This is a genomic window from Pseudomonas sp. OV546 (genome assembly GCF_900116845.1).
Lineage (GTDB): Bacteria > Pseudomonadota > Gammaproteobacteria > Pseudomonadales > Pseudomonadaceae > Aquipseudomonas > Aquipseudomonas petroselini.
Genome location: NZ_FPCE01000001.1, coordinates 457,622 through 515,292, shown reverse-complemented (window position 1 = coordinate 515,292; position 57,671 = coordinate 457,622). Strand labels below are relative to the sequence as shown.

Below are 57,671 nucleotides of genomic sequence, written 5' to 3'. Positions count from 1 at the left end.
AGAACTGGCACAACTGGAAACCGTGAGTTCCGGCAAATCGATCAACCTGTCGCGGCATATCGAGGTGGGCCAGAGCGCGGTGTTCCTGCGTTACTTCGCCGGCTGGGCCACCAAAATCGGCGGCCAGACCATGACCCCGTCGTTTCCCTCCATGGACGGCGAGCACTACAGCGCCTACACCCTGCGCGAGCCGGTGGGCGTGGTGGCAGCCATCGTGCCTTGGAACTTCTCGTTGATGATCGGCGTGTGGAAACTCGGCGCCGCGCTGACCACCGGCTGCACCGTCGTGCTCAAACCCAGCGAATACACGCCGCTGTCCCTGCTGCGCCTGGCGGAACTGGCGATCGAGGCCGGGATTCCGGCTGGCGTAATCAACGTGGTCAACGGCCGCGGCCAGGTCGGTCAGCAACTGATCGCACACCCGCAGGTACGCAAGGTGTCGTTCACCGGCTCGGTGCCCACCGGCATTGCCGTGGGCAAGGCCGCCATGGGCGCCGACCTGACCCGCGTGACCCTGGAACTGGGCGGCAAGAACGCCGCCGCGCTGCTGGCCGACGCCAACGTGGATGACGCTGTGGCTCGCTTCGTGCAAGCGGCTTATGTGCACCAGGGCCAGGTGTGCGCATCACCCGAGCGCTTGTTCGTGCACCGCTCAATCGTCGAGCAAGTGACGCAAAAGATGGCGGCGATGCTGTCGCAGATGGTCATCGGTTCGCCCCTGGATGAACACGCCCAGTTCGGCCCACTGTCGAACAAGCCGCACTTCGACAAAATCCTCGGCTTTTTCGAGCGTGCCCTGCAGAGCAACCAGGTGGCATGCGGCGCGCGGGCCGTGGACCGCGCCGGTTACTACGTGGAGCCGACGCTGATCGTGGCCACCGGCAAGGACGACCCACTGCTGCACGAGGAAGCCTTCGGCCCGGTGGTGTGTGTATTGGCGTTCGATGATGAAGAAGAATTGGTCGAGCTGATGAACGAGAGCCCGTTCGGCCTCACCGCCAGTATCTGGACCAACGACCTGTCCAAGGCCTTGCGCCTGATCCCGCAAATCGAAGCGGGCACGGTGTGGGTCAACATGCACACCTTCGTCGACCCCAGCGTGCCGTTTGGCGGGATGAAGGCATCGGGTGTCGGGCGTGAGTTCGGCAGTGCGTTTATCGACGATTACACCGAGCTGAAATCGGTAATCATCCGCTACTGAACACGCTCTCTGTAGGAGCGAGCTTGCTCGCGAAAAACGTCAACGATAACGCGTGTTTCCTGGCTGAACGCGGCGCCTGTGAATTCTTCGCAGCATTCTAGATGAGAAATGGGTGAGAGCTGGCTTGCCTGCGATAGCGGGCGGCCAGGCAACACTGCATCAATTGAACCACCGCATTCGCGAGCAAGCCCGCTCCCACAGTGGTTTTGTGCTAGATGAGAAAATGGCGAACGCCCACCCTGACTGAACAGCATTAGGGCAATCCGTGGTTCAGTGCCCAAGGCTTCGATAGCGACTCGGGGTCATCCCGGTCTGCTTCTTGAACGTCTTGGAAAAGTGCGCCGAATCAGTAAACCCCCAATAGCTGCCGATATCGGTGATCGAGCGTTGCGCGCAAACCGGATCGCGCAGGTCCTGCGCCGCCTTCAACAGCCGCTCACGCAGGATATAGCGACAGACACTGTCGCCGCTGGCTTCGAACAGCCTGTAAAGCTGGCGGCTGGAAGTGCCCAGTTCCTCGGCCAGCGACGCCGGCGAAAGCCTCGGTGAGTCAAGCCGCTGCCGGATGACGGATTGCACTTCATGCAACTGCCAGCCCGGGGAGTCGGCGCCGACTTGATACTCCAGCACCGATTCAAGCAAGGCCACCAACGCCCTCTGCACGCCATCGCCATCCTGCGGGCAAGACCATTGGGCCAACTCGCCGCCAGCGACCTGCCGCACCAGCGTACAAAGCAGTTGACCACAGACACCGGTGGTCGACAGCTTGCCGAAGCGGCTACGCTCCAGGCCCTTGAACAACTCACGCGGCAGAGGGATCGACACGTGGGAAAACAAGCCGTTGGGGGTCATTTTCACCGCGCCGGAAAAGTCCAGCAACGCCAGGTCACCATGGCGCAGGTCGACCACTCGGTCCCCGAGTTCGATGGCCATTGAGCCTTGCTGTTGCAGCACAAGGAAACAACGCCCCGAGGAATCACGCTCGCCTGAGCGGGCAGCCTTGGCAATCACACTGGCATTGCTGCGAATGTGCGCCACCGCCGTACTGCCCATCAGTGTTTGTTGCATTTCACCGATGAAAAGGCTCTGGCAGTGGTCATAGCGCGTGTCGAAACGACCGCAGGCCGCGTGCACACGCTCGTTCCAGGCCGACAAGGCTTGACCGTTCATGGGTAACCTCCCTGCTCGCTTGCGTCACACACCCGGCATAACGGCGGCGCATGAGACCTGGACACGATTGAACGCCAACCGAGCCCGCAACACCGCCACCCCATAGATGACCAGGACCGCCACCGAACAGGCCCCGGAGAACACCAACACCGCCCAGTAGCCAAACGCCTCGATCAGGAACCCACCCGCGGCCGGCCCGAACGCCGCACCCAGAGACAGGCACAACGCGCCCAGCGCGACGAGCTTGCCCGACAGGTCGAATTCGGCCATGACGCCAAAGGTGTAGGCCAGCACGAAGCTGATCGAGAACAGAAAGCAGATAACCCCGGTCACGTAGCTCGTCAGCGAGGAGAATTGCGCCAGGGCCACCAGGCCCAGCAACTCCGCGAGGATGACCGCCGCCACCGGCAGGAAGCGTCCCATTTTCAGGCCGATCGCCGAGGCGATGAAGCCCCCGCCGGCATTGATTAAAAAGCCCAGCGCCAGGACCAGCCCGATCGTATCCGAGGTCAAGCCGGTCTTTTTGCCCATCAGTTCCAGGAACGCCCACACCGACATAATGCCGGTCAGGAACACCAGGCTGGCCAACAGACTCAACCACACAATGGCGCGGCTTTCAGTGCTGGCTATCCGCACGGCGGCCTCGGACGCATCCAGTTGGCGTTCGCTGCGGCGCGGTACCCAGGGCAGCGGCAGGATTCCCATCGCCACCATGGCCAGGGCGATGGTTATCAACATACCTTCAAAGCCCCACACCGGCGCCACCGCTACCGGCAGCACGATCAGCAGGAGAGCCCCCGGCACGGTCTCGATACCCAGCTTGAACCCGAACGCACGCTCAGGCTGGGAGCTGTCACCGAAAATCGTCATGGCCAGGGCATACAACGCTCCTGTGCCGGCGCCCGCCAGGGCCATTATCAGCAGCAGCATTTCATAGGACGGGTCGCGCATAACCGTCAGCACCGCGCCCACCACCACAGCCGACGACAGCGCCGAAATGAGCCGCCAGCTGAGCCGGTGGATCCACAGCAGGGACGCCAGCCCGAACGCGCCAAACCCCAGGTTCATGGCCATCGCTAGGTTGCCCAATTGGTGCTCGCCAAGCCCGAAACGTTCGGCAAGCGCACCAAACAGTACGGGGAGCACATTCAATAACAAGGCCCCCGCGCCGGAGACCAGCCCTGCACACACATAGACGGAAGTTCTATCGATCGGATTTATTTTTATAGTTTTCATGTATGTATCCTGGTTTTTGAACAGAGGTTCACATTTGCTTGACGACGGTCCTCACGGCGACCGCCCGGGCAGGCAGGCGGAGGGTCACCCCATAAGCAACCAACGCGCCCAACCCGCAACACCCCACCACCAGGCACATCGGCCATGCGGTGCCATCAGCCAAATGGCTGACCCACAGACTGGCCAGCGCCCCGGTAGCGAATTGCACCGAAATCCCCAGCGCCACGCTCGCGCCGGCCTGGCGTGGAAACAGCGTCATCAGGCTGGCCATGCAGTTGGCGCCGATCAAACCGGTCACACCCATGTACAGCACCATGCAACACACGATGCTCGCCAGCCCGCCCCATCCGGTATAGCCGACCAGCATCATCGCCAGCCCTGCCCCGCTCGCCAGTACCGTGCCCACCCCGAGCATGCGTTGCGGTCCGAAACGGCCCACCCAACGGGCGTTGATGAAGGTCACCAGGATGATGCCGAGGATGTTCAGGGCGAACAATGCGCTGAACACCCGTGGCGAGACGTCGAAGTACACCACGTAGACAAAAGGCGACGCGGTGATAAAGGCGAACATGCCGCCAAACCCCAAGGCCATGCACAGGATCAGCGCCACTGCCCTGGGTTGCCGGGCAATGGCAAGGTACGCCGCGAAGGCCGCCGGCACGGACGCACCGCGCTGCTGCACGGGCAAACTTTCCTTCAGGGTCAAGGCAACCAGCAACAGGCACAGGCTGGACAGGATGAACAACGCCGCGAAGATGGTGCGCCAGCCCTGGATCAGCACCAACCAGGTGCCGATCATCGGCGCGACCAGGGTCGCCATCATCGTCAGCACGTGCATCCACGACAGCACTTTGGCCGCCTCCACCAGGCCGACCAGATCCCTGGCGACGGCACGGGCCAGCACCAGCGCGCCCGCGCCACCCAAAGCCTGGAAAAAGCGCCAGGCAATCAGTTGCTCGACGCTGCCGGCAAACAGGCAGCCCAGGGTCGCGGCCACGTACAACACCAGGCTGCCGAGCAGCAACGGGCGCCGGCCATAGCGGTCGGACAATGGCCCGTAGCACAGCATGCCCAGGCACAGCCCGGCAAGAAACGCGCTGATGGTGTGCTGCACTTGCGCGGTGCTGGTCCCCAGGTCCTCGGCGATTTGCGGAAAGCTGGGCAGGTAAGTGTCAATCGAAAACGGCCCGAAGGCCGTCAGCGATGAAAGCAGCACGATCAAGCGGGCCCGCGGTTTCATCGAGCAGCAATCGCAAGGCTGTCAAGGAACGCGATGACCAGCCGGTTGAACGTCTCGCCCTGGTCGTCATGCACATAGTGGCTGGCGTCCGCGACTTCGGCGGTGCGCACCAGAGCATTGCTGTCGCGCATGGCTTGCAGCGTCGCCGCCGGCAAGAAATCCGAGCGCGTGCCGCGAATGAACAGAGTCGGGCAATCCAGGGCGCGCACCGCCGGCCACAGGTCGGTCGGCTCGATACTCAGGCGCGCCTCGGCGATGCCTTGCTGATCGTGACGCCAGGTAATCACGCCGGCACTTTCCTTCATCGAGTGTGCCAGCCGGGAAGCCAGGCCCTGCTCCGACAAGCCGGGGCGTGAGGTCTGCCAGAACGCGCGGGCGGCGTCCCAATTGTCGAATTGCAGTGGGGTCTGGTTCATCTCGCGGCGAATGCGCGCGGCGCCGTCACCCTGGATCGAGGAGCCGGGGCCGATGTCTTCGATGATAAGGCCCAACAGGCGGCCCGGGTTTTGCCGTGCGTATTCCAGGGCGTTGGCGCCGCCCAGCGAGTGCCCGAGCAAGACGAAGCGCTGCAGACCGGCGTGGGCGACGAAGTCCTGCAGGTCGTCCACATAGGACTGCGTGTGGTAGCTGGCGGACGGCGCCCAATCGCTCAGGCCGCGACCGCGCTGGTCCAGGGCGTACACGCAGAAGCCCGGGCCGAGCGCCGCAACCAGCGACTCCCAGGTCTGTGCGTAGGCACGCAAGCCGTGCAGCAGGACCAGAGGCACGCCGCTCGGGTTGCCCCAGCGCAGGACATGCAGGTTCAGGCCTGAACGGTTGGTGAAGAAACTACTGACTGAGTGCATAACTTCGCTCCGCTAATCTGCGTAGGAGCGAGCTTGCTCGCGAAAAACTCAAGTGCGCCGCGGTCATACAGACTGCCTGCGTTTTCGTTGACGTTCTTCGCGAGCAAGCTCGCTCCTACAGGGGCATGGGCCTGGATCGGATCAGAAACGATCGAAGCGATACGGGCTCGGATCAATGATCGGGGTGTGCCCGCTGACAATATCGGCCGCCAACTGGCCGGCCGCCGGCGAGGTGCCGAAACCGTGCCCGGAGAAACCGGTGGCCACGGTCAGGCCTGGGATCTGCGCGACCGGGCCGATCACCGGGTTGGAGTCCGGGGTCACGTCGATCGTGCCGGCCCAGGCCTGGGCTATTTTGGCTTGCTCGAACACCGGCCAGGCCGCGATGAGGTTGTTCATCGCGTCGTTATTGAGCTGCGGGTTGGCGGCCGGGTCCTGCACGCGCACGCGTTCGAACGGGCTGACACTGTCGGCCGACCAGCGTCGGGACAAGGCCAGGTCCTTGAAAAAATACCGCCCCAGCGACACATTCAACACACTACGCTGCGCACGGAATTGAGGCATGTATTGCTTGGCCAGCAACAGGTGGTCCAAGGTCAGGAAGGCGTCCAGCTTGCCGCGCTGGGTGATGATGAAACCGCCGTCCTTGTGTTTGCGAAAGGAAAAGTCCGGAGCGCCCACGGCAATTTCAGTGGGGCCTTGCATGGGATGGGTACGCAACACCGAACAGGTCAAGGCCAGGGTCGGCAAGGACACACCGAGGTTGCCCAGGAAGCGCCGCGACCACATGCCACCGGCCAGCAACACCTGGTCGCAGCGGATCTCGCCCTTTTCCGTGACCACGCCGCTGACCTTGCCGGCGGACATCTGCAGCGTACGCACCGCGCACTGTTCGATGATAACCACGCCCAGGGCCATGGCGGCCTTGGCAATCGCGCTGCTGGCCAGGGTCGGTTCGGCACGCGCATCGGACGGCGTATAGATCCCGCCGGCCCACGCGCCCGCCCCGCCCGGTACCCGCTGCGCGATCTCGCTATTGCTCAGCAAGCGCGAATCCAGGGACAGGTGCTCGACCGATTTGAGCCAGCCTTCATGCATCGCCATTTGCGCTTCGTTACGCGCGACGAACATGATGCCCTCTTGCCGGTAGCCCACGTCCGCGCCCACCCGCTCGGGCATCTGCGCCCATAAGCGATCTGCGGCCAGGGCCAGCGGAATATCATAGGCGTGGCGGCTGGTCTTGCGCACCCAGCCAAGGTTGCGTGAGGACTGTTCGCCAGCGATACGGCCTTTTTCCAGCACCACCACCGGGATGTTGCGTTCGGCCAGAGTCAGCGCAGCCGTCAGGCCGATGATTCCGCCGCCAATGATGACGACGGAGGTGGCGGTGGGACATTCGGTGCAGGTATTCACGGGCGCAATAGTCGGGGCCATGGTCAAGACTCGCAAAACAATAAAGGTCGGCCGCGCGGGCGCACGGCTGCGTAGCGGATTACTGCGTCAGGCGAATCACTTCGACCTGCGCCTTGGAGGCGTTGCGATAAGCCGTCACTTCCAGTTCAACCTTGTAGACCGTCGAGCCCAACGGCGGGCACGTCACGGTACTGGCCGGGTCGACGCCGCGAAACTTCTCGCCGATCAGGGCCATCACCGTCGGCACGTCCTTGGGGTCCTGGATGAACACCCGCGAACACACCACATCGGCCAGGCTGGCATCCACGGCAGCCAGGGCGCTTTCGATGTTGGCGAACACCTGGTGCGTCTGCTCCAGGATATCTTCGGGGATCAGTTTGGTCTGCGGATTACGGCCGGCGGTATTGGACACATAGATCCAGTTGTCCACCACCACCAGGCGCGAATAGCTGGCCTGGTCTTCAAACGGCGAACCGGTCTTGAGCTTGATGATTTTTGTCATGTCGAAGGCCTCGTCAGTTGGGTAAGGAATGGCTCAGCGCAGTACCGGGGTTTCCCACAGGTTCAATTTCACGCCGATGCCTTTTTCGATGGCATTGCGGTACACCACGGTGCCCCACGCCACGTCTTCAACCGGCATGCCGCCGACCGACATGATGATGATCTCTTCATCGTTGCGGCGGCCCTGGGCATCGCCGGCGACTATCTTGCCAATGTCTTCGAGCTCATCGGCCTGCATCTTGCCTTCGGCAATCATGTCCATGAAGCGCACGCCGATTACCGGCACGCAGTGGTGCGCAGGCTTGGGCAGCTCTTCGAACCAGGCTTCGTACAGACCGGTGTTATCGAGCACTTTGCGTACGTCGCCGAGCTCCATGCCTTCATCAAGCGAGCAGGACGCCGGCATTGCCATGAAGCACCCTGGCTTGACCCACTCGCGCTTCACAATTGGGTAGATCGAGGGGTCGCCGGTCTCACCGGAGCTACAATAAGTAACAAGGTCGGAATCACGGACCACTTCTTCGAGGCTGTCGACCACGTTGATCGTGGTGATCTGCGGGTAGGTTTCCTTCACCCAGCCCAGGAAGTCATTCAGGCTTTTCTCACCCCGCCCCTTGATCTTCAAGGTGTCGATCTGCGGGCACACGGCGATAAACGCGGCGAGCGTGGTCTTGCCCATCACGCCCGGGCCGAGCAGACCGACCACTTTCGAGTCCTTGCGGGCCAGGTGGCGCGCGCCAACACCGGGTATCGCACCGGTGCGATACGCCGACAACAGGTTGGCCGACATATGCGCCAACGGGGCGCCGGTGTCAGGGTCATTGAGGGTAAACATCAGGATCGAACGGGGCAGGCCTTTGTCGCGGTTGGCGATGTTGGAGCCATACCATTTGACGCCCGCGGTGCAGAAGCTGCCGCCCAGATAGGCCGGCATCGCCATCATGCGGCGGTCGGCTGTCGGCTTGGGCATGTTCGGGAACGGCGAATCCTTCGGGAACACCACCATTGCGCCGTGGGAATCGTTGTTCGGCCCGGCCATGCGGTAGTCGCCGCTGTAGAGCAGGCCGAACATTTCCTCCATGGTATTAACACAGGCGAGCATGTCAGTGACGCCAGCCCGAATCATGTCCTGCTCGGACAAGTAGATGAAGTCTATGTTTGTAGTACTGGACATTATTATTCTCGACTGAAAGGGATATCGCAGCGGTAGGCGCTGCTCCCACGCTATCGAGGTCGAGTATCGGCGTGCGGTGGGTGACGGTATTGTAAATTTCGGACATCAAGTTTCGAGCGGGCCCTCGGAGTTGGCGTGAAAAATGCGTGAATATTCCCGCATATATCCACCTGAAGGTCCGGTCATGCTCAACCTGTGTTCACCGACCCTGCGGCAGCACACTGCTTACGAACAACCCTGGTTCGTACTCAACTCATCTCGGTATTCGGTCATGCCCTCCGAACACCCGGCGATTTCGCATTTCTACGCCTTCGATGTCGTCCACTCGGCTGACCTGCTGGCGGTGCCGGACGGCTGCGTGGACATCGTGTTCGACTGCGACGCAACGCGTCCCAGCGTGAGGATCTGCGGCACCCCGCTGGAGGCCCAGCGGGTCGAACTGCTGCAGGGCCATCATTATTTCGGCGTGCGCTTTGCGCCGGGGGTGATTCCGGGCTTCATCAATGTGATGGCCGAGGACCTGACCGAACAGGAATGGGACCTGCTGCAAGTGTCGGCGTTCGCCCAGCGCATTTTCGAAAGCATCGTCAACGCCCCGTTGCTGCAGGACCAGATCAAGCTGTTCAACGACTATCTCGCCCCGCGCCTGATGGGCCGTACCTCGAAGCTCACCGCGATGGTCATCCAGCAGACGCTGGCCCATCGCGGCGACCTGCGCATCCAGCACCTGGAAGACCTCAGCGGCTACACCAGCCGTACCATTCACCGCCAGTTCAGCCAGGACACCGGCCTCTCGCCCAAGACGTTCTGCCGGATCATTCGCTGCCAGGCGGCGCTGGAAAGCCTGAATACCCGGCACGATGTATCGTTCTCGGAACTGGCCCTGGACCTGGGCTTTTCCGATCAGTCGCACTTCCTGCGCGACTTCAAGAAGCTGGTCAGTACCACGCCCTGCGATTACCAGCGCAAAATGCTGCAGAGCGCCTACAACGAGCGCATCCGCTTCGCCTGAGCGCCCGCCCCCCCGGGCTGCGAAAACAATAATTCGCCTCTCCATCAATTCTCCACAAACCCTTCGCTGAACGTGCATGCTTGCGGTGCATCATTCACTCCGTTGCTGGAAAACAGTGCATGTTTAGCGCATTGACCCGCAACACCGCACATCGAACGAGCAGACCATGACTGAATCACTCCTCGCATCGCCCGCCAACCAGGCGCTGGTGCTGATCGCCGAAGACGAGCCGGAAATCGCCGATATCCTCACGGCCTACCTCAAGCGCGCCGGTTTTCGCACCGCGCATGCGCAGGACGGACGGCGCGCGCTGGAACTGCATCAACAGCTCAAGCCCGACCTGGTGCTGCTCGACGTGATGATGCCCAAGCTGGACGGCTGGATGGTGCTGGCGGAATTGCGTCATCGCGGCAATACACCGGTAATCATGCTGACGGCACACGACCAGGACATGGACAAGCTGATGGGCCTGCGCATCGGCGCGGACGATTACATCGTCAAACCCTTCAACCCGGCGGAAGTCATCGCCAGGATCCAGGCGGTGCTGCGCCGTTGCGGTGACCGCGGCGCCGGCCACAGCGTGGTGCGCGTCGACGCCTTTGAAATCGACATCGACAGCCATGAAGTGAACGTCTACATCGGCACGCGAAAACAGCCGTTGCACCTCACGGTGACCGAATTCAACCTGCTCGCACAGCTGGCCAAGGCACCGCGCCGCGTGTTCAGCCGTGCCGAACTGCTGGTGCTCTGCTCGCCGGAGAGCGACAGCCTGGAACGTACCGTCGACAGCCATATCAGCAAGTTGCGCCGCAAGATCGAAGACCTCGGCCTGCACGGCGTACCAACCAGCATCCGTGGCGTCGGCTACCGGTTCGGGAGCCAGGCATGAGAGTGCCCAACAGTTTGAGCCGGCAGATCATTTTGTCGATGTCGGCTGTGGTCCTGTGCGTGATTGCGCTCGCGGTCGTGGGCTCCTATGTGTTCTACGCCGTGCTCTGGAGCCTGTCGCCGCCCACGCAGCTGGAATTGGAAGCGGATGAATGGCTGCCCAGTGGCGTGGAATGGCTGTGGATGAGCCTGATTACCTGCGTCAGCCTGAGCTTGGGCGTGGCGATGGCGGTCAAGTTGTCCAAGCGCATTCTGATGCCGCTCAATTCGGTGGCAACGAGCCTGCGCAGCCTGGCTGCCGGCGACCTGGATGCACGCGCCGTGGCGCCCGATCTTTCCCTGGGCGAAGCCGCTCTGTTGGTGGATGACTTTAATAGCATGGCGAATCGACTCAAACACATGGCCGAGGAGCAAGCCTTCTGGAATGCCGCCATTGCCCATGAACTGCGCACCCCGCTGACGATCCTGCGCGGCCGCCTGCAGGGGTTGGCCGAGGGCGTTTTCGAGCCGGACACCGCGCAGTTCTACAGCCTGCTCGGCCAGGTCGAAGGCTTGACCCGCCTGGTCGAAGACCTGCGCGTGGTAGGCATGGGCGATAACGGCCACCTGGTCCTGGCACTCAGTGAGGTGGAACTGGCCGACGCACTGGAAGCCGAAGCGCGGCTGTTCGAGCCGAGCTTGAACAGCGCCGGCTTTAGCCTGCAGCTGAACCTGCGCAAGGGCCCCGTCTACTGCGACCCCGGTCGCATCCGCCAGGGCTTGCTGGCGCTGCTCGACAATATTCGCCGGCATGCCACGCCGGGCACTGTCAGCATTGAATTGGGCAGTGACGAGCGCGGTCACTTCCTGAGGGTCGCGGATGAAGGTCCGGGGATCGATGCGGCGTTCGCCGAGCATATTTTCGAGGCGTTCCAGCGTGGCGAGAGTTCACGCTCGCGCGCCCAGGGCGGCAGTGGACTGGGTCTTGCGGTGGTGCGCGCGATAGCCATCGCCCACGGCGGCGCGGTGACGTGTCGAACATTGATAAACAGCGGCACATTGTTTGAACTCAGTTGGCCCGCAGCATCACGTTTCACTGCCCAGACCTGATACCCGCTGAAACAAACCCGCTGTATATGAATACCCACCAAGGTGATGGCATGCGTTTGTGTATTGGCCTGTTCAAGCGGGCAAGAAAATACCGCCACTTTGCCTTACTGGACACACACGGACGTTGTATTGCTTTCATGAGTTGCGAAAGGATTCCCGCCAGGGGCGAATGGATGGAAGTCAGTGAAGTCAATCTCGCCTGGCTCAGCCAAACGCTGCCAGGCCATGAGCGCCGGGACAGAGAATAGCCGCATTGTCGCCTGCTTGGCTCTGATGTTTAACGTTCTCACGTGGATAACTGTTATGCCGACACAGCATTCAGCTCGCAACGCTATCGACCTTAAACAACTGGAAGCGTCACTTTCGCTCTACAAGTTTAAATTGAGAAAGTTGCAACGCTTCTGGATTCCCCTGCAGAAGTACGCCCCGCAAAGTGTCTTGGCGTTATGGTTAATCGGCGTGTGCGTTTCATTAGTGACACTGTCGTACTACCACTGGCTGGTCATCGCCCCGGCTATTTGTATATTGATTACCGCGGAAATCATTGTCGAAGAAGTCCAGATTGATCTGTTACTGATGACCGACGAAGTGCGTTACCTGCTCGACGTCACCCGTGACATTTATCAACGCAACACGTACCCCACAGGCGCCCCATGCCAGCCGTAACGCCGCCGATTCTGCTCGAAGAAAGTAAAAAGCTGGGGCAGCAATCCGCCAGCCAGACCCTCAAGGCTATCGCCAGGGCCTACCCCGGCAAACTGTCCGGCACCTTGTCGCTGGTCGCGCTGGAAAACGCCTTGCTGCTGGCCTATCCGCTGTTCGCCGGGTTTGCCGTCGACTCGATCATTCGTGGCGATGCCGGCAGTGCCGTGTGGTACGCCGCCGTCGTGCTCGGTTTCTGGGTGGTCGGCGCGGCCCGCCGGGCCCTGGATACGCGCACCTTCACGCGCATCTACGCCGACCTTGCGGTACCGGTGATTCTCAACCAGCGCCTGCAACGCCACAGCACCTCCAGGGCAGCGGCGCGCGTGATGCTGGCGCGGGATTTCGTCGATTTTTTCGAAAAGCACGTACCAACCATCGCCACCGCACTGGTGTCGATCGTCGGCGCGGCGGCGATGCTGCTGGTGATCGAGCCCTGGGTCGGCCTGGCGTGCCTGCTCGCGCTGTTGCTGTGCGTCACGTTCATGCCTGGCTTTGCGCGGCGCAACCAGCGCTTGCACGAGCGCTTGAACAATCGCCTGGAAAAAGAGATCGGCCTGGTGGAAAAAGTCGGCGCACACACCCTGCGCCGTCACTATCACCTGCTGTCGCGCCTGCGCATCGGCTTATCCGACCGCGAGGCCATTGCCTTCCTGTCCATTGGCCTGCTGGCGGCGCTGCTGTTCGTCGTCGCGATTACGCAACTGGCCCTGGCACCGCAGATAAAAGCCGGGCACATCTACGCGGTGATGACCTATTTGTGGACCTTCGTCAGTTGCCTGGACGAAGCGCCCTCGATGATCGATCAACTGGCGCGGCTCAAGGACATCGGCAAACGCGTGGACCCCGGCCTGGACCGATAACTCACGCCGAACCCACATTTGGATTGCAGTGCATCAGATCCTTGGAGCATCAGCAAGACGCCCTGCGCGTTTCCGAAGGCGACTCGCCAAACAGCTCGCGATAATGCGTCGCGAAGTGGCTCAGGTGGAAAAAACCCATGGCCACAGCAATCTCGCCGACGTTTTTTTCGCTCGCGGACGTCGCGATCAGTCGACGGCGCACCGCATTCAGGCGCAAATTGCGCAAGTACTCGACCGGGCGCATGTCGGTCACCGCCTGGAAACTGTTCTGCAAGGTCCTGCGGCTCACGCGCAGTTGCTCGCACAGGTCAAGAATGCTCAACGGGGTATCGCCACTGGCGATGATTAATTCCTGGCTGCGCCTGACCAGATACGCACTGACCGCGAAGTTGCCACGCCGGCCACGCACTTCATCGCCGGCGTGGGTGAACAGATCAAGGAACGCACCGAGCAATTCATCCTCGAGCATCTTCTCCGCCGCCGGGCTGATCGTGTCGGCGTGTTCCAAAAAGTGACGAAACAGTGGATGGATACGCTGGCGAATGCGCAACAGTAACGCTTCATCCACGCTGAGCGCCGAGACGCTGGTCAAACGCTTGAGCTGCTCGCCGGACAACTCGACCGCCGCCAGTCTGGCAAAGCGCAACGCGTCCACATTCAAGGCGAAGAAATGTGTGCCCTGCGGTGCATGCAGCACAAATTCCTCGCCGTCCCGCAACAGCACCACGCTCTCGGCCCCCACCTGCTGGCCCTGCACCACCGGCGGGCTGCCCAGTGACATGGCCGCGCACAAGCGGCCCTTGGGCGAGCGGCCATGCTGCACCACACGCTTGTCCAGCACTTCCTGGAAGATCTGGAAGCGATCGCCGGACAGCTGGCGCAGCTCACTGGTCAGGCAGCCGCGACCGAGCTGGTCATAGACCTGCTGCCAGCCCTGGATCGAGCCGGCGTGCTGTTGAGAGTCATTGAAGGTGCGGACTTCGGCGAGCATGTTGGTCATTCCTCGGCGGCCTGATGCTTGTTTTTTGGCCTGAAGGGGGCTCAGTCATCCATAACGGTAGCGGGCGTTTGCGCAGGCGCGGGGCCGGCGTGGAAATCCAAAGCCAGTTCCGTGCCAAGCATCTGCAGACGATAAGCGCCCGTTTGTATCTCCAGCGGTGCCAGTAACGCGCCGGACAGCACAACCTGCCCGGCCGCCACGGGATGACCGTCCGCCAACAGGCGCCGCACCAGCCAGCAGAGATTTAACAGCGGGCTGTCCTCGCGTGCCTGGGTATTGCCGCTGCCCAGCAGCGCGCCCGCATGCTCCAGGCGATATTCCACGCAGGCATGCCGCGCCGCATCGAATGGCACCCGCGGCCCGACACAGTAAAGCCCGGCGGCAGCGTTATCGGCCAGGAACGCGCCCAGCCCGAATGTCCAACCCTGCCAGCGGCAATCGGCGATTTCAAAGGCCAGGGCCACCTCGGCAATCGCCGCCAGAATCTGCGCATCACTGTAGTCGCCCGGCACCAGCGTGCGCCCGAACACCAGCGCCAGTTCAACCTCGAGCTTGGGCTGGATCAGCCGCGCCAACGACACCGTGCTGCCCGGCGCGACCACCATGGCCGACGTAAGCGCGCCATATACCGGTTCGTCGAGGCCAAAACGCGCCTGCGCCGCGCGCCCGGCGAAGGCCACCTTCCAGCCGCTCAGGTGCTCGCCGCCTGCCAGGCGCTGCGCCAAACCCTGGCGCAGCAGCGCATAGCCTTGCTGTTTGTCCAGCGCCTCGGGCGACAACGGCGCGATGGCCCGGGCGCTGCGCCCGGCCTCGTGCAGTTGGCCGGTTAACTCGTCAGCGCTGCTCATGACAGTTGCGCCGCCAGCTTGCGCAGCACGCCGTCAAGCCGCTCAGGGGTGGTGATCGCCGCGACGAAACGGTCCGGACGCACTACAACGATGCAGTCGCGCACCTTGGAGAACCATTGGCCGAGGCGGTTATCCACGTCCTCCACACTCAAGGCCGCGTTGGCTGTCAACGGCTGGTTGCGCCCCACGCCGCTGCGCGAGCGATTGACCTGGATGAAACGTGTCTCCCACCGCGCCCAATACTCGGCCATCGGCTCACTGAGGTGGTCGCGCGGGTTCACCCGATAACCCAGTACGGCGTAGCCATTGCCGAGCACCTCATCGAGGCGCCGACGCTGGCCCTGGGCGTCTTCGATATTCGGCTGGATGAACAACTGCCCGACCAGATCATCCTCACGCAACTCGGCCCGTTCATGGTGGACCAGGCCCTTGGTGATGGTGGCCTTGGGTTTGAACTTGAATTCCAGCAAGTGCGAGCGCAGGTTATCCACAGTGTTGACGGCCTGGAACAGCCAGTCGCGCACACCGGCCATCAACGGGTTGGTCAGGCCGAGTACCGCGCCCATGTTGTCGGCCAGGGACACCAGCTCGGTTGCGTGACCACGCCGCTCCTGGTCGTAACTGGCGAGGATCGACGGCGCCGCGCGACCCTGGATGATCGCCGCCAGTTTCCAGGCCACGTTGGCCACGTCGCGCAGGCCGGAGTTGAGGCCCTGCCCGGCCCACGGCGGGGAAATATGCGCGGCGTCGCCCACCAGCGCCACACGCCCTTCGACAAACCGCGCCGCGACCCGCGAGTGGTGGGTATAGGCACGGATACGGATGATATTGAGGTCGTTCACGGCATCGCCGATATGCCCGTGGATCAACTGGCGAATCGTCGCTTCTTCGCACATTTTCGCTTCGTCCTCGCCTTCCATCAGCATGAATTCCCAGCGGCGCTGCTGGTATGGCAGGTAGATGCACACGAAGGGCCGCTGCGGGTCGGCATGCAGCGCGGTAAAGGGCGCATCGAGGGTGTCGTTGGCGGTGTCGACCACCACCCATTTACGCGGATGGGTCAGCCCGAGCAGCTCGACGCCGAGTTGCTTGCGCACCGTGGAGCGCCCGCCATCGGCACCGATCACGTAGTCCGCCCGGAGCTGGTAAAGCTCACCGTGGGCATCGCGCACCTGCAGGGTCACGCCCTCTGCGTCCTGCTCGAGTTCGAACAATTCGTGGCCCTGGCGCAACTCGACGCAGGGGTGCTGGCCGAGGTGTTCGCGCAGGGTGCCTTCAAGCAGCTGCTGCATGAAGATATTGCGCATCGGCCAGCCATAATGCGCGGTGCTCGGCTTGACCTCGGCGAAGCACACGCCGCGCGCATTGTAATAACGCAGCGGTACATCGCAGATCATGTCGCGCACCGCCAGGTCGGCGATGCCGATGCCCTGCAGCACGCGCAGCGCCTCATCGTCCATGCCCACGGCACGGGGATACGGCAGGATGCCGTCGGCCAGTTCGAGGACGACGCAGTCGATGCCGTATGTCCCCATATAGTGCGCGGCGGTGATCCCGTTGGGGCCACCGCCCACGATGACAACCTGGGTCTTCTCCTGCTTCATCGCTATTCACCGCTTTTCTTGTTGTGAGTTGAGTCCGGGCATGCGCATTTCTGTTGGAGCGAGCTTGCTCGCGAAGAACGCATAGGCACTGCATTTATCCAGAACGAAAGCGTGATCGTTAACGTTCTTCGCGAGCAAGCTCGCTCCTACATGGGTGTTTTCAGTGCAGGCCGTCCAGGCCCTTGACCTCTTCGGCTTTCAGGCCGCCCAACCGCGCATGCAAACGCCCGCGCGTGGCGAAGGCCCAGATCACGACGATTTCATCCGGCGAAGGGCCGTCGCCGAAGGTCAGGGAGAAACTGTCATAGTGCGAACGCACATACAACGCGTCCTTGTGCGCCAGCGGCACGTCGATGGTCGAACCTGGGCCGCCACGCTTGCCGGTGGACGGCACCCACGACTTGCCACCGCCCAGGGCCACGCGGATGGGATCGGCGGCCGGGTTGGTCAGCAGCGCGTTACCGTGCTCGTACTCGCCTGCGCTGCCCACCAGGATAGCCTTGCCGTAGCTGATGATTTCACGGCTGCCGGCGAGTGCCTGGATGCGCCGGCCGAATTCTTCGCCCAACAGCGGCGACGGCTCGACCAATTGCGCCAGGTCCTGGCTGAAGCGCCCGGCATACGGGTTGTCGATCACCGCGGCCACGGCATACTTGAACAACGGCTCGCCATCGGCCAGTTGACCGGTCTCGTTGGCCAGGGTTTCTTCAACGAAGCTGTACCATTTGCGGATGTGATAGCTGGCGAAATTTGCAGTTTTCATCAGGTAAACCTCGGTTCAAAGCGGGTCAAGGGGGTCAAGCGTGATGTTGCGACTCGGCGCGCCGGCGGCCTTGAAGCGGGCCTTGCCGCACGCATCGTCATGCTCGGTCTCGAGAAAGAATTCCATGCGATTGCAATCGGGGTCGTTGAAATACAGGCCGTTGCCGATTTCGTGATCGGTGATTTTCACCACCTCGACGCCCTTCTCCAGCAACATGCCGTAGAGCTGGCGCAAGGTAGTCATATCACCGTCGATTTCCAATCCGTAGTGCTGCAGGCCCAGGCCGCCCTGGTGGGCGCCGGGTTCTGCACGAATCAAGGCGATATCGTGGTGCTTGGTGCCAAACGCCATCATGACCCAGCTTTCGCCCCGGGCACTTTCGTGCATGCCCAGGATGTCGGCATACCAGCGCGCCGACACATCAGGATCACTCACAAACAGCGATATGTGGGTCCGAAGGATTTTGACTTTCATCACCGGTTACCTCAGTTCTTCTTGACGATGGATTGATGCCCGGCCTTGATCTGCGCCACGGCGGGCGTCCACAGCACATCGGCGATCTCACTGAATTCACGCCAGTGCTTCTGCCAGCCATCACCGCCGTTGTCGGACGTGAACAAGTGCCCGTACTTGGTGCCCGCCACGATCTGGCGCGGGTTGGCCGGGTTGAAGGCAAGCGCCCAGACGCAGGAGTTGGGCTGCTGTGGCAGGGGCAAGACGTTCCAGCTGAGCGCGGCATCGCGGGAAACGAGGATCTTGCTGGTGGTGCCTGGCGTACCGTCGGAAATGCTCAGGTACAGCTCGTTTTGCGTGCCCAGCGGCGCGTTCATGGCGCGCAGGTAGTACAAACCGAAGGCTTCGCGGCCGATGATACCGGTCCAGGTCAGGCCTTCATCCAGGCTGCGGTAGACCGCGTTCACGCACACCACCACGATGACTTTCTCGCCGTGATTGGGCAGGACCACGATGTTGTGGATGTCCGAGTTGTAGTCCCACAACAGGCGGTCATCGACACGGGTCCAGGTGTCACCGCCGTCACGGGAATGGAACAACCCGCCCTCCTCCAGGCCGAACCACAACTGGTTGCGGTCGCTGGGGTCATAGGCGAAGGCCAGCAGGCGTGGGCGACTGACGCCGTCGCAGAACTCGGGGATTTCCACCGGCGCGCGATCCCAGCTCAGGCCGCCGTCCAGGGTACGCCACAACACGGCGCGCGAAGGCGCGCCGGTGCCGACGAAAATCCGTTGCGCGTCCTGCGGGTCGACGGCGACTTTCCACACCGTCTGCCCGTTGAACGGCGAATCGACACGCTGCCAATGGCCACCGGTGTCGTGGCTGACACACAAGCCCACGTCGGTGCCGGCATAGATGCGCTCGGGCGTGTCGGGGTGCACGCTGAGGGAGCGGGTGATCGCATCGAACTCGAGGTCCTGCCCCAGGCCCAGGCGATGCCAGGTCTTGCCGTCGTCGGCGCTGCGGATCACCGCCTGCCCGACGGTGGCCACCAAAAGGGTTCCGTTACTCATCTGTGATCCTCCTCAGATATAGATGCCACGGGTCAAACCGCCGTCGATGCCGATGGACTCACCGGTCACCGCGCCGGCCTTCGGCGAGGCCAGGAAACCGATCAGCCAGCCCATTTCAATCGGTGCCAGGGTGCGGCGAATCGGCGTGGCGTCGATATAGGCTTGCTCGACCTGTTCGGCGGTCTTGCCTTGCTTGACCGCTTCGCGCTCGTACAACTCCTGGATATGCGGGGTATCGACGACGCCGGGGTGAATCAGGTTGACCGTGATGCCCAATGGGCCCAACTGGTCGGACAGGGTCTTGGTCATGTGCGCGATTGCCAGGTTGCGCATGCCCGAAAGCACTTTGCTGCTGCGCCCGGTAAGCCCGCCGATGTTGATGATGCGACCGAAGCCGGCGGCCTTCATGTGCGGCGTCACGGCCTTGGCACAACGGAAATAGCCGATCACCTTGGTGTTGAGGTCCGACAGCAGTTCATCGTCGCCGGCGTGTTCGATGTCATTACGCACCACGCCGGACGGGGCCGCGGCACCGTTGACGAGGATGTCGATACGGCCGAAATGCTTGTACGCAGCATCGACCATCTCCGACACGGCCTTCATGTCATTGGTGTCACAGAACAGCGGCAGCACTTCGTTGCCGGTCTGTGCCGTGATTTCTTCGGCAGCCAGCTGCAGGAACGCCATGCGGCGCGCGCAGATCACAACCTTGCAGCCTTCCTCGGACAGAAAACGCGCGACTTCCTTGCCGATGCCCATGCCGCCGCCGGTGACGATCGCCACGCGGCCTTTCAATTCCAGATCCATTGCCATTTCCTCTTGTGATTATTCAGTTCAGGCGAGATCGACAAACACGCTTTTGGTCTCGGTGTAGGCGTCGATCACGTTCTTGCCCATTTCCCGACCCCAGCCGGATTGTTTGTAGCCACCGAACGGTGAAGAGGGATCGACCACGTTCCAGCAGTTGATCCATACCGAGCCGGCCTTGAGCTGTGCAGCCACGCGGTGCGCCGAACGCAAGTCGCGGGTCCACAGGCCAGCGGCGAGGCCATACGGCGAATCGTTGGCGCGCAACACCAGTTCATCGATTTCGGTCCAGCTCATGACGGTCAGTACCGGGCCGAAGATTTCTTCGCGGGCCACACAGGCGCGCTCGGCACGGTCGAGGAAAACGCTCGGCGCAATAAAGTGACCACGTTCCAGGTGATCCGGACGACCGCCGCCGCAGATCAGTTCGGCGCCCTCCTCCTGGCCCCGCTGCAGGTAACCCTTGACGGTGTTCAACTGCCGCGCGGACACCAACGGCCCCATGCTGTTGGCCGGGTCCAGGCCATTGCCCAGGACATAGGCGGCGGCGTGGCGCTGCAGTTCTTCGAGCACCTGGTCGAGCACACTGGCGTGGACGTACAGGCGTGAGCCCGCCGTGCATACCTGGCCCTGGTTGTAGAAAATCCCATCGGCGGCCCCCTTGGCGGCGCGCGCAATGTCGGCGTCGGGCAGGATGATGTTCGGCGACTTGCCGCCCAGCTCCAGCGAGACCTTTTTCATGTTGACGGTGGCCGCCTGGGCGATCAGCCGCCCGACCTGGGTCGAGCCGGTAAAGGCGATCTTGTCTACGTCGGGGTGCTGTGCCAGCGGTGCACCAGTGTCGGCGCCAAGACCCGTGATCAGGTTGACGACGCCGGCGGGAAAGCCTGCCGCCTCGATCAGTTGCACCAGGCGGATCGCGATCAGCGGCGTCTGCTCGGCGGGCTTGAGCACCGCCACGCAACCGGTGGCCAACGCGGGGCCGAGCTTCCAAACGCACATGGTCAATGGGAAGTTCCACGGCACGATCAGCGCGCAGACCCCCACCGGTTCGCGCAACGTGTAGTTGAGCATCGGCGCGCCGCTGGCCGGTGATACGGGCAGCGTGCTGCCTTCGATCTTGGTGGGCCAGCCGGCAAAGTAGCGAATGATATTCGTCGCGCTGGCCGCTTCACCGCGCGCGTTGGCGATAGGTTTGCCGTTCTCCAGGGTGATCAGTTGCGCCAGTTCCTCACGGTGCTGGTCCAACAGATCGGCCAGGCGAAACAGCAACAGGCCGCGCTGCGCCGCTGACTGCAAGGCCCAGGTGCCGGTGAAGGCTGCGCGCGCGGCCGCAACGGCCGCATTCACATCACGCTCATCGCCTTGGGCGACTTCGGCCAGGGTCTGTTCAGTGGCCGGGTTTTCCACGGCAAAGCGGCGACCGCTGGCGGCGTCCTGCCACGTACCGCCGATGAACAGGCGACCGGGCTGCGCCAGGAACGCCTGGACGGCAGGTAATAATTCGGGCTGATACATAGTCGACTCCTTCACAGCGCCATTTCGATCAGGCAAGGACCACGGTCGGCCTTGGCATTGACCAGCGCCCGTTGCAGTTCGGCATTGGTCTGTACCGTGCAGGCCGGTACCCCGTAGCCTTTGGCCAGGGCCTTCCAGTCAATACGCGGGCTGTCGAGCACGGTCAGGCGCAGGGCTTGTGGGTCCATTTCGGTCATGCCGAAACGACGCAGCTCGTTCTGCAAAATCGCGTAGCGATGGTTGGCGGCAATCAGGATCACCACCGGCAACTGCTCGCGGGCGATGCTCCACAGGGTTTGAATGGTGTACTGGGCGCTGCCGTCCGATTGCAGGCAGAACACGCTATTGCCGCGTTCCGCCAAGGCGGCACCGAACCCCACCGGAATCCCCTGGCCAATCGCGCCACCGGTATTAGTCAATACCCGATGCCGCGCGGCGCGGGCGGAGGCGGTAAAAAAGGGATAGCCGCAGGTGCCGCCCTCAACCGAGACGATGCTGTCGTCGGGCAGTGACGCGGCCAGCACTTGGCCGATGGATTGTGGCGTCAGCTCGGCGTGGCCGGGTGGCAGTTCGATACCCTCCGGGGTCGGCACATAGGCCGGTGCATTCAGGGCATCGGCCAACGCCGTCAGCGCGGCGGAAACATCGTCACCGACTTCGGCCAGCGTCAGCAGACGTTCACGTTCGGCGAGGCGCGACGGGATGCCTTCGTAGCCAAAGTAGCTAATGGGCTCGGGCACGCCAGCACAAATGACCAGGTCGTACTGCTCAAGAATTTCAATCGCCACTTCCGGGAAATACGGCAGGCGATCCAGGTCCGGCAAGCCACCGCCACGGTAACTCAGGCGCGGAAAGGTCTCGGCAAACAGGCGCACGCCGGGCTGTTGCGCCAGGCGCCCCGCTGCTTCCAGTCCCGCGACTGATAAGCCCTCATCGCCGACGATGAACACCAGCCGCTTGCCGTCACGCAATGCCTGCGCCACGGTTTCGATCCGGTCACCGGCAAACCGGCGAACCGGTGCGCGCAACGGGGCGAATACACCGTTGTGCGTCACCGCGTGGGCTTGCAGGTCCATAGGCAGGATCAAACTGGCGATCTGGCCTTTGGCCTGCCATGCCGCATGCACGGCTTCCTGCAAGTCTTCACCGATACCCGCCGCCGTGCGCGAGGTACGCACCCAACCAGAAACGGTGCCGGCTAAGGCCTGGATGTCACTCGCCAAGGGCGGATCGTAGTTGACATGCCAGGAGGCGTGATCGCCGATGACGTTAACGATGGGTGTATTGGCCCGACGCGCGTTATGCAGGTTGGCGATGCCATTGGCAAAGCCCGGGCCCAGGTGCGTCAGGGTCATCGCCGGTTTGCCGGCGATGCGGCCATAGCCGTCCGCGGCGCCGGTACATACCCCTTCGAACAATGACAACACCGGCTTGAGGGCAGGTGCGCTGGCCATGGCCGCCACCAGCGGAATCTCGGTGGTGCCCGGGTTGGCAAAGCAGTACTCGATACCGCTTGCCGCTGCCGCATTCACTATCAGTTGCGCGCCATTCATTGTCAGCCCTCTCGCTTGAGCGTTTTCTTTGTTGAGATTTATCACACAATATAGAGTAACAAACAAGCATTTTATTAAGTTAATCTCTTTATTTGAGATTTAAGTGAATTTATAATCTGAAAAGCTTAGTCTGTCGACCTGCAGGGTCGGGCTTGCTCGAGAATGCGGTTTGTCAGTAACTTCCATCACTGGCCCACCGCTTTCACGCGCAAGACCGCTCCCACATTGGATCTGCGCTGTTTTCGCCTATAGTGCTTACCCGCATGCCATCCCTTCTCTAGGAACGAAATGAGCAGCCTGAGTAAATTGCTGAATGTCCTGGACCTGTTCGGTCCGGCGACGTTGAAGATCGACCCGGACACCATCGCCGAGCGCATGGGCCTGTCGCGCGCCACCGCGTATCGCTATGTCAAGGAATTGTGCGACGCCGGCCTGCTGACCCGCGTGGACGCCGGCCACTACGGCCTGGGGCCGCGCGTGATCGAGCTGGACTGGATGATGCGCCAGTACGACCCCATACTTCTGGCGGGGCGCGAGCTGATGCACGAGCTGTCGGCGCAGACCGGCCTGGCGGTGTTCGCCAGCGTCTTCTACGACGGACGCATCATCAACACCTACATTGCCGAACCCACCGACACGTATCACTTCTCCTTCGGGCGCGGGCATCCGCTGCCCTTTTTTCGCGGCGCGCAGTCCAAGGTATTGATCGCTTTCCAGAAAGGTCGACGCCTGCAGCGTCTGTTCGAAGAGCATATGGCCAGCGACCCGGAAAGCCCGTACGACTGGGCCAGCTTTGCCAAGGCCACAAAGAAGATTCGCAAGGATGGGTACTGCATGACCCATGATGAACTCAACCTCGGCCTGACCGGCATCGCCGCGCCCATCATCCAGCCGGATATCGACGAGGTGATCGGCAGCCTGTCCGCCGTCGGCAGCACCCAGAGCTTCAAGCTGCTGCGCCAGGAAACCGTGATTGAAATGGTCATGGACACCACCCGCCGGATTGCCGAGAACCTGCGCAATCCGCCGGGCGCCGCCGCATCCTGAGGTTCAGGCGCGGCGGCTGCGGTGGGCTAGAACGGCACGGCGATGGTCAACTGACTGTAAACGTTGGTGCCGTTGCCGGCGACCTGGTTGCCGCCCGTGGTGGCGTCCTGCTTGGGCTTGTAGAGGCCGATCAGCGGCGTGACGATCAGGTGCGGGTTGACGGCCCACTCGGCGTATACATCCAGCTCCCGAGCATTGAGGTTCAGCGCATTGCTTTTGCGTACGGTGTCGAAGTCGAAGTACAACGCACCCAGGGTCAGGTTTTCCAGAGGCGTGGCCTTGAGGGCCACGTGCTGGATGCTGGTGTTGCTATTGAACGGCCCGGCATAGTTGCCCGCGACTTCGCCCTGCAGCCAGGTGCCATAGCCAGTGCTCAAGCCGGTGAACAGCGAATCCCACTGCTGTGAGTAGCGGGTGTAGCGGTAGCTGACCTTTGGCGCCCAGGCGACATCGGCAAAGGTATAGCCGGCTTCGCCGTACCAGGCTTTTTCGGGGCCGGTGTCCTTGTCCTGCCAGGCATATTCGAACGCCAGGCTGACATTCGGCAGACCTGCGTCGCCTTCGCCGCGCACGCTGTAGACATTCATGCCCTTGCGCTGGCGCTGAAAATCACTGGCCCAGCGTTCGTTCACATCGATGCCGTGCACCCAGGTCAAGCCCAGTGTGCCCGGCTTGGTGGTGTAATCCAGGGTACCGGCGGCCACTTCGGTTTCAGCCTGGGCGCGGTTATCGGACTTGAGCCACAACAGGCTGCCGTGCAGACCATCCTTGCCGCCCAGCCGCAGGAACGCGGTTTGATCGAAGGCGTGCCGCGCGGCCAGGTAATACGCACCGCCACGGTTCATCGTGCCATTGGCCGGGCCCTTGCCCAGGTTCGGACCGTCGTCGTTGATCAGGAAGCCACTGCCGAGCTTGACCACCTGGCGACCGCCGGAAATGTCCACGCCATCCTTGCCCAGGGCCGGAAACAGGTCGCCGGAGCGCCAACCCAGGTTTGCATCTTCGATTTTGGTGGTGCGTTCGCTGCCCAGGGTATTGCCGGCCGGGTCGCCGTCACCCCAGGTCGCGGAACTGACGAGCGCGAAGGCGCCATAGGCGGTGCCATTGCCGGCCAGGGACTGGTCGCCGCTCAAACCATACTTGATGAAACCTTCGCGCCAGGTCGAACCGCCCGGCGTGCCGTCATAGTTCTTGCGGCTGTTGAACATGCCGAACACGGCGGTCATGTCGGCATTCAGATGCCGGCTCTCATCGCTGTACAACTCATAGGCCCGGGCCTGGCTGATGGCGCAAAGCGTCAACGTACAGGCCAACGTACCGCTGAGAAATGACGTGGAGGGATACCGCATGATCGAAGCTCCTTGGGTGCGCCTTTTGAGAGGCTGTCTTAGTTGTTGAGGCGTTATTCGGCTGCGCGCTTGTTGACGAACAGCAACTGCTGGCCGGTAAATTCCAGCAACCCTTCCAGGCCGAACTCGACGCCGAAGCCGGACATCTTGCTGCCGCCGAACGGCGTGTTCGGCTGAATGCGCGCGTGGCAGTTGACCCAGGCCACGCCACTCTCCAGACGGCTGGCCAATGCCTGCGCCTGCTCAACGTCCGGGCCCCAGACCGAACCGCCCAGGCCCATGTCGCCGGCATTGGCGCGGCGCAACACATCCTCGACATCCTGATAAGCGATCAGCGGCAATACCGGCCCGAACTGTTCCTCGTCGACCAGACGCTGGCCATCGGTCACATCCGCCACCAGTGTGGGCGGGTAGAAGAAACCAGGACGATTCAGGCGTGCGCCGCCACACAGCACCCGCGCACCGTGTGCCCGCGCATCGGCAATCAGGGCGTCCACCAGTTGCAGTTGATCAAGGTTCTGCACCGGGCCGAAGTTGACGCCGGGCTCCAGGCCATCACCGACCACCTGGCGCTCGGCAATCCGCGTCAGGGCCTCGGCAAACGCCTGGTACTGGGATTCGTGAATGTACAAGCGCTTGAGTGCGGCGCAGGTCTGGCCCATGTTGAGGAAGGCGGCCTGGAAGATCTCTTCGGCCACCTCCTCCACCGACGTACCCGGCAATACAATCGCCGCGTCGTTGCCGCCCAGTTCCAGGGTAAGGCGCTTGAGGTTGGTGGCGGCCCCGCGCATCACGCTTTGGCCGGTGGCGGTGGAGCCGGTGAACACAATCTTCTGGATCCCCGGGTGCGACGTGATCGCGCTGCCGAAACCCTGCTCGCCGGTCACGCAGTTGATCACACCGTGGGGCACATGACGCCCGATAATTTCGACCAGGCGCAACGTGCTAAGCGGCGTCAGGCTCGATGGCTTGCTGATCACGCAGTTACCCGCGCGCAGCGCCGGCATGATGTGCCACACGGCGATCATGAAAGGCCAGTTCCACGGCGTGATGGACGCCACCACACCCAAGGGCTTGCGGTGCAGTTCGATGCGCTGGGTCGGGGTTTCTTCCACCAGTTCCACGGCGATCTCCTGCCCGGCGGCGTAGCGGGTCCAGGCGGCGGCGCCCATGACTTCGGAAAACGCCAGCTCAAGCGGTTTTCCTTGTTCCTGCACGATCAGCCGGGCCAGTGCATCAGCGTCCTTTTCGATCGCATCGGCAATCGCATTGAGGTGCTCACAGCGCTGCCCATGGGTACTGTGGCGCCAGGTCTTGAAAGCGGCCTGAGCGGCGGCAACCGCCTCGTCCAACTGGGACAGCGAGCCGGCCGGGCATTGGGCGAATGCGGCGCCGGTGGCGGGATTGATCACGTCAAACTGGCCGTTTTCACCGGCAACCGAAACGCCGTTGATGAGCATCTTGTAATGGTGCATATGCAATTTCCTTTAACGCAGACGAGCCCTGCCGCACAACGGCAGCGAACAATTCACAGGAGAGAGGTTTCGAACCAGGCCTTAGAGCTTGTGACTGCCCAGGGCCAGGAACCGCTGCGGCGACACCTTGCGCAGGCGCGCGGCGAGATACAGGCCGCCCATCAGGGCTGCGGGAATCACCGCGCACAAGCTGTAGGACAAGAGCTGGCTGGCCCCCGTGAGCACATCGAAATGCGCCACCGCCAGTACCAGCACGCTCAGCAATGCCAGGCACGACAGCACCGGCAGAATGCGCCCGCGCAGCAGGCCGACCTTGAGTTCGGGGTGCCGATGGAAATACACGCAGATCGCGAACGAGGTCATCGCCATTAGCAGGATCACGCACAGGGTTGCCAGGTTGGAGAACCAGGCGAACAGCTGCAGGATCGGGTCGGCGTCCATCGCGGCGAAGATCAATACCACCACGGCCGCGATCAGGCTCTGCAAGGCAGACCCCATGTGCGGGCTCTGATGCACGCGGTGAGTGGTGCCCAGCACGCTGTGCAGCAGGCCGTCACGGCCGATGGCGTAGAAATAGCGCGCCGCGGCGTTATGGAACGCCAGCAGTCCGGCGTAGATGCTGACCATGAACAGCACGCGGATGACCTGGGTCAGCTGCGGGCCGACAAAGTGATCGGACATGCCGTAGATAAAGGTGGTGGGGTCTTGCAAGGCCAGCAGCATCGGCACGATTTTGTCCGCGCCCACGCCCACCACCATCGACCATACCGACAGCGCGTAGAACCCGCCGATCAGCAGCACCGAGCTGTAGGTGGCAATCGGGATGGTGCGCTGCGGGTCTTTCGCCTCTTCGCCGTAGATGGTCGTGGCCTCGAAGCCGATGAAGGCGGCAAAGCAGAACAGCAGGCCGATGGACGGAGTGCCGCTGAACACATGCTGGCTGGTGAACGAGTCGAGATTGACGCCGCTGTCGCCGCCGGTCTTCAGGATGGCGAAGTCGAGAATCAGGATCGCCAGGTATTCGGCGATCACCACCAACGACAGGACCCGCGCCGAGAGGTCGATCTTGCGATAGCCGAGAAACGCAATGCTGGCCATCGCCATCAGCGAATAGGCCCACCAGGGCAAGACCACGCCCGCCACGCTCTCCATGGTGCCGGCGACCACGCCACCGAACATGCCATACAAGGCGATCTGCAGGATGTTGTAGGCGAACATCGCCAGCACCGCCGCCGAACCGCCGGCCAGGCCACCCAGGCCCCGGGAGGTAAAGGCGTAGAAACCGCCGGCGTTGGTAACGTGACGCGACATGGTGGTGTAACCCACCGAGAACGCCATCAGCACCAGCAAGGCCAGGATCAGCAATGCCGGGGTGCCCGCGCCGTTGCCCAGCATGATGCCGATCGGGAAGCCGCCGGCGATCACACTGAGCGGACTCGCCGCGGAAATAACGAAGAAGATGATGAAGCCGACACCCAGGGCGCCACGCTTGAGCTCCGTGGAGCTGTTGACCGGGAGAGTTACGCTCATGTTCTTGACCTTATTGTATGAGGCAGTCGCTGTGGGGTAGCCCCGATCCAGGCGCTATCGGTGCCGGGTAGCGCTTTTATTGTTGAGGTTGGGCGCTGTATTCGATGCTATGCCCGCCCACGAACACCTCGCTATCCCAAATCGGTAACATCGCGGGCGGCGCCCCAAAACAGGTCAGGGCCCGATTCACTCCCCGCCGATTTGGGATAACGCTACGGGCCTGCAGTCGTGCAAGCTAGCATCACCCACCCTACGCCTGCCTGAGCCTGAAGTTGCCGGCGTCGGCCATTCAATTATCGAGTGCACCCTATGTCCGCCAAGCGCCGCTGGCTGATCCTCGGCATTATTTCCAGCGCATTGCTACTCATCGTCATTGACATGACCGTGTTGTACACCGCCTTACCCACCCTGACCCGCGAGCTTGGCGCGACAGCCTCGCAAAAGCTCTGGATCCTGAATATCTACGCGTTGATTGCCGCCGGCCTGTTGCTGGGCATGGGCACACTCGGGGATCGCCTGGGGCACAAGCGTCTGTTCCTCGGCGGGCTGGTTGTGTTCGGCCTGTTCTCGCTCATCGCGGCCTTCTCGCCCTCGGCCAATGTCTTGATCGGCGCCCGAGGTGGCCTGGCCGTCGGCGCGGCGATGATGATGCCCGCCACCCTGGCGCTGATCCGGCTGACGTTCAGCGACGCACGCGAACAGGCCATGGCCTTTGGTGTGTGGGCGTCGGTGGCCTCCGGCGGCGCGGCGCTCGGTCCGGTCGTGGGCGGCTTGCTGCTGGAGCATTTCTGGTGGGGCTCGGTGTTTCTGATAAACGTGCCGATTGTGCTGGCGGCGCTGCTGCTCGGAACGCTGTTGATCCACGACCATCCGGGCAATGCGCAGCGGCACTGGGACTGGCTGGGGTCGCTGCAGGTGATGATCGGTTTGATAAGCCTGGCCTATGCCGTCAAGGAACTCGGCAAGCGGTCGCCCTCCTTCGCGGCCATGCTGGTGGCGCTGCTGCTGGGTGCGTTGTTCCTGACGCTGTTCATTCGACGTCAGCGCCGGGTCGCACAGCCGATGCTGGAACTGTCACTGTTCGCCATGCCGCTGTTCAGGAATGCGGTGATTGCGGCCGTCGCTTCAGCCGTCGCGTTTATCGGCATGGAACTGGTGTTCAGCCAGCGTCTGCAATTGGTACTGGGGATGTCACCGTTGCAAGCGGCACTGTTTATCCTGCCGCTGCCCCTGGGTTCCTTCGTGGCCGGGCCACTGGCCGGCTACTACCTGTCGCGCCTGGGCAACCGGCGCATGCTGTTCTGGACCTTGCTGTTCTCGGCGGCCGCCATGCTGGCGTACCTGTTGCTGCACAACGCGGCGGTACCGCTGCAAATTGTCAGCCTCGCCCTGCTGGGCATGGCCATGGGCGCGGCGCTGACGGCGGCGTCCAGCACCATCATGCTCAGCGTGTCCACGGACAAGGCCGGCATGGCCGCGTCCATCGAGGAAGTCTCCTTCGAACTGGGCGGTGCCGCCGGCGTGACACTGGCAGGCAGCCTGTTGTCGGCGATATATGCCTGGTCCGCCAGTTTGAGCATGCCAGCCCGGTTGAGCCTCAATCCCCTGACGTTCGAGAGCCTGGACGACGCGCTGCTGGTGTCGGCAACGTTATCGAGCGATGACGCGGCGCTCCTGACAGGGCTGGCCCGTTCGGCGTTCGATACGGGCTTCGTGGCCGTACTCGCGGTACTGGCAGCCCTGCTGTTGATCGCGGCGCTGCGGGTCCGGCCCGGCCGGCAAGCAGCGGTCATGCCGCGAGCGTAGAAAAATGACCGAACCGGGCTCGTTAAAACCCCAAGGCCGGCCGATATATGACATACCCAATAAAAAGCCAGTGGCCCAGGCCAATGACTGGTCAACCGGCACGCTGTTCACTAGCGAGATACTCCGATGCTCGACACGCTCTCCATCCGCTTGAAAATCATCTTGCTGTCCGGCTTGTGCCTTCTGGGCGTGATCGGCCTGATCGTCAGCATGAACCTCTACCAGGGCAACCAGAACAGCCGGTTGATCGGTACGTCCAGCAGCAAGATGCTGACCGACAGCGGCGAGAACCTGCTGCTGGCCAAGGCCGCGGAACAGGCGGGCAATTTGCAGCGCGCCTTTGGCAACAACCTGTTGCTGATAACCGCCCTCTCCGACCAGACGATCCAATTACGGAACATGGCCGCCCAACGCGGCTTGCCGGCCGCGACGTTGCGCGAGGAAGTGAACCAGAGCCTGAAGACAACCTTCGAGCACAACCCGCAGATATTGGGGCTGTGGCTGGTTTTCGAACCGAACGCGCTGGAAGGCCAGGACAGCGAGTTCGTCAATGACGCGGCGCGCGCCTCCAATGAAAAGGGCCGCTTTTCCAGCGCCTGGAACCGCGGTGGCGGCGAATCGTTGAACATCCTTATTCCCGAAGCCGATTTGCACAAGACCGAGCTGAGCATCAGCGGCACCCCCTATAACAGTTGGTACACCTGTCCGCGAGACACAGGACGCACCTGCCTGTTGTCGCCTTACGCCGATACCCAGGCCGGGCAAGTGCAACTGATGACCACGCTGTCGACACCGCTGATTGCCGATGGCAAGGTCATCGGCACCCTCGGTGTGGACCTCGCACTCGGCGCCCTGCAAGCGGCGGCGAGCGATGCCCAGCGGACGCTGTTCAACGGCTCGGGCAGCATGCTGATTGTGTCCGACAGCGGCGTGCTCGCGGCCTACAGCAAGGACGCAGGCCAGGTCGCCAAACCGGTCAACGTCACGTTGGGCGAGCAAGGCAAGACGATACTCGCGGCTGTGGCGCAAAAAAAACCGGCGGTGCTGGCCGAGAATGACTTGATCCGTGCCGTCTACCCCGTCGCGCCCATCCCCGACGCGGCGGCGTGGGGCGTGGTCATCGATTTGCCCAAACAAGTCTTGCTGGCCGACTCGATCGCGCTTCAGGCCTTGCTTGACCAGACCCAAACCCGCGACACGCTGGAGTCGCTGCTGGTGGCCATCGGCGCCGGGTTGCTGGGCCTGCTGCTTATCTGGCTCACCGCCTCCGGCGTGACGCGCCCGATCAACAGTGTCGCGCAGATGCTCAAGGCAATTGCCAGCGGCGACGGCGACCTGACCCAACGCCTGCACTACAGCAAGAAAGATGAACTGGGCGAACTGGTGAACTGGTTCAACCGTTTCCTCGACAAACTGCAACCGACCATCGCGCAGATCAAGCAGAGCATCACCGATGCGCGCGGCACCGCCGACCAATCCTCGGAAATCTCGCGGCAGACCAGTGAAGGCATGCAGGTGCAATTTCGCGAGATCGACCAGTTGGCAACCGCGTCCAACGAAATGAGCGCCACCGCCCATGAAGTCGCCCACAGCGCCTCGAATGCGGCCCAGGCGGCACACGGTGCCGACCAGGCGTCGAGGGACGGCATCAGCCTTATCGAGCGCAGCACCCGCGACATCACCGCCCTGGCCAGCGAGGTCAGTAAGGCGGTGAATGAAGTCGAGGCCCTGGCGGTCAACAGCGAGCAGATCGGTTCGGTGCTGGAAGTGATCCGCAGCATTGCCGAGCAAACCAACCTGTTGGCACTCAACGCGGCGATTGAAGCGGCGCGCGCCGGGGAAAGCGGCCGGGGGTTTGCGGTGGTAGCCGATGAAGTGCGCAACCTGGCCAAGCGCACCCAGGATTCAGTGGAAGAAATCCGCCTGGTGATCGAGCGCATCCAGACCAGTACGCGCGGCGTGGTCGCCACCATGTATTCCAGCCAGACACTGGCCCAGGACAACGCCGGGCAGATCCACCAGGCCGTGCAGGCCCTGAGCAAAATCAGCGAGGCGGTCACGGTAATCAGCGACATGAACATGCAGATCGCCAGCGCGGCGGAAGAACAAAGCGCGGTGGCCGAAGAGGTCAACCGAAACGTCTCGACCATCCGCGGGGTGACCGAGGCCCTTACCGAGCAGGCCGCCGAGTCGGCGCAGATCAGCAGTCAGCTCAACGCACGGGCCAATCAACAGATGACACTGATGGACCAGTTCCACGTATAGCGCACGGCGCCAGGGTGGCGCGTGACGTCTGGGACGGCAACTCGGCGAACAGCGCATGGTACTCGGCCGCGAAATGGCTGAGGTGGTAAAACCCCCATTGGGCCGCTGCGTCGCCAATCGAGAGGCCCGCGGTCTGGGTGGACATCAAGCTGCGGCGCACGCCATTGAGCCGCACGCAACGCAGGTAGTTCAGGGGCGTGGTCTCGGCCACGGCGCGAAAACTGTTCTGCACGGTGCGCCGGCTCACCTGTAGGCGTTCGCACAGTTCGAACACACTGGGCACGTCGAACTGCCCGGCAGCCGCCATACGGTGGCATTTCTCGACGATAAAACTGCGTGTGGAACTGGGCGTGCGCTGCTGCTTGTCGCAGGCCGGGTCGGCCATCAGTTGCACCAGCTCATCGAGCATGGCCTGTTCCAGCGCCTGTTCATGTTGCCGCTCCTGCACGCTGTCGTGAGTCCCATCGGCCATGGCCTGGGCGAACAGCGCGAGCAAGCGCCGACGGGCCTCGGAGAAACGCTGGCTGGACACCCTGATAACCGGCTGGCGCAGCAACAGGCTGACGTCCTTCGCCGATGCCGTTTGCGCCAGTGCCTGCTCGAACAATTCTCGCTCGAAGGTAATCGACAGCAGCTGCATGCCCATCGGCATATGGAACATGAACTCCTCGCCGCCGTGCAGAAAGAACAGGCTGCTGTCGTCCACCTCACGCCCCTGCATGCGCATCGAACCCGGCACGTTGATCGGCACCGCGAAGCACATCTTGCCGCGCGGCGCGACGCCGTGTTGCACGACACGCTGGTTGATCTGTTCGAGGAAAACGTGGCAACCGCCCGTGGTCAGCTGCATCAGCGTACTCTCGGTCGAGCCGGCGGTTAACTGGTTGTAGTCCTGGTTCCACTGCTGCACGTTGGCGGCATGAACGTGCACGTCCTTAAAATGACCGGTGCTATTATTTCTCATAATGAGCGACACCTACTAATTATTTATTCTTTTAAGGCGTTTTTATTTCTTTATATTCTCACATAAAGCAATTTATGCAAATTCCAGCGCCATTTAAAGGGCACGCCGAATGACCTGCGCCAGCACGCCCATGTGCCGATTCGGGCTACCTGCCTGGCGCCCGCTACGGAGATGATCAACCCCACATAAAACACCCTTGCAGAGAATCCGTCATGAGTGAAGCCCAGCTTGCAGCCCTCCATTTTGCCGATGCACCGCGAATCACCTCCAGCGCGCTTCCCGGGCCCAAGACGTGCGAGGCCCTGGCACTGTCGGCGCGCACCGAGTCCATGGCACGCGGCGGCGGGCGCATGCCGATCGCCATGGACCGCGCCTTCGGCGCCACCTTCAAGGATCCCGACGGCAACACTTACATCGACCTGTCCGCCGGGGTCGGCGTGAGCAGCGTGGGCCGTTGCCACCCCAAAGTGGTGCAGGCCATTCGCGAACAGTCCGAAGTGCTGATGCATGCCCTGGAAATCAACAGCACCCGCCGCACCGAGCTGGCCGCCAAACTGTCCGAAATCGCCCCTGACGGCCTGCGTGGCGATTGCATTACCTTCTTCACGCAAAGCGGCAGCGACGCATTGGAAGCCGCCATCAAGTTCGCCAAGCGCATCACCGGGCGGCACCAGATCATCGCCTTCCATGGCGGCTACCACGGTGTCTGGAACGCCTCGGGCTCGCTGACAACCGGCACGGCCTACCGCAAGGGCTTTGGCGCACAGATGGGCGGCGTGATTCACGCGCCCTACCCTTACGCCTACCGCTTTCCCTTCGACACCACCCACAAAAGCGCCGAACAGATCGCCGGCGACTACATCGACTATCTGCTCAATACCCCGTACACCGCCGCCGATGACGTGGCGGCCGTGATCGTGGAACCGGTACAGGGCGAAGGCGGCTACGTGCCGCCCTCGCCGGAGTTCCTGCAACGGTTGCGCCAGGCCTGCGACCGCAGCGGCACCTTGCTGATTGTCGATGAAGTGCAATCCGGCGCGGGTCGCACCGGCAAGATGTGGGCGGTCGAACATTCCGGCGTGAAGCCCGACATGCTCACCTTCGGCAAAGGCATCGGCAGCGACCTGCCGATGGCCGGCCTGATTATGCGCTCGGACCTGGCGGCGAAGATTCCCGACGGCTCTATGCCCAATACCTTCGCCGCCAACTCGCTGTCCGCGGCCGTGGCGCTGACCAACATCAGCATCCTCCAGGACCCCGATCTCGACCTGCTCAACCGTGCCCACGCGCTGGGGCTGGAAGCCCAGGAACGTATCCGTGGCTTCAACAGCCCGCTCGTGGGGGAAGTGCGCGGGCGCGGCCTGATGATCGGTATCGAACTGGTCGAAGACTCCGTCAGCAAAGCGCCCCTGGCGGGCGAGAAGATCGGTCAGTTGATGGGCTACCTGCTCAACCATGGCGTCCTGATGATCCCCTGTGGCCGCTACAGCAACGTGATGCGCGTGATGCCTTCGCTGACCATTTCCCGCGAGCTGTTCTTCAAGGCCCTGGATATCTTCGGCGACGCCCTGGCGTCCCTCAAGGCCTGATCCTGCCCTCTTATGGAACACAAAAAATGACTGAGCACTTGAAGCATTTCATCGCTGGCTTGGCCGTCGACAGTTCCGACGGCCGTCGCCTCGACCTGATAAACCCGGTGACCGAACAGGTGTACGCCAGCTCCGCGCGCGGCACGGCCGAGGACGTGGACCGCGCCGTGGCAGCCGCGTACAGCCAGCTCGAGGGCGGCGCCTGGAGCCAGCTCGACGGCGCACAGCGTGGCCGGCTGCTGTCGAAGCTGGCCGACCTGGTAGAGCGCGACAGCGAATTACTCGCCGACCTGGACGCCAACGCCATCGGCCGCTCGCCCATCGAACCACGCCGGATGGACCTGCCCAACGCGATCGCCAATCTGCGCGCCGCGGCCGGCTGGGCCAACCAGCTTGAAGGCCGGACCATTCCCAGCGGCGGCTACTTCGGCACCCGGACCCTGTCGTACACGGTACGCGAGCCGGTGGGCGTGGTGGGTGCCATCGTGCCCTGGAATTCGCCGCTGATGATAACGGTGTGGAAGCTCGCCGCCTTGCTGGCGGCAGGCTGTACGGTGGTCATCAAGCCTTCGGAAGAAACCCCGCAATCGGCGCTGCACCTGGCGGCGCTGGCGCAGGAGGCGGGTTTCCCGGACGGCGTAATCAACGTGGTCACCGGCTACGGCAACGAAGTAGGCCGGGCCCTGTGCGAACACCCGCGCATCGCCAAGATCAGCTTCACCGGCAGCCCCGAGGCCGGACGCGAGATCCAGCGCACCGCCGGCGTGCTGTTCAAGCGCGTGGCCCTGGAGCTGGGTGGCAAGAGCCCGCAGATCGTGTTCGACGACGCGTCCTTCGACGACGCCTTGCGCGGCTGTGCACTCGGCCTGTTCGCCAACCAGGGCCAGGTCTGCGCCGCCGGTTCGCGCATTCTGGTGCAGCGCAGCATCGCCGAGCGTTTCGGTGCGGCGCTGGCCGAGGCTGCTCAGGCGGTGAACGTGGGCGACCCGCGCCAGCCCGGCGTCCAGATGGGCCCGGTGGCCAAGAAAGCCCAGTTCGAGCGCGTCAACCGCTACATCCAGCTCGGCATCGACGAGGGCGCCGTGCTACTCGCCGGCGGGGTATCGAGTCCTGAACGGGGCTGGTTTGTGCGGCCGACGATCTTCGCCCATGCGCGCAATGACATGGCGATTGCCCAGGACGAAATCTTCGGCCCCGTGGGCACGCTGATCGCCTTCGACAGCGAAGAGGAAGCGATCGCCCTGGCCAACGACTCCAGCTACGGCCTGGCGGCCACGGTATGGACGACCGACCTGTCGCGCGCGCACCGCGTCGCGGCGGCGGTGAAGGCCGGCGCCGTGGGCATCAACTGCTGGAGCCCGCTGGACGCCAACCTGCCCTGGGGCGGCCTCAAGACCAGCGGTATCGGCCGTGAAGGCGGGTTCAGCGGCGCGCTGGCCTACACCGAGGAAAAAGTGATTACCGTGCTGCTGCCTGCCTGAGCGTACTTTCCGCACTGACCGCGCCACCCTCGACAAGGGTGGCCCTTCAAACGTGCATAGAACCGTGGAGAGCCTTATATGACCCCATTAGATCAACCGACAATAGATCGGTACCCAACCGCCCTGCGCGTATTGCACTGGGTACGTGCCGTACTGGTCCTGGGCCTGCTCTGGGCAGGGTGGCACATGACCGGCCTGAACGATGAAGTGCCGAGCAAATACGAGCTGTATTACCCCTGGCACAAATCCTTCGGGTTACTGACGTTTCTGCTGGTGCTGACCCAGATCACCCTGCGCTGGCGGGCACCGAGCATTCCGCAACCGCTGGAGACACTGGCACCGTACGAGCGGATCCTTTCCAGACTGACGCAACGTGCAATGTATGCGCTGGTAGTGATCGTGCCCTTGATGGGGTACTCCATGTCGAGCACCTACACGATGAGCGACGGCGTGTTCTTTTTCGGGGTTAATTTGCCGGAGCTGCTGCCCAAGAATGACGATTGGTTCGCCGTGTTCCAATGGCTGCACAAAGTCCTCGCCTACACCCTGCTGGCGCTGATCGTGCTGCATGTGGTGGGTGCGCTCAAGCACCGGTTTTTCGACAAGGACCCGCGCAAAGACGTGCTGCGTCGCATGCTATGAACCAGGAAGGCGTTGGCGCAGGATGCCAACGCCTCGTTAGATATCGCTTGAAACGGAGCCCACCAAGGGTCTGGTGCTTGCGAAAGCAGCTCTGGAACATGAATGAGCTTTAGCACAGCCGGCGTCGATCTGGTGCGTCAGCAGGCCTGCGTCCATGGCTCTGCGCACCACCACACGTACCATGTGATAGGCCTCGCGAAACGACAGATCCGCTTCCTGCACTATCAAGTGTGCCAGCTCGATGTTCGGCGCCGCGCTGCGCAACACCAGGTAGAGGAGTTTCAGGCAGCGCAGGCTTTCTTCCACCACCTACCAGAACCCACGGGCGCCCTCCCGGTCGCCGTCGCCGGTATGGGAGAAATTGCTTCCCTTGATGCTGATGCTCGCCCCCCATCAGCAGACCGACGATATGCCCGCTGCGCCCCTTGAGATACTCCAGCACCGTCGGATTTTTATTCTGGGGCATGATGCGATGTCGCGGCGACGCTGTCAGGAAAGTCGATTGGGCTAAAATCGTGGGTGCTCCAGACGAAATAATCTTGGGCCACGCGACCCCAGAATAAAGCGGCCAAGAACCGCTCAAAAAGAGTGGCTGTCTAAAAAGGGTGCCCTCGGGAACGAGGGCACCTCCACCAAGGAGCAAAAGTGGAAACTATTCCAGGCGCACGGATGAAACGCTCTGCCGGTTTCTAGTGCTGACTGCGTTATTTACGTCATGCTTTTCTTTGATCAAGCTAGATCTCGCAAGAAGTACAGAACGTTTGCCAGGCAAAACTCGGCGATCCGACGGTGAGCTATGGCGTGTGCAGGGATACAACTTTATCTAAACGGCGAGGAACAAAAACAGGTGACATCAGTCACCTGCCAGGTATCAAAATGTCGTAGCAAACACCAACTGGGTGTACACATTTGTATCGTTGTTACCCAACTGCGTCCCCCCCTTCTCTGCACTCTTGTCTGGCTGGTAGATGCCTAACAACGGCAAAACGGTCAGGTGCTGATTAACGCGCCATTCGGCATACAAGTCGATTTCATGACCATCGGTGTTACTCACGTTACGATCGATGGTGTCGTAATTAAAGTACATGGCTCCGAGGGTCAGGCTTTCCAAAGGATTGACCTTGAACGTAACATTCTGGATACGAGCGTTATTGTTGAAGGGGCCGGCATAGTTACTGGCCACTTCACCCTGGAACCATGTGCCGTAGCCACGACCCGTCCCATAAAACAAGGTGTCATAACCCTCTGAAAAGCGGCTGTAGCGATAGCTGGCGCTCGGCTTCCACGGAGCATCAGCAAAGGTCCACCCTGCTTCCAGATACCAAGCGTCCTCATTCGCCGCATTCGGTTTGTTTTGCCTGGCGTATTCACCCGACAAAAACAGGTTTTCCACGCCCGCATTACCCACTGCGCGCACGCTGTAGGTCTTCATGCCTTCACGCTCAAGCTGCAGGGGCGAAGCGTACTGTTCAGCGATTTTCGTGGTATTGATGTACGTCAGGCCAACCGTACCGGCTGCAGCCACGTGTTCCAGCGTACCGACGTACATCTCGGTATTGGCCTGAGAGGGGTTATCGGATTTAAGCCACATCAGATCGCCACGCCAGCCCTCTTTACCGCCAATGCGCAACACGGCTGTCTTATCGAACGCTTTGCGGGCAGCCACGTAGAAAGCACCTCCACGATTGTACTGTCCGTCGCCGAGGCCGCGACCTGCACTGAAGGCATCGCCCTGAATAAGGAAGCCGTCGCCCACTGCAATATTCTGTCGACCGAATGAAAAGTCGATGCCGTCTTTGCCAAGGACTTCAACTAGGTTGCCCGAGCGCCATCCCAAATAAGCATCTTCAATCTTGGTGGTGCGCTCAGATCCATCTGTGTAGCCAGCAGCGTCCCCGTCCCCCCAAGTGGCCGAACTGACCAGTGAGAAGGCACCATAGGCCGTCCCTGCGCCTCGCAATCCCTGATCGCCGCTCACGCCGTACTTGATGTAGCCCTCTCGCCATGAGGACGCCCCCTGTGTTAACCGGCCAGAGGCTGGATAACTTTCACGACTGTGGAAAACGCCAAAAACCGCATCCAGGTTAGCATTGAGATGGGTGTCATCTCGGGAAAAAAGCTCATAAGCGCCCGCGGGAGTTGTTGCATTGAACAGTGCAGCGAGGGTCCAAAAGTGAAGCAGGGAATATCGACGCATGGTTGCATTTCCATTTTTTTTATTGGGTTAAGCGATACATTAAATGGGCTATTCCTCACCTGCATTTAAATGCCGCCAGGATTCTGCAGTCGTTGGGGTAGTCAATGGGAGCTACCGATTAATAGTTACGTAGTTTAAGTTTTAAACATCTGTTGCGTTTTTTTAAATCTTCACCTCCTCGCGATAGCTTGCTTGAATACCTCTCTAGCAGGCCTAACATGAGCATTATTATCTTTACAACAATCGAGTCTGACGTGCTTTTTCTGTAGAGCCTGTGCCACGTATAAGAAGGGCTAAAGATTTAAGTATGCTGACCCAACAGAAAACACCCGCTTCTATAGAGACTGATATTTAAATCTATAACCGACACCCTCAGTAGACCCTGTTCAACCCCGACAAAGTGCCTTCCGATCAAAACGCTTGGCGAGTGTCAGAAGGCACCGCTCTTATAGCCGGCAGAAACAGTGCGGGCACTCCTCGTCTCCGGCACCCGAACTGTTAACTTAAAGTATATAACCTATCCCGGCGAGTGCGTCGTCAGCGTTGATCAAACGAATCAACTTACGCTGAATTTTGAAAGTGTCACTAACGCGCTCAAGCTCGTAGACGATGTCCGCGCTGTAATGTTTGAGCGAGTCCTTACGGAACTCGCGCACGTTTTGCGCGCAACGGACCGTCACTTTTTCATCGCTTTCGAACAGCACACGAAAACGTGACAGGGTGCGCACGGTACGCGGCTGCGGGCTGGTGGAAATCGAATCACCTCCGGTCAGACGCTGGATTCGTAACTGACGCATGTGATGATCGTCATAGGCGTAGTTGAGGGTGTTTTCGAAGTCTTCTTCCTTGGGATTGATCGGGATAATGTAAGTACCCTTTTCGTTCCACAGGCTCAACCAGGTGTCGAATTCGCCATGGTCGAGCATGTCGCCTTCAGCCCAGATAAAAGCGGTGACTTGGTTCAGTAATTGCAGGTTCATTTACTTAGTCTCTGCCGTCATCATCTTTTTCCACTGCTGGTAAGCAGCTCGCATGCCGGTCTCGGCGCTTACGTCGCTGACCAGCCCGTCTTCGGTCGGTATCTCACCCGGCAGGCCACGGTTCAACATGATCCACAGGTCTTCGCCAGCACTGGCGCCTTTCTGCACACGCTCCCAGGCTTCGGAATCGTCCGGAGTACCAAAGCCCATCGGACCCTGGAAGTGCTCATGCAAACGCAGGCGGTAGCGGTTGGCTATAGCAGGGCCGCCGTCCATGGTGATTACCGAGTGATGAATTTCTGTCTCTGTCACCGATATCGGTTGCAGCGCGCGGAAAAACGCCATGGAACAGGCAACGTTGGGGAACAGGTTAAGATTGAAACCCGAGCCACCGACAGCACGAACAATACGGCGCACTTGCTGCTCTTCGATACCGTCTTCGCGCAATTGCGCAGCAAGCTCCTCGAAGCGCTCCGGAATCGGTTTGTCGAGATCGGCTTCAAGATCCACCAGGTCGGGGATCATCACCATTACGCTGTGCCCGTTACCAAGGTCTTCGACGTAACCCGGCCCTTCAACGAAGTCGAACAGTTTGAGGGTTTGCTCATCAACCGATGCCAGGAACGACTTGTGCACCAGCGGGAAGTGGTAAGCGTCTGTGGTATTTTCCAACTGGATTTTCCAGTTGCCCGGAAAGCGGAAACGGTGCTCGCCTGGGACCTTGATCGGGTAACCGGCGCCCTGTTTCATGAACAGGTCGATCCATTTCTTGGCAGGCCCGAGGAAGTCGACCAGTGGTTCGATGTCATCCTTGAGAGTGGCAAACAGCATGCCCGCATATTCTTCAACACGCAGGCTGACCAGAGGCAGCTCGCCCTTATCCAGGCAATCACCGTAGCTTTCAGGGCTCGGCACACCACGCAGTGAACCATCCAGCGCGTAACTCCAGCCGTGATATGGGCAGACAAAGCTGTTGGTCTTGCCCTTCTTGTGTTCGCATACCGTAGCGCCGCGATGGCGGCAGCGGTTGAGGTGCACATGGACCTGTTTCTTGCGGTCGCGCACCACGATCACCGGCTGCTTACCGATGTAGGTGCTTTTGTAGCTGCCCGCCTCCGGGATCTCGCTGACGTGCGCGACCCAGACCCAAGTACTGTAGAAAATCTTTTCCAGTTCCATGTCAAACAGCTTGGCGTCGGTGTACAACGAGGTGTGCACGCGGTCGTGCTTGATCAAGCTTGCGGGTTCCATATCAAGCCCGACAACGTTAATTAAATCGCTCACAATTAGTTACCTTTCTATCGCAATGTCACGAGAGTTATTTTGAAATAACCTTAAGCCCGCACCCACAGCTCATCAACCGCCGACCGCGAGAGGTTTATTGTTTTAAAGACAACAAGCGTCAGCCCACCTGGATCAAGCTTAACGGTGGTGTAGGCATGGCCTATATCATTTGATTCCGGACGAGTCGGCTTTCCTGAAGCGTCCCTTGATTATCCCGTAGAGAAACAAGACAACTAGAAGTAATGGAGTGCCATTGACCCAGGCAGATTCACTGCCCGTCAGCATGCCGTAATTGTCGTAGATGAGATAAACGGCAGTACTAAGCCCAGCCAGTGCGATGAGTGGGCTGAGTAACGTTTTAAAATACCGTTTATCGTTGGCTTTTTTGAAGTGAACAACGACCCCCAATGTGACAAATGTCTGAAGCCCTATCAATCCAAGCGTCGACAATGCCACCGTTACGGGAAACAAAAATACAAAAGCGTCATAGCCCAGGGAGGAAGAGACGATAATGGTCAGTGCAACGAGCACGGTCACAAGCAGACTTGCATTGGCTGGAGATTTTTTCGTTTCATGAACATGTGAAAGAACATTCGGCAAGTGCCTGTCTTTGGCCAAAACTTGAACATACCGCGTCGCAGCATTATGCAGTGACAACAAACAGCAAAAGTTGCTGGTGCACAGCATGAGAGAAACAATTGTCGCCATCGTGCTACCCAAACGAGTCGTGAACAAATTAATGACCAACCCACCCTTCGCTATTGCTGCCTCGTCCTTGATGGAGTCAAACCCAACCTCACCGATGATCAGCCAGATAATGATCAAATAGGCGACGCCTACCAAAACGACCGCCAAACGAGTGGCATGCGGAATGGTTTTTGCTGGCTTCCTGGCTTCCATCGCATAAAGCGCGGCGGACTCAACACCGAGGAATGATGCCAGCGCCACCATGAGCCCAACCCCCAGCCCCGGCAGCATTATTGCGTCTACCGAGATGGCTTGAACCGGGAAGGCGTTAAGACCTTTATCCAAGAATATTGAAATACCCAGTAGAAAAAGCACAAAGAACTCTGCAAGCACCAAAGGCACGAGGATCTTTGCGGCAAAATCAATATTCGCCCGACCCAGGTAACAGATCGCCCCCACGTATAAGACGGTCCATGCTGCCCAGCCGATATCAATACCAAACCCTTGCATGGTCATATTCGTGTAATACCCGGACGCCACGGCAATCGCCGTGGTAATCGCCAGATAAGAGGCTAAGGCGACCCATGCCGCCCCCGTGCCTACGCCCCGTCCAAAGATCACCGTGAGGTACTTGTAAAATGCGCCGGCCCCCGGGATCGCCCGGATTAACTCGCCATACCCTATCGAGAAAAAAATCATCAGAATTCCTGCCAGCAGGAATGCTCCGGCAAGGCCAGCGCCATTACCGTGCTCAAAAGCAATGGGGGCTGCTGTAAGAACGGCCCCTAACGGTCCTGCGGCTGCAATCACCAATAACGCGATTTTATAAGCACTTAGATTACCTTCTAATTGCTGGCCGCCTGCAGGCACATCTGCAGATAGGGGCTCGGATAGCTCTGTCATCCCAATTCTCCACTCTAATTATTTTATGAATAACGGAAATAAATCGATGCAGCAGCGTCCTTGCGGACCAACGCGAGCGCTCCTCAAGCGCAAACGATACCTGCCCGCTGCCCCTGAAAACCGCAGCCTGGCCATTCTTTATATCGCCCTTCACTCGTTGCCGAGTTCATCAAACTCTTATCTTGCCAAAAGGCGTGTACTCAGAAACTCAAACCAATCACTTGTCTTCGATGACACGATTCATGACGCCTATTCAACGAGGCATCAATGTGCAGTGTATATTCCTGGCCTTGGCAAGCGGATTGAATCTGGTTCAAGCGTATCCTTCTAATTGTCGGCGCGACGTAGATTGCGCATCACACGTAGCCGGCTTCATAGGGGTATACGGCCTACCGGTATCCTTGCAGTACTTCGTCGCGAAAACGATGACACCGTAAGCGACATTCGTTGTACAGATTGCAACGCTGCAACCTTTTGAGTGACATCCCTGATCAGGTCCTTGGTCGCCCGAGAAGGAACTGAGTCACTTTTTGCTTGCACCGCCTGCTGATTGCACCGCCTGACCCGCGTGCTTGCTGCGCTCGATGACGAACGCTGATTTATTCAAAGGAACGCGCCAGCAATGGCACACAGACGTGCGTCGTCACCCTTTGCCCCGATGAGTTGCAGGCTGGTTTTAATGGAGGAACCCGGATAGGAAATTGGCACACTCAATGCCGGGTGCCCGCTCAAGTTGAACGGCCTGAGGAAGCGCGTCAGATCGATCACCGATTCACCCTTGCATACATCAACCAATAGCGGTGGCAGACGAGGCAAACTCGGAAGGACGAGTGTATCGAAGCGTTCCAGCAAATGGTCTACTTGTTCGCTGAATGCCATGCGCACCGCATGCGCAGCTTGTACGGCTACGGCATCAGTGTTGGCCGCACGCAGTAACCTCGCCTCAATATCGGCACCCAGTAAAGCCTGGCCGGTGTAATGACCATAGGCAGCCCACGTTTCAGCATTAATGACGGTCAATGCAGCTTCGAATGCCTGATCAAGAAGCGGCAGCGTGACGACTTCCCAGGCCCAGCCGCGACGATTCATCTCGTCCCGTATGGCTTGCTCAATCGCAGGATCGCAAGAGACATTGACTAAACCTACCCGGAATTTCCCGAGAGGCTTATGCGCCGAGAAAGTTGAGTCCATTGAAGTCATCGCAGCCACGAGCGTCTCGAGATCACGAGCCATGGGTCCTACAACATCAAGAGAACTGGAAGCCGGATACACACCGTGACGACTCAAACGACCGAACGATGGCTTGAGACCCAAGACCCCACAGCAGGCAGCCGGCATGCGCACAGAACCTCCTGTATCAGTACCCAATGCCACATCCACATTTCCCTGAGCAACGATGACCGCTGAGCCACTGGAAGAGCCACCAGGTATCCGATCCGGTGCCTGTGGATTAATTGGCGTTCCAGCCCACTCGTTGATACCGGTCACACCGAAAGCCAGCTCATGCAGCACAGTCTTGCCAATGATTTGCCAACCTTCGTCGAGAAGCGCCTTCACAACAGTTGCATGGTTTTGGGCTGGCGGGGCGTGTTCGAAAGCACGACTCCCACACCGTGTTGGCCAACCTGCCACATCCAAAGAATCCTTGATGGCGACCGTCCGACCTGGCCCCCCGATGCAACCTTCAATGACCAGCGGGATCACAGTGACGCCCCCTGGACATTCTCGAGACGAAAGGCATCAACGCGTTCAGTTGAAAAAGAGGAGATGCGCCAGGCGTCTGCCTCCCAGAGAAATTCCACGCTGAGGGCGGCGACAATTGATCCTGATTGGCCAGACTCGTAGCGACTGAGTTGCTGCATTACCCATCGGCCTTTGGCTTGAAAACCATCGACAGATATCTGCTCACCGGAAAGAAAGTGCATATTTGACAGAAAGTGCGGAGCCGGTGGCAGGTAACTCATGAGCATCTCCACTATCGCTTTGCGTCCGCGTACACGACCAAACTTAAGGGCATACCGAGATCCGACCCCCTGCCAAACTGCGTCCTGGCAGAACAATTGGCCCAGCTCGCTTTCACGTGTTTCAGGCCCGGGAACGTCGCACAAAAACATATACCGATTCAGTAAATGGCGAACCGCAGATTCGGCCTCAAGTACCCGAATACGCTCTTCCAGCAGGGAAATGTCAGAAATGGGGGAAATCATGAAAAGGCTCCTGTCGAATCTGCAAAAACAAGACAAGGAAATTACTGACATAGAAATCGGGCCACAATCACAGCAACCAGGGATCATGTTGCTTTTTAGGCAATGATGTTGATCGGAGCTTGACCGGAATAGCCGCTATACCCTGCTAGCGCAAGCGTTGTCATTACCACAACAAGTGTCGCCTCGAATGTCATCGAGTTCAAAAAAACGAACTGTAGGATAAGCGTGGTCTGTTACCTAGTTTAGCTTGAGCGCCAGAACTCATGCCGAATGCTCCAAGGCGGATTTGGAGCAGTTAAGCGCCGAAAAAAGCGCATAACCGTCATGGCTCACCCGATTATTCGAAGGCCCTGCGATTTGGACCGTTCGATTCAGAATGACAACGGCGTTGAAGGTTAGAGCCCAACCGGTCAGATCACGTCCCCGCTGAGAAAGGTTCGTATCAGCGGCAAGAGCAGTATTTCAAAATGAGCATCAACGACTATGCACAACTTACCAAATATTGATTTCATTTACCTCTCCGAACCGGACATGATTCAGGCGGGCGTCACCAATATGGCAGCCTGCGTTGACACGATGGAAGAAATGTTTTCCCTGATGTACCACGGCGACTACCGGATGGCAGGTCCCAATAACAATTCCCACGGATCTGTGGTGGTATTTCCCGAAGACTCACCTTTTCCGGACATGCCCAAACCCACCCCCGATCGACGCTTCATGGCGATGCCTGCGTACCTTGGCGGTCAATTTCGAACAGCCGGGATGAAATGGTACGGATCCAACATCGCGAATAGAGAGAAGGGCCTCCCCCGCTCCATCCTTCTGTTCGTACTCAACGATGCCGATACGGGCGCTCCTCTGGCAATCATGTCAGCGAATCTTCTTTCTGCTTATCGAACAGGCGCCGTGCCTGGCGTAGGCGCCCGCCATCTGGCCAAAAAGAATTCGAAGGTGGTTGGCATCCTGGGTCCAGGTGTGATGGCGAAGACCTCACTTTCGGCATTCGTTGCCGAATGTCCTGAGATTGACACAGTTAAAGTCAAGGGACGCGGCCAAAAAAATATCGATGCGTTTACATCGTGGGTTCGTGAGACTTTTCCGCAGATTGTCAACATTCATGTGGTTGACACCAACGAAGCTGTGGTACGCGACTGTGACATCGTCACATTCTGCAATTCCGGAGCAATTGGTGATGCCTCTGCCTACCCTGTGGTGAAGCGTGAATGGGTAAGCCCTGGTACGTTTCTGTCCATGCCCGCCTTGACGAGTATCGATGAAGGCATGCAGTCACCCGACATCCGCAAGGTTCTGGACAATCCTTCTCTCTACCAGGCATGGCATGAAGAAAATCCCAAGCCAGTGCACAACATCGTGCCAGTAGTGGGCATCCAATTCCTGGATCTGATAGACGAAGGAAAAATGTCACCTGACCAGCTCGAGGATCTGGGCAAGATTGTTGTCGGTGAAGCACCTGGACGCAAAAACGACGATGAAATCATCATCATGTCGGTCGGCGGTATGCCGGTAGAAGACGTTGCGTGGGGCACCGTGATTTATCGCAACGCCTGCGAAAAAGGCATAGGCGTCAAACTTAATCTCTGGGAAACCCCAACGCTAAGTTGATCCCGCACGGCCACCGCGCCTTCTGAGTTTTCATTGAATATCGGACACTCCACATGAAAGAAGTTATCGACGTTATTAAAGTTAAAACCGGATCCAAGTTTGAGGAGCTGGGTAGCTATTCGCGCCTCATCGCCGTCGGCGATCTGATTTTCGTATCCAATACCGCCGGCCGCAATCCCGCCACAAAGGAAATGCCCGAAGACCCGGCTGAGCAGACCCTTCAAGTCTTGGCCAATATAGAACATGCCCTTTCGGCCGTTGACGCTTCGCTTGGCGATATCGTTGCCGCGCGCGTGTTCATACCGTTTGCGAAGGACATAGATATCGTAATGGCTACATACGCAGAAAAAATGCGCGGTATTAATCCAACGCTGACGCTGACCAGCCCTCCTCTGGGATCTGAGATATACAAAGTTGAAATTGAAGTCACCGCCTATCGCGGGGTCTCAAAGGCCAATGTCAAAGAAATCACGATTACTCATAACAATACGTGACACTTAGCAGCCTCAGGGCGTAGCGATTCAGTGCACTTTCGATAACGTATACAGTATCAAGGACAAGAAACTTGGCCCCCTCTATCTCTCCCGTTCAGACCTCTGTCGTTCTTCCTGCCGCCACGACAGTGGTGGTGATCGGAGGGGGCATTATCGGACTCACTGCGGCATTGTCGCTGGCAGAACGTGGCATCCCCGTCACAGTACTTGAAAAGGGCCGAATTGCTGGCGAACAATCCTCCCGAAATCTGGGGTGGATCAGGAAAATGGGGCGGGCCAAACTGGACCTCCCTCTTTCAATCGCCGCAGAAAAACTATGGAGCACCATGGCACAACGGCTCAATGCCGATGTTGGCTACAGACAGACCGGTATTTTGTATACCGCCAGCTCAGCCGGGGAAATGGCTTCACATCAAGAATGGTTGAACTCAGTCGCTGATGCCTCGCTCGACTCACGCCTGGTCACGGCGAGAGAAATCGCTGATATTTCTCCAGGGTGCACCGTCGATTGGGCAGGCGGAATTTATACAGCCTCTGATGGCCGAGCAGAACCTACTCTTGCCAGCAGTGCCATCGCACGGGCGGCTATCGCTAAAGGCGTTATCATCGTGGAGAACTGCGCGGTGCGAACGCTATCCATGTCGGCAGGCAGAGTAAGCGGTGTTGTAACCGAGCGGGGGGAAGTGCGTTGCGATAACGTAATCCTTTCCGGCGGCATGTGGTCGAGACGCTTTCTGGCTACCTGCGGTGTTCCCCTCTTGACGTTACCGGTAGTCGCCTCAGTCCTTCGAACGGCTCCTCTGACGATAGAGGGAATGACTGAAGTCGCAGTAGGCACTCCAGATATCTCTTTTCGCAAACACCAGGACGGCGGATACATCATTACGAACCGGGGAGCTTTCATGGTGCCGATCGTACCTGACAGCTTGCTGATCGGGCATCACTACTTTTCCACACTGCGTTCTCAATGGAAAAACATGAATCTTTCCCTGGGACGAGAGTTCATGACAGAACTGGCCCTGTCGCGACGCAGTTCTGACCAAGGTACCTCTGCTTTCGAGCAGAGACGGACAATAGACCCAAACGTCAATCACGGACTGAATCGGGCTGCATTACGCAATCTCACTGAAGCTTGGCCCGCTTTTAAAAAAGCCACCATAGAACTCGAATGGGCTGGCATGATCGATGTAACGCCGGACGGCCTCCCAGTGATATCCCCCGTAGATAAAATTCCGGGTTTGACGCTTGCTTCCGGATTCTCAGGGCATGGTTTTGGCACCTCTCCAGCAGCCGGACAACTGGTCGCTGATCTCGTCACTGGCGACACCCCCATAGTTAATCCCGCACCGTATCACCTCAAGCGCCAGCACAGCTGATCAAGCCAGAAAATCAGGGGTACCTCAGCAATCAAGAGTCCTATAGAAAGCTAACTATGCAACCTAGAACCGCAAATTTCGGCGCAGACAGAAAAACCTTCTTAGATCAAAAAGCTATAAAAATATTGTAGGTCACTGACCAAAAAAACTAGCCCACAGTATTGCTTCCCGGCATTCACTAGCATAGATTCATCAACATAATAAAAAACTTGATGATGCGAACCGTGCGAGGCACCCATGATGAATTCCCAAACTGAGCTTCAAGATCAACGCTTCAAGTATCTGTATTTGAGCTCCAGACTGGGAACCATGCGCGCGGCGGCCGAAGAGCTGGAGCTCGCCGTCTCCTCCATCAGTCGCCAGATTGCGAAACTGGAGTCCGATCTAGGTATTCAGCTCATACAAGAAGGCACTCACAGGATCTGCCTGACCGCCGCAGGTCAGGCTGCAGTTGATTATTATGTTGAGCGTATGGGCCATCACAATCAACTTTTGAAAAAACTCGGCCAACTCAAAGAAGGATATTTAAATAGAACCAGCATTGCGGTGGGCGAAGGACTACTTAGTACTCAGGCCATAGGTGAGCTTTATCAATTTTTCAAAGCTAACCGACAATCGCACACTGAGCTGTTGATTGCGCCCTCTCACGAAGTTGAGCGAATGGTCGCTGAAGACGAAGCAGACATAGGATTGGTGTTTTCCCCTACCAAGACCACCAACATCAATAGGCTCCATTCTTTCGATCAACCCATGAGAGCTATTGTCCACCCCGACCATCCGCTGGCGGGCAGATCGATACTCAGTCTTCAAGACCTGGCTGACGAAGATATTGTTCTACCCCCGCCTGAGTACCGGATCAGAGGAATTATTGATCAGTTGCAAAGTGAAAGCAGCGCTCACTTCCAGCCTTACATTACTTCAAACTCACTGAAGATAATGTTGGACCTCACGCGCAATGGCATAGCCTCGACAATACTCAGTGACTTTCCCGTCATTGATGAGTTATGCAACGGCACATTAAAAGCTATTCCTATCGATTATCACGCATTGAATGTAACACAAGTACAAATTATTTCGCGCCAATCCAGGAAGCTGTCCCCTCTTTCGCGTGATTTGGTGCATTACTTGGCAATGGCGATAAACGCACAGATTCGGCGCATTCGTGACTGCACCAGCAGAAATCCCAATAAGATTTTCTTGGTTCGGAAAAATGCCATAGCTACGGCAGTTGACTAGCCTCTTTTTTCTGAGCGATATTTTCCATGATTCTCCATATGATGGATTTAGCGTCTTGAACTATTCGCTCATAATTCTGCGCATCCGGCCAATCCACCATGTAAAGCACCATAATGCCATCGATGTGTAACAGCACCTGGGTTGCGACCCGCTTGATGGTCTCACGCGATGCATCAGGGTAAACCCTGGTAAGAATTGTCGAAAATTTTCGCCTATTGACTCTGTACAGTTTACGCTGAAAAAGGCGCGCCTCTACATCCCGGAGTGCCATCCCCCAGAGCTCGACGAAGATAGCTGTAACATCCAGTCGCATGAGATCGCTAAACAAATAATCCAACACAGCACACATCTGTTGTTCGGGACTATTATAGGACTCCATCATGATGAGTTTATAATTTTTCAGATAGTCATTTACGGTATACCTGACCATCTCCAAAAATAGTTGATCTTTGGTCGGAAAAAAATATTGAAGATGACTCAGCGACATATCGACTTTTTTAGCCACGCTTCTCATACTGAATCCAGCATTTCCCGAGTCGAGAAATACCATCCTTGCCTCGACCAAAATAGCCGTACGTTTCTCTTCAGTCTTTTGATTGTTTTTAGCAACCCTCATTGAGAATTTCCTTTTTACCTAAAAATTTTGCAGAAATTATACAACACTCTTAATTCGCCTTAAAGACCATACTTGCTTGTATTCCATACAGGCCAGATATACCTGCCCGGTCAGATGAACTACTGTTTTACCCGATATCGTCATCGTCTCAGCTTAGTGCAGTCATGGTCCACGACCTAGGGCACGATCAGCAAAAACCAATCCGCCCTACACGCAAGTGAGACATTGGACGCACCACCTGGATGATTCGCCTTTGTTGCAGCAAGGGCAACAATAGGTACCTCTGCTGTCATTGTCCAACTCGTAACGGTGCGGGATATTAATTTCCTTTATATTCCGCTAGTACGATAGCGGCCCCTGAAACAATAACAATGGGCATTCGATCATGACATTGGCAAATAACTACGAACACCTCACCTCTGGGGCTAAATCCAGGATCGGCAAACGTACCCAAATCTTCATTAATGGTGAGTTCAGGGACCCGCATTCAGAAAAATACTTTTCTATCGCCGATCCTAGTAACGGTCTTGAATTAGGTCAAATCGCACAGGCAGACCAATTTGACGTCGACCTGGCAGTGGCCGCTGCACGCAAGGCATTTGAAGACAGCGCCTGGTCCAGAATGAGACCCTATCAACGTGAAGCTTTGATGCTGCGGCTCGCTGATTTGATTGCGGAAAATGCTCAGGAGCTTTCTGAACTCGAGACGCTCAGCAGTGGCCGCCTTATTCGAAACACTCGCGCATTCGATGCGGACCTGTCGGTTTATACGCTGCGTTATATGGCCGGGTGGTCCACCAAAATCTCTGGAAAAACCCTGGATCTGTCCGTTCCTTACCTGCCGGATCAAAAATTCTTTGGTTTCACAAAACGATCGCCACTGGGTGTCGTCGCAGCAATTACCCCGTGGAACGTTCCGCTTTGCCAAGCGGTCTGGAAATTGGCACCTGTTCTTGCAACAGGGTGCACTATTGTTCTCAAGCCCGCTGAGCAAACCCCGTTCACTACTTTGCGCCTGGCGGAGCTGTGTAATGAAGCTGGCATTCCACCTGGAGTTGTCAATGTCATTACCGGCCTAGGTCATGAAGTAGGTGCGGCGCTTGTTGAGCACCCTGGCGTGGACAAGATAAGTTTTACAGGCTCGACTGAGACAGGGAAACGAATCGCCGCAATAGCAGCGCCCCTGATGAAAAAATACACGCTTGAACTCGGCGGTAAGTCACCGGTCGTCATCGCCGAAGATGCCGATCTGAACATCGCTATTCCCGGCGCTGCCTGGGCTATTTTCGGCAATCATGGTCAAAACTGCTGCGCAGGTTCTCGGCTGTACGTCCACGAACGCCACTACGCCGAAGTCACTGCTGGAGTCGCTGAAATCGCACGGACCATCAAAATTGGCCCGGGTCTGGATTTAAGTTCGCAGATGGGTCCACTCGTTCATCACGCCCACCGCGACAAGGTGATGAGCATGATCCACCAGGGCCTTGAGTCCGGTGCAGAATTACTGTGTGGGGGCGAAACGATCAACAGCCCTGGCGCTTATATTCAGCCTACCATTTTGACCGACCTTACAAACAACAGCATCACATCCCAAAAGGAGATTTTTGGGCCGGTGCTAACAGCCTTTTCCTTCAAGGACGACCGTGAGGTTATCCAGCGCGCCAATGCGACCTCATTTGGTTTGGGGGCCAGTATCTGGACCAAAAACGTTGATCGGATCACGAGCTTCTTCGGCGGCGTGAAAGCAGGCACTATCTGGATCAATAACCACAATGTGCTGGATCTCAGTCTCCCCTTCGGCGGCATGAAGGATTCAGGCGCAGGTCATGAATTGGGTGAAGAAGGCTTACTCGCCCATACGTCACTCAAGGCCGGTGTTATGCGTGTTTTTGATCAGGCTGAATGAAGATTGGCGACCTTTTTTAAAACATCAATATGAATTGTCTTCCCGCGTGCGTACAGGTATTACCCGATGAATGAACTCCTAAACGTAGTCGTGCTTAAACGAGTGCTGCAAGGTGATGATGTGGTCGTCATCGAGCTGGCGCGGGCAGACCGCGGCAATTTACCGACCTTTGAGGCCGGTGCCCATATTGATGTGCACCTACCCTCAAATGTGATCCGCCAATATTCGTTGTGCGGCGATCCCGCTGACGCAGGCATTTATCGCCTTGGGGTATTGAGAGATCCTCAATCCAGGGGTGGGTCCATTGCAGTCCATCAGGAATTACTTGAAGGCGTAAAGGTAAACATAAGCCTGCCTCGTAACCATTTCCCGCTGGACTTGAATGCCGAACGTTCAATCCTGCTCGGAGGGGGTATTGGCATCACACCGATGCTGGCCATGGCCTATGCGCTTGAAGCCAGGGGCAAGGCGTTTGAAATGCATTATTGCGCACGCTCACGTAGCCGAAGTGCGTTTCTTGAAGAGTTGGAGCTCTCCGGATTTTCCCAAGCTGTCCAGCTGCACTTCGACGATGAACCTGAAAGCCAACTGGACCTCAAACGCGTATTAGGAGGCAGCCAGGACACGGCTCACATCTATACATGTGGACCGGGAGGTTTTATGAAGTGGGTTATCAATAATGCTCTCGAACTCGGCTACCCTGATGCACACATTCACCGCGAATACTTTCAGGCCGACATTGATACCAATGGGTCTGGTTTTGAGGTTGTGGCGGCGCGCAGCGGTAAAACCGTCAATGTCATGACCGGGCAGACCATTTATCAAGCACTGGCTGAAGTAGGTATTGATATCGAAATATCCTGCGAGCAGGGTGTTTGTGGCACATGCCTCTGTGATGTTTTAGAGGGTGAACCAGACCATCGCGATGTGTATCTCACTGCTGATGAAAAAGCGGCGAACGATACGATATTGGTATGCTGTTCACGATCAAAATCTCCACGATTGGTGCTGGACATATAACGTCAAAAGCGGTGCATCGCCGGCGTCATTTGCCTTGGCCGTCCTCAGCAATGTAATGACACACAGGCTATGGCGCAGGGATTGTCATGCGTTGCCGCTCAAGCAAACCCATTGAGCCCACCGGGATTTTTTCTTGCCGTATCGGCGGTTCAAATCCCCCTGTCTTACACATGACTACTGCTTTGCGCCGGTTAGTGTTGGCGCTAGCCATTCGGCAGTTTCAATCCAGCGCTGCCTGACAACGTGCAGCTGAGAATTTTATGCTTAAGAATAACCTTCAGGGTTTATGGAAATATCGAGTGCCGTTGTTGGGCATATTCAGTATCGCGACTGCTCTTGTGCTGGCTTTTGCCTGGGCAGGAGGATTCTTAGGCACCGGCGTTACCACAAAAGAGTTTCTGGGTGACTCCCTAGATAATTTTCCACCAGGCTATCGACGGGCCCACGGTAAGGGTATGTGTTTCAGTGGGACTTTTCATGCGAGCGGCGAGGCCGTCCCTCTGTCGACCTCACGTATTTTTCTACCGGCCAACATCCCCGCCGTCGGGCGTTTTTCAATCGGCACCGTAGACCCGCATGCGGCGGACAATTCGACGGCGACCGTCAGCATGGCACTCATGCTGGTAGGCGACGACAAGTCACAGTGGCGAATGAAGCTCAACAACGAACCCTACTTCGCGACTCGGGATGCCGAGGGTTTCCTGGCGCAGGTCGAGGCCTTTGAACCGGTGGCTGCCACTGGACAACCAGCCCCGGACAAGGTGGCCGCGTTTTTTCAAAAATATCCAGAGGCTCGCAAGTCTGTAGAGCGAGAAGCGAACGCGACTTGGCCGGCCAGTTTTGCAGGAACCGAATATAATTCCATCAACGCCTTCGTACTCATTGCAGCGGATGGAAAACGTCAACCTGTGCGCTGGTCCATGCGCCCTCATGCGGCGGTAGAGATGTTGAGCAAAGAGGCTCATGCGCAAGCCAGTCATGACTTCCTGTTTAATGAAATAACTCAGCGTGTGGGTGTAGCACCCTTGTACTGGGATCTGGTATTCCAACTGGCCGAGGCGGGAGATCCGGTGAACGACCCTTCTCAACCATGGCCGAGCAACCGCAAGGAGGTAATCGCTGGGACGTTAGAGGTCAACCAGGTGGTAGAGCAAACTCATGGGGCATGTCGTGACATTAACTTTGACCCGACGCTTGTACCTTCAGGAATAGCGCTTTCAGACGATCCGGTGCTTGCAGCCCGTGCGGGTATTTACTCCCAGTCCTATAACGCCCGATTACGAGAAATCGGTTTTGGTAAAGCCACTGACGCGGTTGGCAAAAAGGAAATCAAATAATGCATACCCAGCAGAAGCACACCGGTGTGCAAAGTTTCAACTTCGCGGCACGGCTTCTCCATTGGCTCATGGCTGTCCTTATCCTGGCTATGCTATTTATAGGTGTAGGCATGATGGCTTCTCTGAGCCTGCGTCCCTGGCTCATTGATCTTCATAGGCCTCTGGGAATCGCCATTCTTCTTTTGGCTATCCTGCGTCTAGGCAATCGGCTTTTAAGCACCACGCCGCCATTGCCTGCCAGCGTACCGTACTGGCAGGCAATGGCGGCGCATGTTTCGCATCTATTGCTCTACTTGCTGATGCTCTGCCTGCCACTGCTCGGTTGGGCGACGCTCTCTGCCGGAAATTGGCCTGTCACCATGTTCGCGGGCTGGAACCTTCCACCCATTGCTCCTGTCAGCTCCGCGCTTTACGCTTGGTTTCGGGCCGCACATGGGTTATTCGCCTGGGCTCTGTTTCTGCTTGTGTTAGGACATCTTTGCGCAGCGCTGATACATGCTTGGATATACCGCGACGGCGTCTTTTCCAGCATCACGCGTAAGGCTCGTGGTAAATAAATGACGCACATCAACATGGCCACGATCGATCTGAATCTTCTCAGGACTTTTGTGGCTATTTGGGAACACCGCAGCCTGACAATCGCGGCCGAACGCCTACACCTCAGCCAGCCCGCCGTCAGTCACGCACTGCGTCGACTACGCGATGTGTTTGACGATCCGCTGTTCGTACGAACAGCAACGTCGATGGAGCCGACTGACGCAGCTATTCGCCTGCACGGACCCATTGAACATGCGCTGATTATTATTCAAAGCGCATTAATGATGTTTTCGAACTTTGAACCGAAAACAGCGGATCGTACTTTTCGCATCTCCATGTCGGATATGTCGCAACTTTATGTGCTACCGACGGTGATGGAAGTGCTAGCGCGCGAGGCGCCGAAAGTACGCCTGGATGTGCGTCAAATGCCTATAGAGCAACTGGCTATGGCATTGCGCAAAGGTGATGTAGATATCGCGATAGGCTATCTGGTAGAACTTGGTGAAGAGTGCATCCACGAAAACTTGCTAGACGACGAATTCATTTGTCTGTTGCGCGACGGCCATCCTTTTCAGGAAGATGAATTGAGCGTTCAGGACATACTCGCCCTGCGCTATGTTGACGTTTCGAGCAATATTACCGGCCATGGCGTAACCGCCGATGCAGCATTCGGAAAGGCCGGCATTGCGCGCGAAATCGCTCTGAAAGTGCCTAACTTCACGATTGCCCCGAAAATCGTTGCCAACACTGATCTGGCATTGATTCTGCCGCGTGCCATTGCCATGCAGCTAAACCACGACCAGCGCTATCGGCTGCTGAGTCTGCCCATCGAATTGCCAGCCATCTCGGTGGGACTTTATTGCCATAGCCGTTTCCTATCGGATGCCGGGATAACCTGGCTGCGCGGGTTAATCATTAGTCTGTTTGCCTCCGGCAGCCATACTGGAGTTCATATCAAATGAGGCGTGCGAGCATTCTTTATAAACCCTGTAACCCACGAATGGGGAACTGCAATTATTCAGGATGCCGACGTCTGTACGTTGACGGCTGCAGCCCGCCCCAGACGGTGAAAGTTTCTCCCAAAGTAAATCAGACTCTCCCCCTCTTCACGGACCTGAATTTGGTTAATTTCGACAAATAATACCGAATGCGATCCGACTTCCTTGATATCTACTATGTTTCCTTCGAGGCTTGCTAGGGCGTCGTTCAACACCGGTAAGCCCGAGGAGCCTGTCCGCCAATCCTGGCCGGCAAAACGTTCAGCAGGCGGCAGGTCGGTCATGCCAGCAAACTGTCGCGCAACACCCTCCAGATCACCGGTCAGTATATTTACGCACAACGCCCTGTTGCCCAGCAACGCTTCATGAATTGAACTGTTACGGTTGATGCAAACCAATAATGTTGGGGGCGTATCAGTGACCGAACAGACCGCACTCGCAGTTAATCCGAAGCGACCATGGGGGCCATCGGTAGTAATGATATTCACCGCCGCAGACAACAATGACAGCGCTTGCCGAAAATGTTGTTTTGATTGATCGCTAACCATAACCTTCACCTTTTAATTATTGACTTGGTGAATCCATGTTGAGAGGGATTGTTCATTCGGTCAAATTCGCTTTACTCATACGCACTATTGACAGCAGGAATAGCCATCGCCCTTAAACGCCCTCCCCTTTAGAGGCGCATGGCACGACAGTTAATTCCCACGGATTATTTAGCTTATTCATATTCCGAATTTGATTTTTTCTTATCATCCCACGCATTCTGAACGTGTATGCAATCACCCTAGCCAGAGAACAATAAACATGAACAGCAAAAACAATTTCGATGATCGTGACACACGTGAAGGCGCTCCAATCAGCATCAAGGCGATTTCCCTGGATGATGTGATTGCGGAGATTGCCGAGCGTCGCAGCGAGTTTAACCAACGCTCCCATGTCCCTTTAGACATGATTGAAAAAATGAAAGCAGTGGGTATCTTCCGCGCCAGTACTCCCAAATGTTTCGGTGGCGATGCGCTGCCTCCAGCCGAGTTCCTGCGCATCGTAGAGCGGGTTTCCGAAGCCGACGGTTCGGTCGGTTGGGTGACCGCGTTCGGCTCAGCCAACATCTACCTGGCGGCACTCCCCCCGGCAACCCAAGCATTGATTTATGCCAACGGGCCAGA

The 57,671-nt window shown here is 58.9% G+C and carries 51 protein-coding genes and 1 pseudogene (2 of these 52 running past the window's edge); 23 read left to right on the top strand and 29 right to left on the bottom strand.

Features of this window, described 5'->3' with window-relative positions; translation table 11 throughout:
• Positions 1 to 1,201 carry the 3' portion of an aldehyde dehydrogenase family protein gene (locus tag BM403_RS02420; RefSeq protein ID WP_093541435.1) on the top strand. The gene continues 284 nt to the left of window position 1, outside the view, so only the last 1,201 of its 1,485 coding nucleotides appear in the window; the start codon falls outside the window, past its left edge; its stop codon occupies positions 1,199 to 1,201.
• A 270-nt stretch (positions 1,202 to 1,471) separates the two neighbouring features.
• Here the strand turns inward: BM403_RS02420 and feaR are convergent, their stop codons facing one another.
• The 7 genes from feaR to BM403_RS02385 all read right to left on the bottom strand — a co-directional run bounded on the left by feaR (position 1,472) and on the right by BM403_RS02385 (position 8,780).
• On the bottom strand, positions 1,472 to 2,371 hold the full coding sequence (gene feaR, locus BM403_RS02415) for a transcriptional regulator FeaR (protein ID WP_056858435.1): 900 nt from the start codon (positions 2,369 to 2,371) through the stop codon (positions 1,472 to 1,474).
• Positions 2,372 to 2,395: 24 nt separating this feature from the next.
• Complete coding sequence (locus BM403_RS02410; protein ID WP_236447832.1) at positions 2,396 to 3,607, bottom strand: MFS transporter; 1,212 nt, start codon at positions 3,605 to 3,607, stop codon at positions 2,396 to 2,398.
• A 28-nt stretch (positions 3,608 to 3,635) separates the two neighbouring features.
• Positions 3,636 to 4,847 carry a multidrug effflux MFS transporter gene (locus BM403_RS02405; protein ID WP_065873508.1) on the bottom strand — a complete coding sequence of 404 codons (1,212 nt, stop codon included), beginning with the start codon at positions 4,845 to 4,847 and terminating at the stop codon, positions 3,636 to 3,638.
• A complete protein-coding gene (locus BM403_RS02400) occupies positions 4,844 to 5,692 on the bottom strand; it encodes an alpha/beta fold hydrolase (RefSeq protein ID WP_056858433.1) in 849 nt (282 codons plus the stop codon). Before BM403_RS02400 ends, BM403_RS02405 begins: the two co-directional genes overlap by 4 nt.
• 141 nt (positions 5,693 to 5,833) lie before the next feature.
• A complete protein-coding gene (locus tag BM403_RS02395; protein ID WP_056858432.1) occupies positions 5,834 to 7,126 on the bottom strand; it encodes an NAD(P)/FAD-dependent oxidoreductase in 1,293 nt (430 codons plus the stop codon).
• 58 nt (positions 7,127 to 7,184) lie between these two features.
• Positions 7,185 to 7,607 (bottom strand): RidA family protein, encoded by a 423-nt coding sequence (locus BM403_RS02390; protein ID WP_056858431.1) that lies wholly within the window; start codon positions 7,605 to 7,607, stop codon positions 7,185 to 7,187.
• A 33-nt stretch (positions 7,608 to 7,640) separates the two neighbouring features.
• Positions 7,641 to 8,780, bottom strand: coding sequence for an ornithine cyclodeaminase family protein (locus BM403_RS02385; protein WP_056858430.1), 1,140 nt, complete (start codon positions 8,778 to 8,780; stop codon positions 7,641 to 7,643).
• Between the two features lie 184 nt (positions 8,781 to 8,964).
• Between BM403_RS02385 and BM403_RS02380 the strand changes: the two genes are divergently transcribed.
• The 5 genes from BM403_RS02380 to BM403_RS02355 all read left to right on the top strand — a co-directional run bounded on the left by BM403_RS02380 (position 8,965) and on the right by BM403_RS02355 (position 13,334).
• Positions 8,965 to 9,792, top strand: a complete 828-nt coding sequence (locus BM403_RS02380; protein ID WP_056858429.1) for an AraC family transcriptional regulator — start codon at positions 8,965 to 8,967, stop codon at positions 9,790 to 9,792.
• A gap of 166 nt (positions 9,793 to 9,958) precedes the next feature.
• The gene (locus BM403_RS02375; RefSeq protein ID WP_065873509.1) at positions 9,959 to 10,681 is read left to right on the top strand and encodes a response regulator; all 723 of its coding nucleotides are present in this window, start codon (positions 9,959 to 9,961) and stop codon (positions 10,679 to 10,681) included.
• Positions 10,678 to 11,769 (top strand): ATP-binding protein, encoded by a 1,092-nt coding sequence (locus tag BM403_RS02370; protein ID WP_056858427.1) that lies wholly within the window; start codon positions 10,678 to 10,680, stop codon positions 11,767 to 11,769. Before BM403_RS02375 ends, BM403_RS02370 begins: the two co-directional genes overlap by 4 nt.
• Positions 11,770 to 11,952: 183 nt before the next feature.
• Entirely contained in the window at positions 11,953 to 12,435 is a 483-nt protein-coding gene (locus tag BM403_RS02360; RefSeq protein WP_329606454.1) for a hypothetical protein, read from the top strand.
• Complete coding sequence (locus BM403_RS02355) at positions 12,423 to 13,334, top strand: ABC transporter six-transmembrane domain-containing protein (protein ID WP_065910955.1); 912 nt, start codon at positions 12,423 to 12,425, stop codon at positions 13,332 to 13,334. Before BM403_RS02360 ends, BM403_RS02355 begins: the two co-directional genes overlap by 13 nt.
• A gap of 49 nt (positions 13,335 to 13,383) precedes the next feature.
• On the opposite strand, the gene BM403_RS02350 is transcribed toward BM403_RS02355, so the two are convergent.
• The 9 genes from BM403_RS02350 to BM403_RS02310 form a co-directional block, all read right to left on the bottom strand.
• Complete coding sequence (locus BM403_RS02350; protein WP_065882047.1) at positions 13,384 to 14,325, bottom strand: helix-turn-helix domain-containing protein; 942 nt, start codon at positions 14,323 to 14,325, stop codon at positions 13,384 to 13,386.
• Between the two features lie 50 nt (positions 14,326 to 14,375).
• A complete protein-coding gene (locus BM403_RS02345; RefSeq protein WP_093541433.1) occupies positions 14,376 to 15,182 on the bottom strand; it encodes a 2-keto-4-pentenoate hydratase in 807 nt (268 codons plus the stop codon).
• Entirely contained in the window at positions 15,179 to 16,786 is a 1,608-nt protein-coding gene (locus BM403_RS02340) for a bifunctional 3-(3-hydroxy-phenyl)propionate/3-hydroxycinnamic acid hydroxylase (RefSeq protein ID WP_056858424.1), read from the bottom strand. The genes BM403_RS02345 and BM403_RS02340 overlap by 4 nt, the downstream gene beginning before the upstream one ends.
• Positions 16,787 to 16,946: 160 nt before the next feature.
• Positions 16,947 to 17,549 (bottom strand): amino acid synthesis family protein, encoded by a 603-nt coding sequence (locus BM403_RS02335; RefSeq protein ID WP_056858423.1) that lies wholly within the window; start codon positions 17,547 to 17,549, stop codon positions 16,947 to 16,949.
• 15 nt (positions 17,550 to 17,564) lie between these two features.
• A complete protein-coding gene (locus BM403_RS02330) occupies positions 17,565 to 18,023 on the bottom strand; it encodes a VOC family protein (protein ID WP_056858422.1) in 459 nt (152 codons plus the stop codon).
• 11 nt (positions 18,024 to 18,034) lie between these two features.
• The gene (locus BM403_RS02325; protein WP_056858421.1) at positions 18,035 to 19,075 is read right to left on the bottom strand and encodes a VPS10 domain-containing protein; all 1,041 of its coding nucleotides are present in this window, start codon (positions 19,073 to 19,075) and stop codon (positions 18,035 to 18,037) included.
• Positions 19,076 to 19,087: 12 nt separating this feature from the next.
• On the bottom strand, positions 19,088 to 19,882 hold the full coding sequence (locus BM403_RS02320) for an SDR family NAD(P)-dependent oxidoreductase (protein ID WP_056858420.1): 795 nt from the start codon (positions 19,880 to 19,882) through the stop codon (positions 19,088 to 19,090).
• A gap of 27 nt (positions 19,883 to 19,909) precedes the next feature.
• Positions 19,910 to 21,400 (bottom strand): aldehyde dehydrogenase family protein, encoded by a 1,491-nt coding sequence (locus BM403_RS02315; protein ID WP_093541431.1) that lies wholly within the window; start codon positions 21,398 to 21,400, stop codon positions 19,910 to 19,912.
• A gap of 11 nt (positions 21,401 to 21,411) precedes the next feature.
• The gene (locus BM403_RS02310) at positions 21,412 to 22,953 is read right to left on the bottom strand and encodes an acetolactate synthase large subunit (RefSeq protein WP_093541429.1); all 1,542 of its coding nucleotides are present in this window, start codon (positions 22,951 to 22,953) and stop codon (positions 21,412 to 21,414) included.
• 288 nt (positions 22,954 to 23,241) lie between these two features.
• Between BM403_RS02310 and BM403_RS02305 the strand changes: the two genes are divergently transcribed.
• On the top strand, positions 23,242 to 24,000 hold the full coding sequence (locus BM403_RS02305; RefSeq protein WP_065930139.1) for an IclR family transcriptional regulator: 759 nt from the start codon (positions 23,242 to 23,244) through the stop codon (positions 23,998 to 24,000).
• A gap of 26 nt (positions 24,001 to 24,026) precedes the next feature.
• Here the strand turns inward: BM403_RS02305 and BM403_RS02300 are convergent, their stop codons facing one another.
• From BM403_RS02300 to BM403_RS02290, 3 genes are all read right to left on the bottom strand, one after another.
• A complete protein-coding gene (locus BM403_RS02300) occupies positions 24,027 to 25,349 on the bottom strand; it encodes an alginate export family protein (protein ID WP_175538043.1) in 1,323 nt (440 codons plus the stop codon).
• A 53-nt stretch (positions 25,350 to 25,402) separates the two neighbouring features.
• Entirely contained in the window at positions 25,403 to 26,824 is a 1,422-nt protein-coding gene (locus BM403_RS02295) for an aldehyde dehydrogenase family protein (protein WP_056858416.1), read from the bottom strand.
• 81 nt (positions 26,825 to 26,905) lie between these two features.
• A complete protein-coding gene (locus tag BM403_RS02290; protein WP_093541427.1) occupies positions 26,906 to 28,354 on the bottom strand; it encodes an APC family permease in 1,449 nt (482 codons plus the stop codon).
• 309 nt (positions 28,355 to 28,663) lie between these two features.
• Between BM403_RS02290 and BM403_RS02285 the strand changes: the two genes are divergently transcribed.
• The 3 genes and pseudogenes from BM403_RS02285 (at position 28,664) to BM403_RS32420 (ending at position 32,425) form a co-directional block, all read left to right on the top strand.
• A complete protein-coding gene (locus BM403_RS02285; RefSeq protein WP_056858414.1) occupies positions 28,664 to 30,160 on the top strand; it encodes an MFS transporter in 1,497 nt (498 codons plus the stop codon).
• Between the two features lie 126 nt (positions 30,161 to 30,286).
• A pseudogene (locus BM403_RS32425) lies at positions 30,287 to 31,567 on the top strand (HAMP domain-containing protein); the annotation flags it as partial.
• Positions 31,568 to 31,669: 102 nt separating this feature from the next.
• Positions 31,670 to 32,425, top strand: coding sequence for a methyl-accepting chemotaxis protein (locus BM403_RS32420; RefSeq protein WP_371913996.1), 756 nt, complete (start codon positions 31,670 to 31,672; stop codon positions 32,423 to 32,425).
• Here the strand turns inward: BM403_RS32420 and BM403_RS02275 are convergent.
• Positions 32,373 to 33,389, bottom strand: a complete 1,017-nt coding sequence (locus BM403_RS02275; RefSeq protein ID WP_056858412.1) for a helix-turn-helix domain-containing protein — start codon at positions 33,387 to 33,389, stop codon at positions 32,373 to 32,375. The two genes, BM403_RS32420 and BM403_RS02275, sit on opposite strands and share 53 nt — an antisense overlap.
• A 212-nt stretch (positions 33,390 to 33,601) precedes the next feature.
• Here BM403_RS02275 and BM403_RS02270 point away from each other — a divergent pair, with 212 nt between their 5' ends.
• The 3 genes from BM403_RS02270 to BM403_RS02260 all read left to right on the top strand — a co-directional run bounded on the left by BM403_RS02270 (position 33,602) and on the right by BM403_RS02260 (position 37,101).
• Entirely contained in the window at positions 33,602 to 34,978 is a 1,377-nt protein-coding gene (locus tag BM403_RS02270) for an aspartate aminotransferase family protein (RefSeq protein ID WP_056858411.1), read from the top strand.
• 26 nt (positions 34,979 to 35,004) lie between these two features.
• Entirely contained in the window at positions 35,005 to 36,459 is a 1,455-nt protein-coding gene (locus BM403_RS02265) for an aldehyde dehydrogenase family protein (RefSeq protein WP_056858410.1), read from the top strand.
• Between the two features lie 78 nt (positions 36,460 to 36,537).
• Positions 36,538 to 37,101 carry a cytochrome b gene (locus tag BM403_RS02260; RefSeq protein WP_065873520.1) on the top strand — a complete coding sequence of 188 codons (564 nt, stop codon included), beginning with the start codon at positions 36,538 to 36,540 and terminating at the stop codon, positions 37,099 to 37,101.
• A 36-nt stretch (positions 37,102 to 37,137) separates the two neighbouring features.
• On the opposite strand, the gene BM403_RS32085 is transcribed toward BM403_RS02260, so the two are convergent.
• From BM403_RS32085 to BM403_RS02225, 7 genes are all read right to left on the bottom strand, one after another.
• Complete coding sequence (locus BM403_RS32085; protein ID WP_236447445.1) at positions 37,138 to 37,407, bottom strand: hypothetical protein; 270 nt, start codon at positions 37,405 to 37,407, stop codon at positions 37,138 to 37,140.
• 565 nt (positions 37,408 to 37,972) lie between these two features.
• Positions 37,973 to 39,298, bottom strand: a complete 1,326-nt coding sequence (locus BM403_RS02250) for an alginate export family protein (RefSeq protein ID WP_093541423.1) — start codon at positions 39,296 to 39,298, stop codon at positions 37,973 to 37,975.
• 503 nt (positions 39,299 to 39,801) lie between these two features.
• Complete coding sequence (locus BM403_RS02245; protein WP_003232726.1) at positions 39,802 to 40,278, bottom strand: aromatic-ring-hydroxylating dioxygenase subunit beta; 477 nt, start codon at positions 40,276 to 40,278, stop codon at positions 39,802 to 39,804.
• On the bottom strand, positions 40,279 to 41,562 hold the full coding sequence (locus BM403_RS02240) for an aromatic ring-hydroxylating oxygenase subunit alpha (RefSeq protein ID WP_065873523.1): 1,284 nt from the start codon (positions 41,560 to 41,562) through the stop codon (positions 40,279 to 40,281). It lies immediately after the preceding gene.
• Between the two features lie 165 nt (positions 41,563 to 41,727).
• Positions 41,728 to 43,152 (bottom strand): APC family permease, encoded by a 1,425-nt coding sequence (locus BM403_RS02235; protein ID WP_056858405.1) that lies wholly within the window; start codon positions 43,150 to 43,152, stop codon positions 41,728 to 41,730.
• A gap of 603 nt (positions 43,153 to 43,755) precedes the next feature.
• Complete coding sequence (locus tag BM403_RS02230) at positions 43,756 to 44,856, bottom strand: amidase (RefSeq protein WP_093541421.1); 1,101 nt, start codon at positions 44,854 to 44,856, stop codon at positions 43,756 to 43,758.
• On the bottom strand, positions 44,853 to 45,359 hold the full coding sequence (locus BM403_RS02225) for a nuclear transport factor 2 family protein (RefSeq protein ID WP_056858403.1): 507 nt from the start codon (positions 45,357 to 45,359) through the stop codon (positions 44,853 to 44,855). The genes BM403_RS02230 and BM403_RS02225 overlap by 4 nt, the downstream gene beginning before the upstream one ends.
• Positions 45,360 to 45,842: 483 nt before the next feature.
• On the opposite strand from BM403_RS02225, the gene BM403_RS02220 reads away from it, so the two are divergent.
• The 4 genes from BM403_RS02220 to BM403_RS02205 all read left to right on the top strand — a co-directional run bounded on the left by BM403_RS02220 (position 45,843) and on the right by BM403_RS02205 (position 50,088).
• Positions 45,843 to 46,982 carry an ornithine cyclodeaminase family protein gene (locus BM403_RS02220; protein ID WP_003173918.1) on the top strand — a complete coding sequence of 380 codons (1,140 nt, stop codon included), beginning with the start codon at positions 45,843 to 45,845 and terminating at the stop codon, positions 46,980 to 46,982.
• Positions 46,983 to 47,035: 53 nt separating this feature from the next.
• Positions 47,036 to 47,476 carry a Rid family hydrolase gene (locus BM403_RS02215; protein ID WP_003232737.1) on the top strand — a complete coding sequence of 147 codons (441 nt, stop codon included), beginning with the start codon at positions 47,036 to 47,038 and terminating at the stop codon, positions 47,474 to 47,476.
• A gap of 71 nt (positions 47,477 to 47,547) precedes the next feature.
• Positions 47,548 to 48,852, top strand: coding sequence for an NAD(P)/FAD-dependent oxidoreductase (locus BM403_RS02210; protein WP_056858402.1), 1,305 nt, complete (start codon positions 47,548 to 47,550; stop codon positions 48,850 to 48,852).
• Between the two features lie 237 nt (positions 48,853 to 49,089).
• Positions 49,090 to 50,088, top strand: coding sequence for a LysR family transcriptional regulator (locus tag BM403_RS02205; protein WP_236459063.1), 999 nt, complete (start codon positions 49,090 to 49,092; stop codon positions 50,086 to 50,088).
• Here the strand turns inward: BM403_RS02205 and BM403_RS02200 are convergent.
• Positions 50,072 to 50,704, bottom strand: coding sequence for a TetR/AcrR family transcriptional regulator (locus BM403_RS02200; protein ID WP_015372130.1), 633 nt, complete (start codon positions 50,702 to 50,704; stop codon positions 50,072 to 50,074). The genes BM403_RS02205 and BM403_RS02200 overlap by 17 nt on opposite strands.
• Positions 50,705 to 51,089: 385 nt before the next feature.
• Between BM403_RS02200 and BM403_RS02195 the strand changes: the two genes are divergently transcribed.
• The 5 genes from BM403_RS02195 (at position 51,090) to BM403_RS02175 (ending at position 56,466) form a co-directional block, all read left to right on the top strand.
• On the top strand, positions 51,090 to 52,610 hold the full coding sequence (locus BM403_RS02195; protein WP_093541417.1) for an aldehyde dehydrogenase family protein: 1,521 nt from the start codon (positions 51,090 to 51,092) through the stop codon (positions 52,608 to 52,610).
• Between the two features lie 66 nt (positions 52,611 to 52,676).
• Positions 52,677 to 53,630, top strand: coding sequence for a PDR/VanB family oxidoreductase (locus BM403_RS02190; RefSeq protein ID WP_015372132.1), 954 nt, complete (start codon positions 52,677 to 52,679; stop codon positions 53,628 to 53,630).
• A gap of 260 nt (positions 53,631 to 53,890) precedes the next feature.
• Complete coding sequence (locus BM403_RS02185; RefSeq protein ID WP_093541415.1) at positions 53,891 to 54,967, top strand: catalase family peroxidase; 1,077 nt, start codon at positions 53,891 to 53,893, stop codon at positions 54,965 to 54,967.
• Positions 54,967 to 55,524, top strand: a complete 558-nt coding sequence (locus BM403_RS02180) for a cytochrome b (RefSeq protein WP_056858398.1) — start codon at positions 54,967 to 54,969, stop codon at positions 55,522 to 55,524. Before BM403_RS02185 ends, BM403_RS02180 begins: the two co-directional genes overlap by 1 nt.
• Complete coding sequence (locus tag BM403_RS02175; RefSeq protein ID WP_056858397.1) at positions 55,525 to 56,466, top strand: LysR family transcriptional regulator; 942 nt, start codon at positions 55,525 to 55,527, stop codon at positions 56,464 to 56,466. It abuts the gene before it with no gap.
• A gap of 56 nt (positions 56,467 to 56,522) precedes the next feature.
• On the opposite strand, the gene BM403_RS02170 is transcribed toward BM403_RS02175, so the two are convergent.
• A complete protein-coding gene (locus tag BM403_RS02170) occupies positions 56,523 to 57,050 on the bottom strand; it encodes a flavin reductase (protein WP_003232755.1) in 528 nt (175 codons plus the stop codon).
• A gap of 259 nt (positions 57,051 to 57,309) precedes the next feature.
• On the opposite strand from BM403_RS02170, the gene BM403_RS02165 reads away from it, so the two are divergent.
• Positions 57,310 to 57,671 carry the 5' portion of an acyl-CoA dehydrogenase family protein gene (locus BM403_RS02165; RefSeq protein WP_056858396.1) on the top strand. 829 nt of this gene lie beyond the right edge of the window, so the window shows 362 of its 1,191 coding nt (coding positions 1–362); it begins with the start codon at positions 57,310 to 57,312; its stop codon lies off the right edge, out of view.

Excerpts from the sequence above, each read along its gene's own strand:
- BM403_RS02320 (WP_056858420.1), bottom strand. The coding sequence starts at position 19,882 with ATGGATCTGGAATTGAAAGGCCGCGTGGCGATCGTCACCGGCGGCGGC.
- BM403_RS02405 (WP_065873508.1), bottom strand. The coding sequence starts at position 4,847 with ATGAAACCGCGGGCCCGCTTGATCGTGCTGCTTTCATCGCTGACGGCC.
- BM403_RS02270 (WP_056858411.1), top strand. The coding sequence starts at position 33,602 with ATGAGTGAAGCCCAGCTTGCAGCCCTCCATTTTGCCGATGCACCGCGA.
- BM403_RS02295 (WP_056858416.1), bottom strand. The coding sequence starts at position 26,824 with ATGCACCATTACAAGATGCTCATCAACGGCGTTTCGGTTGCCGGTGAA.
- BM403_RS02410 (WP_236447832.1), bottom strand. The coding sequence starts at position 3,607 with ATGAAAACTATAAAAATAAATCCGATCGATAGAACTTCCGTCTATGTG.
- BM403_RS02350 (WP_065882047.1), bottom strand. The coding sequence starts at position 14,325 with ATGCTCGCCGAAGTCCGCACCTTCAATGACTCTCAACAGCACGCCGGC.
- BM403_RS02330 (WP_056858422.1), bottom strand. The coding sequence starts at position 18,023 with ATGAAAGTCAAAATCCTTCGGACCCACATATCGCTGTTTGTGAGTGAT.
- BM403_RS02220 (WP_003173918.1), top strand. The coding sequence starts at position 45,843 with ATGCACAACTTACCAAATATTGATTTCATTTACCTCTCCGAACCGGAC.
- BM403_RS02310 (WP_093541429.1), bottom strand. The coding sequence starts at position 22,953 with ATGAATGGCGCGCAACTGATAGTGAATGCGGCAGCGGCAAGCGGTATC.
- BM403_RS02300 (WP_175538043.1), bottom strand. The coding sequence starts at position 25,349 with ATGCGGTATCCCTCCACGTCATTTCTCAGCGGTACGTTGGCCTGTACG.
- BM403_RS02285 (WP_056858414.1), top strand. The coding sequence starts at position 28,664 with ATGTCCGCCAAGCGCCGCTGGCTGATCCTCGGCATTATTTCCAGCGCA.
- BM403_RS02180 (WP_056858398.1), top strand. The coding sequence starts at position 54,967 with ATGCATACCCAGCAGAAGCACACCGGTGTGCAAAGTTTCAACTTCGCG.
- BM403_RS02195 (WP_093541417.1), top strand. The coding sequence starts at position 51,090 with ATGACATTGGCAAATAACTACGAACACCTCACCTCTGGGGCTAAATCC.
- BM403_RS02190 (WP_015372132.1), top strand. The coding sequence starts at position 52,677 with ATGAATGAACTCCTAAACGTAGTCGTGCTTAAACGAGTGCTGCAAGGT.
- BM403_RS02185 (WP_093541415.1), top strand. The coding sequence starts at position 53,891 with ATGCTTAAGAATAACCTTCAGGGTTTATGGAAATATCGAGTGCCGTTG.
- BM403_RS02205 (WP_236459063.1), top strand. The coding sequence starts at position 49,090 with ATGATGAATTCCCAAACTGAGCTTCAAGATCAACGCTTCAAGTATCTG.
- BM403_RS02385 (WP_056858430.1), bottom strand. The coding sequence starts at position 8,780 with ATGTCCAGTACTACAAACATAGACTTCATCTACTTGTCCGAGCAGGAC.
- BM403_RS02370 (WP_056858427.1), top strand. The coding sequence starts at position 10,678 with ATGAGAGTGCCCAACAGTTTGAGCCGGCAGATCATTTTGTCGATGTCG.
- BM403_RS02175 (WP_056858397.1), top strand. The coding sequence starts at position 55,525 with ATGACGCACATCAACATGGCCACGATCGATCTGAATCTTCTCAGGACT.
- BM403_RS32420 (WP_371913996.1), top strand. The coding sequence starts at position 31,670 with ATGCAGGTGCAATTTCGCGAGATCGACCAGTTGGCAACCGCGTCCAAC.
- BM403_RS02275 (WP_056858412.1), bottom strand. The coding sequence starts at position 33,389 with ATGAGAAATAATAGCACCGGTCATTTTAAGGACGTGCACGTTCATGCC.
- BM403_RS02200 (WP_015372130.1), bottom strand. The coding sequence starts at position 50,704 with ATGAGGGTTGCTAAAAACAATCAAAAGACTGAAGAGAAACGTACGGCT.
- BM403_RS02375 (WP_065873509.1), top strand. The coding sequence starts at position 9,959 with ATGACTGAATCACTCCTCGCATCGCCCGCCAACCAGGCGCTGGTGCTG.
- BM403_RS02325 (WP_056858421.1), bottom strand. The coding sequence starts at position 19,075 with ATGAGTAACGGAACCCTTTTGGTGGCCACCGTCGGGCAGGCGGTGATC.
- BM403_RS02380 (WP_056858429.1), top strand. The coding sequence starts at position 8,965 with ATGCTCAACCTGTGTTCACCGACCCTGCGGCAGCACACTGCTTACGAA.
- BM403_RS02170 (WP_003232755.1), bottom strand. The coding sequence starts at position 57,050 with ATGGTTAGCGATCAATCAAAACAACATTTTCGGCAAGCGCTGTCATTG.
- BM403_RS02335 (WP_056858423.1), bottom strand. The coding sequence starts at position 17,549 with ATGAAAACTGCAAATTTCGCCAGCTATCACATCCGCAAATGGTACAGC.
- BM403_RS02340 (WP_056858424.1), bottom strand. The coding sequence starts at position 16,786 with ATGAAGCAGGAGAAGACCCAGGTTGTCATCGTGGGCGGTGGCCCCAAC.
- BM403_RS02305 (WP_065930139.1), top strand. The coding sequence starts at position 23,242 with ATGAGCAGCCTGAGTAAATTGCTGAATGTCCTGGACCTGTTCGGTCCG.
- BM403_RS02395 (WP_056858432.1), bottom strand. The coding sequence starts at position 7,126 with ATGGCCCCGACTATTGCGCCCGTGAATACCTGCACCGAATGTCCCACC.
- BM403_RS02225 (WP_056858403.1), bottom strand. The coding sequence starts at position 45,359 with ATGATTTCCCCCATTTCTGACATTTCCCTGCTGGAAGAGCGTATTCGG.
- feaR (WP_056858435.1), bottom strand. The coding sequence starts at position 2,371 with ATGAACGGTCAAGCCTTGTCGGCCTGGAACGAGCGTGTGCACGCGGCC.
- BM403_RS02215 (WP_003232737.1), top strand. The coding sequence starts at position 47,036 with ATGAAAGAAGTTATCGACGTTATTAAAGTTAAAACCGGATCCAAGTTT.
- BM403_RS02235 (WP_056858405.1), bottom strand. The coding sequence starts at position 43,152 with ATGACAGAGCTATCCGAGCCCCTATCTGCAGATGTGCCTGCAGGCGGC.
- BM403_RS02245 (WP_003232726.1), bottom strand. The coding sequence starts at position 40,278 with ATGAACCTGCAATTACTGAACCAAGTCACCGCTTTTATCTGGGCTGAA.
- BM403_RS02390 (WP_056858431.1), bottom strand. The coding sequence starts at position 7,607 with ATGACAAAAATCATCAAGCTCAAGACCGGTTCGCCGTTTGAAGACCAG.
- BM403_RS02315 (WP_093541431.1), bottom strand. The coding sequence starts at position 21,400 with ATGTATCAGCCCGAATTATTACCTGCCGTCCAGGCGTTCCTGGCGCAG.
- BM403_RS02290 (WP_093541427.1), bottom strand. The coding sequence starts at position 28,354 with ATGAGCGTAACTCTCCCGGTCAACAGCTCCACGGAGCTCAAGCGTGGC.
- BM403_RS02345 (WP_093541433.1), bottom strand. The coding sequence starts at position 15,182 with ATGAGCAGCGCTGACGAGTTAACCGGCCAACTGCACGAGGCCGGGCGC.
- BM403_RS02400 (WP_056858433.1), bottom strand. The coding sequence starts at position 5,692 with ATGCACTCAGTCAGTAGTTTCTTCACCAACCGTTCAGGCCTGAACCTG.
- BM403_RS02355 (WP_065910955.1), top strand. The coding sequence starts at position 12,423 with ATGCCAGCCGTAACGCCGCCGATTCTGCTCGAAGAAAGTAAAAAGCTG.
- BM403_RS02250 (WP_093541423.1), bottom strand. The coding sequence starts at position 39,298 with ATGCGTCGATATTCCCTGCTTCACTTTTGGACCCTCGCTGCACTGTTC.
- BM403_RS02265 (WP_056858410.1), top strand. The coding sequence starts at position 35,005 with ATGACTGAGCACTTGAAGCATTTCATCGCTGGCTTGGCCGTCGACAGT.
- BM403_RS02260 (WP_065873520.1), top strand. The coding sequence starts at position 36,538 with ATGACCCCATTAGATCAACCGACAATAGATCGGTACCCAACCGCCCTG.